Source organism: Streptomyces sp. NPDC046716 (assembly GCF_040645755.1).
GTDB lineage: Bacteria > Actinomycetota > Actinomycetes > Streptomycetales > Streptomycetaceae > Streptomyces.
In genome coordinates this window covers 57,672-98,059 of record NZ_JBEYYU010000034.1, presented here as the reverse complement: position 1 = coordinate 98,059, position 40,388 = coordinate 57,672, and the positions used below count along the sequence as shown (strand labels likewise).

Below are 40,388 nucleotides of genomic sequence, written 5' to 3'. Positions count from 1 at the left end.
CGTCGGGTACACGCCGTGCGGGGCCTTGACGGAGCAGACGCCCCTGAAGGCATGCGCTGCGCGCAGCCTTCCCCTGGGCGAGCGAAGCTCGCTTCAGGGGCGCGGGGAACTGCGCGAGAAGCGGCCACCGGCCCGCAGACGAACGACAACCCCTCAAGGGGCGCGGGGAACTGCGCGGCCAGCCACGACGTGCGCCGGGCGTGCCAGGATGGGCGCGTGGAACAGACTTTCGGTACGCCGTTCATCGGCCGGGAAAGCGAACTCGCCCGGCTCACCGGCGTCCTGGAGCGAGCCGCGGCAGGCGACCCCCGCGCCGTCCTGCTCGCCGGCGACGCGGGCGTCGGCAAGACCCGCGTCCTGACGGAGGCCGCCGCCCACGCCGCCACCACCGGCACGACCGTCCTGACCGGCCACTGCGTGGACCTCGGCGACGTGGGCCTGCCGTACCTGCCGTTCACCGAGATCCTCGGCGCGGCGGCCACCGACGACCGCCTCGCCCCGGCCTTCGCCGCGCACCCCGCGGTGGACCGCCTGATCGGCCCGGCCCGGGGCGCGGCCCCCGACCCCGGCTCCCGCCTCCAGCTCTTCGAGGGCATCGCCGGCCTCCTCGCCGACCTCGCCGATCTGACCCCGCTGCTGCTGGTCCTCGAAGACCTGCACTGGGCGGACCAGTCCTCCCGCGATCTGCTCCGCTTCCTGCTCAGCCGGGGCGTCCTCCAGCGCCCGGGCCCCGGCGGCCCGCCCCGCCGGCTCGCGGTCTTCGCCTCGTACCGCACGGACGACCTGCACCGCCGCCACCCCCTGCGGCCGCTCCTCGCCGAGCTGATCAGACTGCCCGCAGTGGACCGACTCGACCTGCGCCCGATGGCCGACGCGGACGTGGCCCGGCTGGTGCGCGCCCTGGGCGGCGCGCCGGTCCCCGACAGCACGGTCCGGCGCATCGTCGACCGCGCCGAGGGCAACGCGTTCTACGCCGAGGAACTGCTGGCCGCGCTCCCCGGCGACGAGGGCCTGGGCGGCCTCGGCGACGTCCTGCTCATCCGCATCGAGCAACTGTCCGAGACCACGCAGCAGGTACTGCGCACGGCGGCCGTCGCCGGGCGCCGGGTCGGGCACGAGCTGCTGCGCGACGCCGTCCAACTGCCGCTCGAAGCACTGGAGTCGGCGCTGCGCGAGGCCGTCGGGCACCAGCTGCTGCTGCCGGACGACGACGGCACGTACACGTTCCGGCACGCCCTCACCCGGGAGGCCGTGTACGCGGATCTGCTGCCCGGCGAGCGGGTCCGGCTGCACGGACTGTTCGCCGAACTGCTCGGCCGCCCGGGCCATCCGCCGCAGAGCGCGGCGGAGCGCGCCCACCACTCGCGCGAGAGCCACGACCTGGCCGACGCGCTGACCGCCTCCCTCGAAGCCGCCGGGCACGCCCAGCGCGTCGGCGCGCCCGCCGAGGAGCTGCGGCACCTGGAGAGCGCCCTCGACCTGTGGTCCGCGGTGGACGCACCCGCACGCCCCACGGACACCGACCCGGTCGCCCTCACCCTGCGCGCCTCGGCGGCCGCCGCCCACGCGGGAGACCCCCATCGCGCGGTCCAGCTCACCCGTTTCGCCCTCGCCCAGGCCGGCCCGGAGACCGACTCCGAACTCGCGGCTCGGGTCCGCTACACCCTCGCGGGCAACCTGATCCGCATCGACCACCTGGAGGCCGCGTTCACGTACAGCAGTGAGGCGCTGGCCCTGATCCCGGCCGAGCCCCCGTCCCGTACGTGGGTGTGGGCGGCCGCCACCCACGTCCTGGCCGCCCGGAACGTGGGCCGCGACGAGGACGCCGAGCGGATCGCCCGGCAGGCGCTCGGCATCGCCGAGGAGCTGCGGCTGGCCGACGCCCAGGCCGACCTGATGGTCTCGCTGGTCGGCCTCTCCCCCGACAACCGGCGCACCCCGCCGGGCCGGGATCGGCTGACGCGCGCCCGTGACCTGGCCCGTACCGCCGGGAACCTGCGGGTGGAGATGCGGGCCCTCTACAGCCTCGCCCTCGGCTGCTACGAGTCCGGGGACCTCGACGCCTGTCTGACCTGGCTCGGCGACGGCATCGACCGCGCCCGCCGCGCCGGTCTGCTCTCCTCCCCGTACGCCCTGGAGCTGCGCTACCTCCAGTCCCTGCTGCTCTACACGCTGGGCCGCTGGGACGAGTGCGCGCGGGCGGCCGCCGCCGACTCCGAACTGCTGCCGACCGCGGGCGGGTTCACCACCGCGCCCGCGCTGTACGTCGCCCTGGCGCGCGGCGACCTGGACACCGCCGTCGCGGGCGCCCGCACCCTGCTGAGCGGCCCCGCGGACTGGATGGCGACGCTCGCCGCGAACATCCTGCTGACCGACGCGGCGGCCCTGCGCGGTGCGGCCGACGAGTCCGTGCGGCAGGTGCGGGCCGCGATCGAGGCGCTGGCGGAAGGATCCTCGGGCGAGCTGCCCGACGTCGTGGTGCGACTCGCCGCGCTGGCCCTCTCGGCGGTCGCGGACGCGGCGGAGACCGCCCGGCTGTCCGGCGACACGGCGGGCGCGGAGCACTGGGCGCGGACCGCCGATGAGCTGGTGGGGCTGGCCAGGACCACGGCGGCCCGGAGCGACGACGGCACCCCGCAGGGGCCCGAGGGCCTGGCCTGGCTGGCCCGCGCCGAGGCCGAGCGGACCCGGGCCGCGACCGGTCCCGACGTGCCGGCCTGGGAGCGGGCCGTGACGGCGTTCGGCTACGGCGACCCGTACGAACTGGCGCGCTGCCGCAGGCGGCTGGCCGAGGCGCTGCTCACCGCCGACTGCCGCGAGGAGGCCGCCGAGCAGGCCCACGCGGCTCTGGAGACCGCCGTGCGGCTCGGCGCCGGACCGCTGCGCGAGGATCTGGAGGCCCTGGTCCGGCGCGGCCGCCTGTCCCCCGCCCCGGCCGCCGAGGAGCGCATCGCCGCGCTGACCGCCCGGGAGAGCGACGTGCTGCGGCTGCTCGGCCGCGGGCTCACCAACCGGAGAATCGGCGAGGAGCTGTTCATCAGCGGCAAGACGGCGAGCGTCCATGTCTCGAACATCCTCGCCAAGCTGGGCGCCGCGGGCCGCACCGAGGCGGTCGCCATCGCCTACCGCGAGGGCCTGATCGAGCCGCAGACGGTCGAGAACGACTGAGGGCCGGGCCACCCGTGGGTGACCCGGCCCTCAACTGCGCTGCTCTCAGACGAGATTCACGGAGCGCGCCGAGGCGGCGCCGATCTCCGCGGCCAGCTCGGTCAGCACGCTCTGCGGGACGGTGTCGTCGACGGTGAGGACCGCGAGGGCCTCGCCACCGACGTCGGCGCGGGCGACCTGCATGCCCGCGATGTTGATCCCGCCCTCACCGAGGACGCGGCCCACGGTGCCGACGACGCCCGGACGGTCCTCGTAGCGCAGCACGACCATGTGGTCGGCGAGCGCCAGGTCCACGTCGTACTCGCCGACGGCGACGATCTTCTGGAGGTGCTTGGGGCCGGCCAGCGTGCCGGAGACCGAGACCTCCTGGCCGTCGCTGAGGGTGCCGCGCACCGTGACGACGTTGCGGTGGTCGGGCGACTCGGACGAGGTCGTCAGGCGCACCTCGACACCGCGCTCCTGCGCGAACAGCGGCGCGTTCACGTAGCTGACCGTCTCGTCGACGACGTCCTCGAACACGCCCTTGAGCGCGGAGAGTTCGAGCACCTTCACGTCGTGCTGGGTGATCTCGCCGTACACCTCGACGTCGAGGCGGACCGCGACCTCACCGGCGAGCGCGGTGAAGATCCGGCCGAGGCGCTCGGCGAGCGGCAGGCCCGGCTTGACGTCCTCGGCGATGACGCCGCCCTGGACGTTCACCGCGTCGGGCACCAGCTCGCCGGCGAGCGCGAGGCGCACCGACTTGGCGACCGCGATACCGGCCTTCTCCTGCGCCTCGTCCGTGGAGGCGCCGAGGTGCGGGGTGCAGACGACCTGGTCGAACTGGAACAGCGGGGAGTCCGTGCAGGGCTCCTTCGCGTACACGTCGAGGCCGGCGCCGGCGACGCGGCCCTCCTTGAGCGCCGAGTACAGCGCCTCCTCGTCGACGATCCCGCCGCGCGCGGCGTTCACGATGCGCACGCTCGGCTTGACCTTGTGCAGCGCCTCGTCGCCGATGAGGCCCAGGGTCTCGGGGGTCTTCGGCAGGTGCACGGTGATGAAGTCGGAGACCTCGAGCAGCTCGTCGAGCGAGAGGACCTTCACGCCCATCTGCGCGGCGCGCGCGGGCTGCACGTACGGGTCGTACGCGACGACCTTCATTCCGAACGCGGACATGCGCTGCGCGACGAGGGCGCCGATGCGGCCGAGGCCGACGACACCGAGGGTCTTCTCGGCGAGCTCGACACCGGTGTACTTGCTGCGCTTCCACTCGCCGGCCTTGAGGGCCTGCGAGCCCTGCGGGATGTTGCGCGCGGTGGCGATGAGGAGGCCGCAGGCCAGCTCGGCGGCGGTCACGATGTTCGACGTCGGGGCGTTGACGACCATCACGCCGGCCTTGGTGGCGGCGGACACGTCCACGTTGTCCAGGCCGACGCCGGCTCGGGCGACGACCTTCAGCTTGTTCGCCGCGGCGATGGCCTCGGCGTCGACCTTGGTGGCCGAGCGGATCAGGATCGCGTCGACGTCGGCGATGGCGGGGAGGAGCTCCGCGCGGTCCGCTCCGTTGCAGTGCCGGATCTCGAAGTCCGGGCCCAGGGCGTCGACAGTCGCGGGCGACAGCTCTTCAGCGATGAGTACGACGGGTTTGCCGTTGGCAGCAGTGCTCACGTGAGTCCTCACAAGTCCCAATGCGGACGGCCGTCCCGACGGCCGCAAGCGGTGGAGGGGTGGGTGCATGGCCGCGTGGAAGACGCACGACGCTGTGGGCCCGACGCGAATTAGTTCAGCAGTGTAGTGGCGTCAGGGAGATGGTCTTGCGCCTCCCTGGAAGGATCACCCGTCCGTGGCTGGACGGGTTGGACAACCCGGCCACGATCGAGTGGCCGCGCCATGGAGAACGGGGCCGCGGCGTGTGCCGCGGCCCCGTCCCGAAGGCTTACGCCTCCTCGTTGTCCACCCAGCTCATGAGCTTGCGCAGCTCCTTGCCGGTGGTCTCGAGCAGGTGCTCGCTGTCGGCGGTCTTGTACTCGTTGTACTTCTTCAGGCCGCCGTGGTACTCGGCCATCCACTCGCGGGCGAAGGTGCCGTCCTGGATCTCGGCGAGGACCTTCTTCATCTCGGCCTTGGTGGCGTCCGTGATGATCCGCGGGCCGGTGACGTAGTCGCCCCACTCGGCGGTCTCGGAGATCGACCAGCGCATCTTCTCCAGGCCGCCCTCGTACATGAGGTCGACGATGAGCTTCAGCTCGTGGAGGCACTCGAAGTACGCGATCTCCGGCTGGTAGCCGGCCTCGGTCAGCGTCTCGAAACCGGCCTTCACCAGGGCGGCGGTGCCACCGCAGAGGACGGCCTGCTCGCCGAAGAGGTCGGTCTCGGTCTCCTCGGTGAAGGTCGTCTTGATGACGCCGGCGCGGGTGCCGCCGATGCCCTTGGCGTACGACAGCGCCAGCTCGAAGGCCTTGCCGGTGGCGTCCTGCTCGACGGCCGCGATACACGGAACGCCGCGGCCCTCCTCGTACTGGCGGCGCACCAGGTGGCCCGGGCCCTTGGGGGCGACCATGCACACGTCGACGTCGGCCGCCGGCTTGATGAAGTCGTAGCGGATGTTGAGGCCGTGACCGAAGAACAGGGCGTCGCCCGCCTTCAGGTTGTCCTTGATGGACTCCTCGTAGACCTGGGCCTGGATCGGGTCCGGGACGAGGATCATGATGACGTCGGCCTCGGCGGCGGCCTCCGACGGGGTGACGACGCGCAGGCCCTGCTCCTCGGCCTTCGCCTTGGACTTGGAGCCCTCGTGCAGACCGACGCGGACGTCGACGCCCGAGTCGCGCAGGGACAGCGCGTGGGCGTGGCCCTGGGAGCCGTATCCGATCACCGCGACCTTGCGGTTCTGGATGATGGACAGGTCGGCGTCGTCGTCGTAGAACAGCTCGGCCACTGGGGTTCTCCTTGGTGTGCTGGTGTTGCGTCCCACCGTACGGCGGGGTGCGGAAGTGAAGTTTCGGGGTCTCGGTATCCGAGAGGCGTGCGGGTTTACGCGCTGCGGTCGAGGGCGCGCAGGCTCCGGTCGGTGATGGAGCGCGAGCCGCGGCCGATCGCGATGGTGCCGGACTGGACGAGTTCCTTGATGCCGAAGGGTTCCAGCATCTTGAGCATCGCCTCCAGCTTGTCGCTGGAGCCGGTGGCCTCGATGGTGACGGCCTCCGGGGAGACGTCCACGGTCTTGGCGCGGAAGAGCTGGACGATCTCGACGATCTGCGAGCGCGTCTCGTTGTCGGCGCGGACCTTGGCGAGCACCAGCTCGCGCTGGACGGCGGCGCCCTGCTCCAGTTCGACGATCTTCAGGACGTTGACCAGCTTGTTGAGCTGCTTGGTGACCTGTTCGAGCGGCAGGTCCTCGACATTCACCACGATGGTGATGCGGGAGATGTCGGGGTGCTCGGTGACGCCGACGGCGAGCGAGTCGATGTTGAAGCCGCGGCGCGAGAAGAGGGCGGTGATCCGGGCGAGGACGCCGGGCTTGTTCTCGACGAGGACGGAGAGCGTGTGCTTGGTGGACATGGTGAGGTTCCTTCTCCTGCGCTCTCTCAGTCTTCTTCGCTGTCGCCGAAGTCGGGGCGGACGTCCCGGGCGGCCATGATCTCGTCGTTGGAGGTGCCGGCGGCGACCATCGGCCACACCATGGCGTCCTCGTGGACGATGAAGTCGACCACGACCGGCCGGTCGTTGATCGAGTTCGCCTCCTCGATGCACTTGTCGAGGTCCTCGGGGCGCTCACAGCGGATGGCGTAGCAGCCCATCGCCTCGGACAGCTTGACGAAGTCCGGGATGCGGGTGCCCTTGTTCGGCGGGGTCTCGCCGTCGGGGCCCGCGTGCAGCACGGTGTTGGAGTAGCGCTGGTTGTAGAACAGCGTCTGCCACTGGCGGACCATGCCGAGGGCGCCGTTGTTGATGATGGCGACCTTGATCGGGATGTTGTTCAGGGCGCAGGTGGTCAGTTCCTGATTGGTCATCTGGAAGCAGCCGTCGCCGTCGATCGCCCAGACGGTCTGGCCCGGGGCGCCGGCCTTGGCGCCCATCGCGGCGGGGACCGAGTAGCCCATGGTCCCGGCGCCGCCGGAGTTCAGCCAGGTCGCCGGCTTCTCGTACTGGATGTAGTGCGCGGCCCACATCTGGTGCTGGCCGACGCCCGCGGCGAAGATCGTGTCGGCGGGGGCGAGCTGCCCGATCCGCTCGATGACCTGCTGCGGGGAGAGCGAGCCGTCCGCGGGCTGGTCGTAGCCGAGCGGGTAGGTCTCGCGCCAGCGGTTGAGGTCCTTCCACCAGGTGCTGTAGTCGCCGGTGTGGCCCTCGGCGTGCTCCCGCTGGACGGCCTGGATCAGGTCGGCGATGACCTCGCGGGCGTCGCCCACGATCGGCACGTCGGCGACACGGTTCTTGCCGATCTCGGCGGGGTCGATGTCCGCGTGGACGATCTTGGCGAACGGCGCGAAGCTGTCCAGGTTGCCGGTGACGCGGTCGTCGAAGCGGGCGCCGAGGGCGACGATCAGGTCGGCCTTCTGCAGCGCGGTGACGGCGGTGACCGCACCGTGCATGCCCGGCATTCCCACGTGCAGCGGGTGGCTGTCGGGGAACGAACCGAGCGCCATCAGGGTGGTGGTGACGGGCGCTCCGGTGAGCTCGGCGAGGACCTTCAGCTCGGCGGTGGCGCCGGCCTTCATGACGCCGCCGCCGACGTACAGGACGGGCCGCTTCGCACTCGTGATCAGCTTCGCGGCCTCGCGGATCTGCTTGGCGTGCGGCTTGGTCACCGGGCGGTAGCCGGGCAGGTCCTGCTGCGGCGGCCAGGTGAACGTCGTCTTCGCCTGGAGGATGTCCTTGGGGATGTCCACGAGGACCGGGCCCGGGCGGCCGGTGGCGGCGATGTGGAACGCCTCGGCGATCGCCTTCGGGATGTCCTCGGCCTTGGTGACGAGGAAGCTGTGCTTGGTGATCGGCATGGTGATGCCGACGATGTCCGCCTCCTGGAAGGCGTCCGTGCCGATCGCCTTGGAGACGACCTGGCCGGTGATCGCGACCAGCGGGACGGAGTCCATCATCGCGTCCGCGATCGGCGTCACCAGGTTGGTGGCACCCGGTCCCGACGTGGCCATGCACACCCCGACCTTGCCGGTGGCCTGCGCGTATCCGGTGGCCGCGTGCCCCGCGCCCTGCTCGTGACGGACGAGCACGTGGCGCACCCGGCTCGAGTCCATCATCGGGTCGTACGCCGGAAGGATCGTGCCGCCGGGGATGCCGAATACGGTGTCGACCCCGACCTCCTCAAGCGAGCGAATGAGGGACTTCGCACCCGTGACGTGCTCGACGGGGGCGGACTGCTGTCCTCCGGAACGGGGCCGCGGCTGCGGATGGTGGGCCCCGGTGGCCTGCTCGGTCATCGGCATTCTCTTCTCGATGCTGAGGGTTTTTGCGAGGTTTGTGCAGGGTGTTGCGAGTTGTCTGACACGTGCGGCCTGTCCCGGTGCAACAAAAAACCCCTCGTGCCGTGAGGCAAGCGAGGGGAGCGCGCCGGGTGCGGTCGCTGGGGATTCCGATGTCCGAACCGGTGGTCCCAGCTTCAGCCGACGCGCTTTCCAAGTACGAGAATTCGGGTGCGCATGGCACTGACCCTCCCCCCGGCGCCCAGTCACTGTCAAGTGGGTGGGACGGGAGTCTCATTATGTGAGCGCAGGGGTGGCCCGCCCACGAACACCGGCTCGATCGGACCCAGCGGAACCGGGTACTCCCCCGAGACCAGCGCACGGCGCAGCCGGTACTCGTCGAGCGGCCCGGAAAAGGCCATTCCCTGCCCGTGCGTGCACCCCATCGACCGCAGCGCCACGACCTGTTCGGGCAGGTCGACGCCGTCGGCCACGGAGGTGAGTCCGAGGTCTCCGGCGATCCGCAGCAGCCCGCTGGTGATCTTGTGGAGCCGGGCCGACTCGACGACGCCCTCGACGAGCGACCGGTCCAGTTTCAGTACGTCGACGGGGAGTCGGCGCAGCGCCGTGATGGCCGCATAGCCGCTGCCGAATCCGTCCAGCGCGATCCGGACACCGAGCCTGCGCAGCGCGGTGAGCCGCCGCTCCAGCTCGTCCAGCGGCACCCTGGGGTCGCTGTCGGCCAGCTCGATGATGAGCGCGCCGGAGGGCAGTCCGTGCCGGGTCAGCAGCGCCTCGATGGAGCCGAGCGGCATGGAGCGGTCCAGCAGCCTGCGTGCCGTGATCCGCACGGCGACCGGGACGGCGTGGCCGGTGTGCCCGCGCTCGGCGGCCTGCTCGACGGCCTCCTCCAGCATCCAGCGCCCCAGCTCGGCGGTGCGCTCGCTGTCGTCGGCAACCCGCAGGAACTCGGCGGGGGTGAACAGGATGCCCTGCGCGGAGCGCCAGCGGGCCTGTGCGGCGACCGCCGTGATCCGGCCGTCGTCGAGCGACACGACCGGCTGGTGCAGCAGCGCGAACTCGCCGTCGTGCAGCGCCGTGCGCAGCCTGGTCGCCAGCTCCGCCTTGCGGACGACATCGGCCTGCATCTGCGGCGCGTACAGCTCCACGCGCCCCTTGCCGGCCGCCTTGGCTCGGTACATCGCCAGGTCGGCGTTGCGCAGGAGCTCGCCGGCCGTGATCTCGGGCTCGGCGAACGCGACGCCGATGGAGGCGGCGACGCGCACATCGTCGTGCCCGTCGATCGAGTAGGGCTGGGAGAGCCTGATTCTCAGCCGGTCGGCCAGCTCGTAGATGTGCTGCTCCCTGGCGGTGTGGTCGCGGCTTCCGTCGCCGACGATCAGTGCCGCGAACTCGTCACCGCCGAGGCGAGCCGCGGTGTCTGAGGCACGTACGGAGTCGGCCAGCCTTCTTGCCGCCTGCACGAGCAGCTCGTCGCCCGCCTGGTGGCCGATCGTGTCGTTGACCTGCTTGAAGCCGTCGAGGTCGATGAAGAGCACGGCGGTGCCGCGGTCCGTGGCCCGCCGCCCGGTGAGGGCCTGGCTGACCCGCTTGGTGAACAGCGCCCGGTTGGGCAGGTCGGTGAGCGGGTCGTGCTCGGCGTTGTGCTGCAACTGGGCCTGGAGGCGCACCCTTTCGGTCACGTCCCTGCTGTTGAGGATCAGGCCGCCGTGGTGGCGGTTGATCGTGGACTCCACGTTGAGCCAGGAGCCCGTGCCGGAGCGGAAGCGGCACTCGATCCGGGTGGTGGGCTCCTCGACCTGGCTCGCGGCGAGGAACCTGCGCACCTCGTGCACCACCCGCCCCAGGTCCTCGGGGTGGATGATCGAGGCCAGCTCGGACCCGACGAGCTCCTCCGCGTCCCGCCCGTAGACCCCGGCGGCGGCCGGGCTGACGTATCTCAGCACCCCGTTCGGCGCGGCGATCATGATGACGTCGCTGGAGCCCTGGACCAGGGACCGGAAGTGGTTCTCCTTCTGGGCCAGCTCCTGGGTGAGCGTGATGTTGTCGAGGAGCATGATGCCCTGGCGCACGACGAGCGCCAGGACGACGGTGCAGGCGGTGAAGAGGACGATCCGGTCGACGCTGTGGCCGTTCAGGACGTTGTAGAGAATTCCCAAGGTGCAGACGGCGGCGGCCAGATAGGGCGTGAGCGCGGCCAGCGAGCCCGAGATGGGCCGGGTCTGGCTCACCTGGTAGCGCCGCCCCGCGCCCGCGGGGTGCTCCTCCCGGGCCGTCGCCGCCCCGCCGCCCACCCAGGGCGCGTACGCCATCAGCAGCGAGCCGGCGAACCAGCCCGCGTCGAGGATCTCCCCCGAGCGGTACGTGGCGTGCAGCAGCGGCGAGGTGAACAGGGCGTCGCACATCACGGTGAGGGCGAGGGCGCCGATCGCCGTGTTCACCGCCGTGCGGTTGCCGGGCGAGCGGCGGAAGTGCAGGGCGAGGACCATGCTGACGAGCGCGATGTCGAGCAGCGGATAGGCGAGGGAGAGCGCCGTCCTGCTGACGCTCTGGCCCTCGAACTCGGCGGTGTGCGCGAGGGCGAGGCTCCACGAGAGCGTGATCAGGGAGCCGGCGATCAGCCACGCGTCGAGCCCGAGGCAGATCCAGCCGGCCTTCGTCATCGGCCGCTTGGCGAGAACCAGCAGACCGATGATGGCGGGCGGCGCGAAGCACAGGAAGAACAGGTCGGCGAGGCTGGGGCTGGGCACGGGCTCGTGGAGGACGAACTCGTACCACCCCCATACGCCGTTGCCCAGGGCGGCCATGAGGGAGGAGAAGGCGAACAGGAGCCAGGCGGGTCGAAAACGGCTGCGTCGGCTGCGGGCGTACAGGAAGTTCGAGACGGCTGCGGTGGCCGCGGCGACGCTCAGCCCGAAGTCGCCCATGAACAGGGCGATCCGGTCGGAGCCCCAGCCGAGCGCGGAGCCGACGGCGTATCCCGCGCAGACCAGGACGAGCAGCAGCTGTGAGCCCGCGCCCATCCGGTGCACGGGTGGCCGGGCGGGCAGCGGCCCGCCGGTGCGCAGCGGGGTGCCGAGCGCCGCGGCCGACGCCGCCTTGGCGGTCACCGGCCCGCCCCGGTCCGCCGGGCCGCCCCCACGTCTGTCTTGCCCTGCCCGGTGTGCGGATGCTTTCTGCGGCCGCCGCGCGGCCCGCTCCGGTACGTATGACCCCTGCGGCAGCCGGTACTTCGCCCGTGCACGGGCGAACGTGAGGACCGGCATACCTGCCGTCGGCCCCGCCGCGTCGGATTGTGTGCCCATAGGCCGTGCATCGCCCGTCGCCCCCCTCGCAGTCCGTCACAAGTCCCCGGCGCCGCATGGTGCCGAGCGGCGCTGCCCCAGTCGGGACGATACACCAGTCTCGTCACTCAGGGACATAGTTCCTCTACTCTCCGTGACGACCAGCGACGATGGCGGCACGGGGTGCAGCCGGGCGGGCGCGGAGCGTCAGCGCCCGGGGTCGGGCGGCCGCACGGAAGGGATCCGTGGGGCCGCCGGGACGCCTGCAACGGCTGTCAGCCGACGGTGAGGACGAGGTTGTCGAGGGGCTTTCCCTCCGCGAACCGGTTGAGCTGAGCGGCGAGCAGTCTCTTGGCGCGGGGCAGGAAGGCGGACGTGGGTCCGCCGACGTGCGGGGAGATGAGCACTCCCGGAGCCTGCCACAACGGGTGCTCCCGGGGCAGCGGTTCGGGGTCGGTGACGTCCAGGGCCGCGAGGATCCGGCCGTTGTCGACCTCCGCGAGGAGCGCCTTGGTGTCGACCACGGGGCCGCGACCGACGTTCACCAGCAGCGCGCCGTCCTTGAGGCGGGCCAGGAAGTCCGCGTCCACGAGGCCGCGGGTGTCCTCGGTGAGCGGGGTGACGACGATGACGACGTCGGCCTCGGGCAGCAGGCCGGGCAGGTCGGCGAGCGCGTGCACGGGACCGCGCTCCGTGGTGCGGGCGGAGCGCGCGACGCGCACCACCCGCGCGACCTCGAACGGGACGAGCCGGTCCTCGATGGCGCTGCCGATGGCGCCGTAGCCCAGGATGAGCACGGTCCGGTCGGCGAGCGCCGGGCGGAATCCGGACCTCCACTCCCCGCGCTCCTGGCCGCGCACGAAGTCCGGAATGCCGCGCAGCGAGGCGAGGGTGAGGGTGAGCGCGAGTTCGGCGGTGCTGGCGTCGTGCACACCGCGCGCGTTGCACAACTGCACCCCGGGACGCAGGTACTTGAGCCCGCCCTGCACGTGGTCCACCCCCGCGGTGAGGGTCTGGACCGTGTGGACGGCGCTCATCCGCGGCAGCGGGCGTACGGAGACCTCGGCGCCCTTCGCGTACGGAACGACGTAGAACGCGCAGTCGGCCGGGTCCGCCGGGAAGTCGGAGTCACCGTCCCAGAAGCGGTAGTTGAGCCCTTCGGGAAGCCCGGGAACCTCGTCCGCGGGGAAGGGGAGCCATACATCACCAGTCATGGTCAGGAGGCTATGTCAGAGCGTCGGGGGAGCAGAGGTTAGGTTGGGGGCCTCAGCGAGGGAGGGTCACGGGCACGTGGAGCCAGGAGGTGCGCGCCGGGCGATCGGCGCCGCGGCGCTCGAGGTGGGCGCGGTCGGACTCGGTTGCATGCCGATGAACTGGGCGTACACCGGCTCGCGGCGGCGCGGGGAGGAGTCCCTGCGGGCGGTGCACACGGCGCTGGACCGGGGGTGCTCGCTGCTCGACACGGCGGACATGTACGGGCCGTTCACCAATGAGCTGCTGCTCGGCCGGGTCCTCAAGGAGCGGCGTGCGGACGCCTTCGTGTCGACCAAGGTGGGGCTGCTCGTCGGCGAGCAGCACATCGTCGCCAACGGCCGCCCGGGATATGTGCGGCGGGCCTGCGACGCGTCGCTCCGGCGGCTCCAGACGGACCGTATCGACCTGTACCAACTGCACCGCGCGGACCCCGAGGTGCCCGTCGAGGAGACCTGGGGCGCGATGGCCGAGCTGGTGAGCGCCGGCAAGGTGCGCGCGCTCGGCCTGTGCGCGGTGGGGGCGCGGGCCACGCGCCGCGACGGCCGTGCCGGGCTGCACGCCGGAACGATTCGGCAGCTGGAGCGGATCCAGCAGGTCTTCCCGGTGAGCGCGGTGATGGCCGAGCTGTCGGTGTGGTCTCCGGAGGCGCTCGCCGCGCTGCTGCCGTGGTGCGCCACGCGCGGTGTGGGGTTCCTGGCGGCGATGCCGCTGGGCAACGGCTTCCTGAGCGGGACGCTCACCCCGGGCCAGGGCTTCGAGCCCGACGACGTACGGGCCCGGCACCCGCGCTTCACCGCCGAGATGATGGCCGCGAACCAGCCGGTCGTGGCGGGGCTGCGCCGGGTCGCGGCGCGGCACGGCGCGGACGTGACGCCCGCCCAGGTGGCGCTGGCCTGGGTGCTGTCGCACGGGCGCACCGTGATCCCCGTACCGGGTACGAAGCACGAGCGCTGGGCGGCCGAGAACGCGGCGGCGGCACATCTGTCGCTGACGGACGCCGATCTGGCGGAGATCGCGGGGCTGCCCCCGGCGCGGGGCTCCTGGGACTGACCCGTCGCGGGTCCGGCCGGGTTCCGTGCGCGGAGATCGGGAACCCGGGCGGCGTGCGCGGAGTATGAACAGGAGAACCGCGCGCATCCCGCGCATCCCGCGTCGAAGGGACCCGACCGTGCCACGTCCAGCTGTCCGGCCCGCACTCGCCCTGGCCGCCTGCGCCGCGCTCCTTCTCTCGGCGGGCTGCTCGTCCGGGAACGACGGCAACCCGGGTGAGAGCAGAACCCCGACCGGCCGGTCCGGTGCGGACACGCCCGGCGCGTCCGCGTCCCCGGGCGCCGTGCCTCCGGCGAAGGGCTCGGTGCGCGTGGTGCGCACGGTCACCGAGAACCTGAAGTCACCGTGGGGGCTCGCCCCGCTGCCCGAGGACGGGCTGCTCGTCTCGTCCCGCGACGAGGGCACGATCACCCGGGTGGACACGGACACCGGGAAGAAGACGGAGCTGGGCTCGGTGCCCGGGGTGGCCCCGGCCGGCGAGGGCGGCCTCCTCGGCCTCGCCCTCTCCCCCGACTTCGCCTCGGACCACATGGTCTACGCGTACTTCACGACGGCGTCGGACAACCGCGTCGCGCGCATGATCTACGACGAGAAGAAGCCCGCGGGCGAGCAGCTCGGCGCGCCGGACACGGTGTTCAAGGGCATCCCCAAGGGCACGAACCACAACGGCGGCCGGATCGCGTTCGGCCCCGACGGGCTGCTCTACGTCGGGACCGGCGAGACGTACCGCACCGAGCTGGCGCAGGACCGGAAGTCCACGGGCGGCAAGATCCTGCGGCTGACCCCGGAGGGGCGGCCCGCGCCGGGCAATCCCTTCGGCGACTCCCCCGTGTACTCGTACGGGCACCGCAATGTGCAGGGGCTCGCCTGGGACTCGGACAAGCGGCTGTGGGCCTCCGAGTTCGGCCAGGACACCTGGGACGAGCTGAACGACATCGTGGCCGGTGACGACTACGGCTGGCCGGACGCCGAGGGGAAGAGCGACGACGCCGAGTACCACGACCCGATCGCCCAGTGGCGCACCTCGGAGGCCTCGCCCAGCGGGATCGCGTATGCGAAGGGGTCGATCTGGATGGCGGGCCTGCGGGGCGAGCGGCTGTGGCGGGTGCCGCTGGACCGCACGAAGGCGGCGCACGATCCGCAGGCCTTCCTCAAGGGCGAGTACGGGCGGCTGCGCACGGTGGTCGCGGCGGGCGGCGACAAGCTGTGGCTGGTGACGAGCGAGACGGACAGCAGGGGCACGCCCGGCAAGGGGGACGACCGGATCCTGGAGCTGAAGGTCAGCTGACGTCGTCGTCAGCCTCGGTGTCGGCGTCGGCGTCGGCGGGGGTCTCCGGGCGCGGTGGGCGGACGACGACCTTGCCCGAGGTGAGGTCTATCGGGCCGCGGCCCGGGTCGCCGTCGTTGAGGTCGACGCGGGTCAGCTCCAGCCGCTTGCGCTCGTCGTTCGTGTGCTTGCGGCCGGGCGAGAACAGTTCCTCGAACATGTTGAACACGGTGCGCCTCCCCTGGCTCGTGCGGCCGGGCTCCGCCGTCCAGCGTACGGGAGGGCCCGGCGACGGCCTCAGCCCCGGACGGCCGGGAAGAGACGCAGCCGGTGGGCGAGCGCGGCGGCCTCGCCGCGGCCGGCCACGCCCAGCTTGGCCAGGATGTTGGAGACGTGGACGCTGGCGGTCTTCGGCGAGATGAACAGCTCCTCGGCGATCTGCCGGTTGCTGCGGCCCGCGGCGACCAGGCGCAGCACATCGCGCTCGCGGCTGGTCAGGCCCAGCTCCTCGGCGGGGTCGGCGGGGGCGTCCCGGGGCGGCACGTCGCGGGTGAGACCGATGCGGGCGCGCTGGGCGAGCAGGGCGACGGACTCGGCGAGCGGGCGGGCCCCGAGGTGGCTCGCGACCGCGGCGACGAGGCGGAGCAGCTCGGTGGCGCGGTCCCGGTCGTCGTCCTCGGCGCGGGCCAGCAGCGACGCGGCGAGCCGGTGCCGGGCGCGGGCCAGGTCGTAGGGGCGGTCGAGGGGTTCGAGGACGGTGACGGTGGCCGACCAGTCCTCGGGGGTGTCGCGGGCCTCGGCGCGCAGCAGCTCGGTGCGGACCCACTGGTCGTGGGCGAGCCAGACCGGGACGGGGGTGGCCTGGTGCTTGGCGGCGGTCCGGATCCGGGCGAGGGCCTCGGCGCGTCCGGCGTCGGCGGCGGGCAGTCCCCGGGCGTCGGCCTCCGCCTCGGCGGCGGTGCGCAGCATCGGCCACAGATAGCGCTGGCTGGAGGGCGGCAGTCCGGCGTCGACGATCCGGGCCAGTTCGGCACGGGCGTCGAGCAGGCGGCCCTGGGCGACGGCCAGCTCGATGGCGCGATGGGCGATCGGCAGGTCGTACTGCGGCTGGGGATCGTGGGTGCCGATGTAGCGCTGCGCGGCGGCGAGCTGCCGGGCCGCCTCCTGGAAGGCGCCGCGCCCGACGGCGACGGCGGCCAGCTGGGTCACGGAGGTGGCGCGCGGCTTGTCGCTCAGGCAGAAGTCGCGGGCCCATCCGGCGGCCTCGACGGCCTCGTCCCAGCGGCCCAGGGAGACCAGGGACTCGGACTTGTTGGAGACGATCCAGCCCTTGGTGTCGGTGAGGCCGTGGCGGTGGTAGAAGGCGATGCCCTCGTCGCAGATGCGCACGGACTCGGCGGAGCGGCCCGCGCTCTCCAGGGCGGAGGGCAGGTTGACGTTCACGTTGTTGATCCGGGCCATCAGGCCCAGCTCCATGGAGCGCTCGCGCACCTCGTACAGCTCGGCGAAGCCCTGCTCGACGGAGCCCGCGTCGACGAGGAGGCCGCCGCGCACCAGGCGGGCGTGCAGCTCGACCTCCTGGTCGCCGACCATGCGGGCGTACTCCACGGCCCGCTCGGCGGCGGCCAGGGTCTCGGCGCCCGGGCGGTGCAGCATGCCCCAGGCGGCGGCGTGCGCCAGGACCTCGGCGTGCACGGCGGACGGGGGCAGTCCGCGGACCAGCTCCTGCGCCTTGGCGATCTCGTCCCAGCCGTTGCCACGGGCGATGTGGGAGATGATCCGCGAGCGCTGCAGCCAGAACCAGGCGGCGAGCAGCGGATCGTCCGCGCCGTCGGCCGCGGCGTCCTCCAGGATGCGGATCGCGCGCTTGCCGATCTTCAGGGAGCGTTCCCGTTCCCCGCACAGCCGGCCCGCGTCGGCGGCCTCGGCCATCAGGTCGAGGAAGCCGAGCCGGGTCTCGTCGGGGTCGCAGCCGCAGGAACGGTAGGCCGAGGAGTAGTCGCCCATGGGCAGCGCGGAGCGGATCTCCTCCGGTGTCCCGTCCCACAGCTCCATCGCCCGCTCCAGGAGCCGCAGTTGCTCGGAGTAGGCGTGCCGGCGGCGGGCCTCCACGGAGGCGTCGAGGACGGCGGGCAGCGCCTTGGCCGCGTCGTGGGCGTGGTACCAGTAGCTGGCCAGGCGCATCACGCGGGAGTCGGCGGGGACGAGGGCCGGGTCGGCCTCCAGGGCCTCCGCGTAACGGCGGTTGATGCGGGAGCGCTCGCCGGGCAGCAGGTCGTCGCTGACCGCCTCGCGGACCAGGGAGTGGCGGAAGCGGTAGCCGTCCCCGTCCGGGGTGGCGAGCAGGATGTTGGCTCCGACGGCGGCGCGCAGCGCCTCGATGAGCTCGTCGGCGCCGAGCCCGGCGACGGCTTCGAGCAGCGGGTACTCGACGGTGGAGCCGCCCTCGGCGCAGATCCGGGCGATGCGCTGGGCGGACTCGGGCAGTGATTCGACGCGGACCAGCAGGACGTCGCGCAGGGAGTCGGTGAGGCCGGTGGCGCAGCCCTCGGCCGCGGAGACGGCCAGTTCCTCGACGAAGAAGGCGTTGCCGTCGGAGCGGCGGAAGATGTCGTCGACGACCGAGCGCTCGGGTTCGGCGGCGATGATCCCGGCGATCTGGCGGGCCACCTCGTCGCGGGTGAGCCGGGCCAGTTCGATCCGGGTGACGGTGCGCAGCCGGTCCAGCTCGGCGAGCAGGGGGCGCAGCGGGTGGCGGCGGTGCACGTCGTCCGCGCGGTAGGTGGCGACGACGGCGAGGCGGCCGCTGCGCAGGGTGCGGAAGAGGTACGCGAGCAGGTGGCGGGTGGAGGCGTCCGCCCAGTGCAGGTCCTCCAGGACGACCACGACGGTGTGCTCGGCGGCGACCTGTTCGAGGAGGCGGGCGGTCAGTTCGAAGAGCAGGGCGGTGGCGCTCTCGTCGCCGCGGCCGTCACGGCCGTCGCGCTGACGGGTCAGGCCGTCGCCCAGTTCCGGCAGGATGCGGGCCAGTTCGTCCTCGCGTCCCGCGGCGGAGCGGTCCAGCTCCTCGGGCAGGGCGCGGCGCAGGGCGCGCAGCGCGGTGGAGAAGGGGGCGAACGGCAGGCCGTCGGCGCCGATCTCGACGCAGCCGCCGGTGACGACGACGGCGCCGCGCGCGCAGGCGCTCGCGGCGAACTCCTCGACGAGCCGGGTCTTGCCGACTCCGGCCTCCCCGCCGAGCAGCAGGGCCTGCGGCTCGCCGGCGGCGGCGCGGCCGAGGGCGGTGTGCAATATGCCGAGTTCGTCGGCGCGGCCGACGAACACCGGGCTGACGGACCTGGTCTCCACGTCGCCGAGCATCGCACACGCGTCTGACAGCCCGGCGCCTTTTTCTGCCGAGAGCGACGAGCCCTCCGAGAGCGACGAGCCCTCCGTGAACGACGAGAAGGGGAGGACGGCCGCCGTGCCGTCCTCCCCTTCCGCCCGGCTCCCCGTGCGGGGCACCGTGTTCACGCCGTACGGGCGAAGCGCGTGCGATGCGGACCGCCGGTACTCACCGGCCCCTCCGCGTCCATGGCGCTGGAACTCCGCTCCGCCCTGCGGGCCTTGCGGGCCGCGCGGGCCGCCCGCAGCCGGCGGTGCTCCTCGGCCTGCCGGATGAGTTCGGCGGAGCGGATCTGGTGCATCTCGTACTCGAACATCTCGTCTCCCTGGTGACGATCGGTGTGGCTCTCGCGGTGTCTTCCGCGATGCCTCAACTCTCGGTTCCCAGGGGGGTGCGGCACATCGGGAGAGTGCCGCATCTCCGGGCGACGGGATGCCTTATCCGGGCTCCTGAGGTCCTTAGACGCCTCAGAAAAGCCTTAGTCGGTGCCTCAGCTGGTCTTGGGCAGCCCGAGGAGCAGGTCCGAGTACTTGGCGATGGCGAGCAGCAGGCCCAGGACACCGAGCGAGACACCGGCCCACGCCACGGACTTGATCCAGATCGCCTGCGGTCGGCCGGGCACCCCGAAGGCGGGCCTGACCAGCACGAACGCGCCGACGAGCAGGGCGATCAGGGAGATGACGCCGCCGACCAGGGCGGCGGCGTGCCAGGAGTCGCCGTAGACCTCGGAGACCTGGGTGGCGACGCTGGCGGACTGCGAGGTGTTGAGCTGGCCGATGAGGGATTCGCGGGCGGAGGCGATGGTGCCGAGCCAGCTGCCGCTCATCGCGACGACGCCGAGGGCGACGGAGACGATGGCGGCGGCGCCCTGGCCGACCCCGGAGGGACGGTCCGCCTCGGCGTTCTCCTCGGCCAGTCGCGCCAGTTCGGCCTCGGCCGCCGCCTCGGCGGCCTCGTCGTCCTCAGTGGCCCCGGCCTCGGTGATCTCGGCCTCGGTGGCGTCGGTGGTCTCCTGGGAGGGGGCGTCCTCCTCCCGGATCTCTGCATCGCGCTGCGCGTCAGTCTTCGTAGTCATGCTGCGCACCGTACGGACGCTGTCTGAGAGGTCTCTTAACGTTTCTTGTGCGCGTCGCGTGCGCTGCGCCACTCCGGGGCGAGCAGCGACCAGACCTCCAGGTCATGGCGTTCGCCGCGCCATTCATGTGCCTCGCGTCGCACACCGTCCCTGCGGAAACCGAGCCGCTCGGCCACCTTCAGACTCGCGGAGTTCCCGGACGCGGCCACCCATTCCACCCGGTGGATGCCGCGCTCCTCGACGATCCACTCCAGCAGGACGCGCATCGCGCGCGTGATCAGCCCGCGGCCGGTCGCCGCCGGCTCCAGCCAGCAGCCCACCTCCGCATTGCCCGTCGCGGCGTCGAAGTTGAGCGTGAGCACCCCGCCGACCAGCCGGCCGTCCAGCCAGATGCCGTGGTACGAGCCCGTGTCCGCGGCCCGCATGTCGGTGTAGCGCTGGAGGGTGCTCCGCGCCGAGTCCACGTCCGTGGCCTGCGAGCCGAACGGGATGAACTGCCCGATGAACTCCCGCCCACGCTCCAGGTTCGCCAGGAACTCCTCGGCGTGCCAGGTCTCCAGGGGCCGCAGTTCGGCGCCCTCGTCACCGAGCGGGATCGCGTACATCGGACTCCTTCACCTGTCGCTGTCCGGGCAGGGTCACCTTCTCATGGGCGGCGCGGCACTCCGGCGGCTCGATGCTGATGCGGGGCAGGACGCGGCCGAGCCAGCGGGGCAGCCACCAGTTGGCGCCGCCGAGCAGGTGCATCAGGGCCGGCACCAGCAGCGTGCGCAGGATGAAGGCGTCCACGGCGACGGCCACCGCGAGCGCGATGCCGAACATCGCGATCACCCGGTCGCCGCTGAGCACGAAGGCCAGGAAGACCGAGATCATGATCACCGCGGCCGAGTTGATCACGCGGCTGGTCTCGGCGAGGCCGACCCGGACGGCCCGCCGGTTGTCGCCGGTCTCCAGCCATTCCTCGTACATCCGGCTGACCAGGAAGACCTGGTAGTCCATGGAGAGCCCGAAGAGGACCGACACCATGATCACGGGCAGGAAGGGCTCGATCGGGCCGGCCGCGCCGAGTCCGAGCAGTTCGCTCCCCCAGCCCCACTGGAAGATCGCGACCACGACGCCGAAGGCGGCGCAGACGGCGGCGATGTTCATGGCCGCCGCCTTCAGCGGGATGCCGATGGACCGGAAGGCGAGCAGCAGCAGGAGGCAGCCGAGTCCGACCACGGCGCCCACGAACAGCGGCAGCTTGCCGACGATGACCTCGGCGAAGTCGTCGTAGCTGGCCGTGACGCCACCGATCTGGACGTCGAGGCCGGAGCGCGGCACGACGTCCGTGCGCAGGTCGTCGACGAGGTCGCTGGTCGCCCGCGACTGCGGGGCGGAGGAGGGGACGACGGTGAGGTACGCGGCGGAGTCGTCGCCGTTGTACGTGATCGGGGAGACGGCCGCGACGCCTTCGGTGGTCCGCAGCTCGCCGGCCAGCGCCTGGACCGCGGCCTTGTCCCGGGCGCCGTCGACCTCGGTGACGAGGGTGAGCGGGCCGTTGACCCCTGGGCCGAAACCGTCGGCCAGCAGGTCGTAGGCCTGCCGGGTCGTCGCGGACTTCGGGTTGTTGCCCTGGTCGGAGGTGCCGAGGTGGAGGGAGAGGGTGGGCAGCGCGAGGACCGTGATCACGGCGAGCGCGATCCCGCCGAGCAGCTTGGGGTGCCGCTCGACGAACGCGGCCCAGCGCGCGGCGAGCCCCGTCGGCAGCTCCGGCTCGGGCCCGTGCTCGGCGAGGCGGCGCCGCTCGCGCCGGGACAGCGCGCGCGTCCCGATGAACGAGAGCAGCGCGGGCAGCAGCGTCACCGAGGCGGCGACGGTGAGCAGGACGGTGACGGAGGCGGCGATGGCGACGCCGTTGAGGAAGCTGAGGTTCAGCAGCAGCATGCCGAGCAGGGCGATGCAGACGGTCGCGCCCGCGAAGACGACGGCGCGGCCGGTGGTGGCCACGGCCCGTTCGGCGGCGACCGCCACGGGCAGCCCCCGCTTCAGGCCTCTGCGGTGCCGGGTCACGATGAACAGCGCGTAGTCGATGCCGACGCCGAGCCCGACCAGCATGCCGAGCATCGGCGCGAAGTCGGCGACGGTCATGGCGTGCCCGAGCAGCACGATCCCGGCGTACGCGGTGCCCACGCTGACCAGGGCGGTGGCGATGGGCAGCGCGGCGGCGGCGAGGGACCCGAAGGCGAGGAAGAGGACCACGGCGGCGACCACGACGCCGATCACCTCGGACAGGTGCGCCGACGTCGACTCGGTGAGGGCGACGGCGCTGCCGCCGAGCTCCACCTCGAGCCCGTCGGGTCCGTGCGTCTCGGCGTCCTCGGCGGTGTCGACGACCGCCCGCGCCTGGGCGACCGGGATGTTGTCGGCCTGCTCGTCGAAGGTGACGGTCGCGTACGCGGTGTGACCGTCGGCGCTGATCAGGTCGGCGCCGCCGCTGCCGTACGGCGAGACGACGGAGGAGACGCCGGGCAGGGCGGCGAGCTGCCCGAGCGTGTTGCTCATGGTCTTCTCGACGTCGGCGGCCCGGACGGTCGAGCCCTCGATGTGCCAGACGACGGTGTCGCTGTCGCCGCCGAGCCCCGAGAAGTTCTCGTCGAGGAGCTGGGTGGCGCGGCCGGATTCGGTGCCCGGTGCCTCGTAGTCGTTCGAGTACGCGGACCCGGCGACGGCGGCGGCCGCACTGGTGCCGCCGAGGGCGAGGAGCCACAGCAGGAGGACGACGAGCCGGTGCCGTACGCACCAGCGGGCGAGAGTAGCCACAGGCGTGCTCCCCGGTGGTTCATGGATCTTTGCCGGGGAGCAGCCGCGCAGAAGGGACGAGCCCGCAAAGAACACGTGAGCAGTGGCCAGTCACTCTTACAGGCAAACGTGATCGTTTGTCTCTTTCGTGTCCTTACTCACAGGATGTCGGACTGGTGCACAGCCCCTGCTCAGCCGAGGAGTTGGAGCCCCGCCCACAGCGCCGTGGTGGACAGCAGCAGCGTCGCCGGGACGGTGAGCAGGCCGAGGCGGGTGAAGTCGCCCAGCTCGGGCTCGGTGCCGTGGGCGTGCACGATGCGCCGCCACAGCAGGGTGGCGAGCGAGCCGACGTACGTCAGATTGGGGCCGACGTTGACGCCGATGAGCGCAGCCAGGACCGGGCCCGGTCCCGCCGGGGCGACGACCGGGAGCAGGGCGAGGGTCGCGGGCAGGTTGTTGATCAGGTTCGCGAGGAGCGCCGCGACGGCGGTGACGGCGAGCAGCGCGGGCAGCCCGGTGCCGTCGGGCAGGACGTGGCCGATGACGTCGCCGAGCCCGTTGTCGACGAGCGCCTTGACGACGATGCCGAGGGCGAGGACGAACAGGCAGAACGGCAGGTTCGCCGATTTCAGCAGCTCGCCCGGGGTGGAGTCGCGCCGGGCGAGGGCCCGCGCGCCGAGCACGACGGCGCCGGCGAGGGCGGCCCACACCGGCTCGATCCCGGCGAAGGAGGTGACGGCGAACCCGGCGAGGGTCAGCGCGAGCACGACCAGCGTGAACACCGGGACGCCGGTCGGCTCCGCCTCGTCCGGGGCGTGCGCCGGGGCGGCCAGGTCGGCGGCGAAGTAGCGGCGGAAGACCAGGTACTCGACGCCGATCGCGACCAGCCAGGGCAGCGCCATGAGCCCGGCGAAGCGGGTGAAGGTGAGGCCGCTCGCGGTGAGGGCCAGCAGATTGGTGAGGTTGGAGACCGGGAGCAGGAGCGACGCGGAGTTGGCCAGGTGGGCGCTCGCGTAGACGTGCGGGCGGGGGCGGGCGCCGATCCGGGCCGCCGTGGCGAAGACGACCGGGGTGAGCAGGACGACGGTGGCGTCCAGGCTCAGTACGGCGGTGACGCCCGCGGCGACCGCGAAGACACCGCCGAGCATGCGGGATGGGCTGCCGTGGCAGGCGCGGGCCACGGCGTCGCCGGCGGCCTTGAACAGGCCCTCGTCGGCGCAGAGCTGGGCGAGCAGCAGGATCGCGGCGAGGAAGCCGACGACGGGGAGCAGGTCCTTGGTCTCGGACCAGGCGTGGTCGGGGCTTACGGCGCCGACGAGCACGACGATCCCGGCCGCGGGCACGGCGGCGACGGCCTCCGGCAGGTTGCGGGGGCGGAGTACGGCGAAGGCCAGTGTGGCCAGCAGGAGAATGATGGCCAGGATCTCGGCCGACGTCGTGCTCAGAGTGCTGCTCCGTTCCACGGGGCTCCGCCCCGGACCCCCGCTCCTCAAACGCCGGAGGGGCTGGATATATCCAGCCCCTCCTCAAAAAAGGGAACTCAGCCCTCGCTGACGCCCAGCTTCTCCAGGATCAGTTCCTTGACGCGGGCCGCGTCGGCCTGACCCCGGGTCGCCTTCATGACGGCGCCCACGAGGGCTCCGGCGGCGGCGACCTTGCCGGACTGGATCTTGGCGACGATGCCGGCGTTGCCCGCGATCGCCTCGTCCACGGCCGTGTTGAGCGCGCCCTCGTCCGAGACGACCTTCAGGCCGCGCTTCTCGACGACCTCGTCCGGGGTGCCCTCGCCCTTGAGGACGCCGTCGATGACCTGGCGGGCCAGCTTGTCGTTGAGGTCGCCCTTGGCGACCAGCTCCGACACCCGGGCCACGTACTCGGGCGTGATGGGCAGTTCGCCGAGCTCGACGCCCTGCTCGTTGGCGTTGCGCGCCAGCTCGCCCATCCACCACTTGCGGGCGGAGGTCGAGTCGGCACCGGCGTTGATCGTCGCGACGATCGGGCCGATGGCGCCGGCGTTGCGGATCGACTGCATGTCGTGGGCGCTGATCGCCCACTCCTCGATCAGCCGGTTGCGCTGCGCGAGCGGCAGCTCGGGCAGCTCGGACCGCAGGGCCTCGACCCACTCGCGGGACGGGGCGACCGGGACCAGGTCGGGCTCCGGGAAGTACCGGTAGTCCTCGGCGTTGTCCTTGATGCGGCCCGACGTGGTGGAGCCGTCCTCCTCGTGGAAGTGACGGGTCTCCTGCACGATGGTGCCGCCCGAGTTCAGGACGGCCGCGTGGCGCTGGATCTCGAAGCGCGCCGCACGCTCCACGGAACGGAGCGAGTTGACGTTCTTCGTCTCCGAGCGCGTACCGAACTCCTCGCGCCCGTGCGGACGCAGCGACAGGTTCACGTCGCAGCGCATCTGGCCCTTGTCCATGCGGGCCTCGGAGACGTCGAGCGCCTTGATGACCTCGCGCAGCTCGGCGACGTACGCCTTGGCGACCTCGGGGGCCCGCTCGCCCGCGCCCTCGATGGGCTTGGTGACGATCTCGATGAGCGGGATGCCGGCGCGGTTGTAGTCGAGCAGCGAGTGCGAGGCGCCCTGGATGCGGCCGGTGGCACCGCCGACGTGCGTCGACTTGCCGGTGTCCTCCTCCATGTGGGCGCGCTCGATCTCCACGCGGAAGACCTCGCCGTCCTCCAGCTGTACGTCGAGGTAGCCGTTGAAGGCGATGGGCTCGTCGTACTGGGAGGTCTGGAAGTTCTTCGGCATGTCCGGATAGAAGTAGTTCTTCCGGGCGAAACGGCACCATTCGGCGATCTCGCAGTGCAGCGCGAGGCCGATCTTGATGGCCGACTCGACGCCGATCTCGTTCACGACCGGCAGCGCGCCGGGCAGACCGAGACAGGTCGGGCAGGTCTGACTGTTGGCGTCCTGCTTCAGCTCGGTGGAGCAGCCGCAGAACATCTTCGTCTTCGTGCCGAGTTCGACATGGACCTCGAGGCCCATGACGGGGTCGTACGCCGCGAGGGCTTCCTCGTACGACACCAGGTCAGTCGTGGCAGTCACGGTGAAACTTTCCCTCTCAGCCCAGCAGGACGTCGTCGTCGCCCAGGCGCTTGAGCTCCCGGTAGAGGATCGCCAGGCCGGTAACGATGGCGGCGGCGGACACGGCGGCGTCGATCAGCCGCAGCGTGTCGTTGTCGTTCTTGGCCATCCGCGCCTGCTTCGCGACGCTGATCGCGCCGAAGGCGGTGCTGGCGGCCGACACGTACACGCCGGTCTTGGACTTCTTGAAGTTCTTGGCCTTCTTTGCCATGGCACTCACAGCGACGGAGCCTCCTCAAGCAGCGGGTGCCCCCACTTTTCCACGAAGGCGGCCTCGACGGCCGCGCCGACCTTGTACAGCCGGTCGTCCTTCATGGCGGGGGCGATGATCTGCAGGCCGACCGGCAGTCCGTCCTCCGGCGCGAGGCCGCAGGGCAGCGACATGGCGGAGTTGCCGGCCAGGTTGGTCGGGATGGTGCACAGGTCCGCGAGGTACATCGCCATCGGGTCGTCGGCGCGCTCGCCGATCGGGAACGCGGTGGTCGGCGTCGTCGGGGAGACGATGACGTCCACGGACTCGAAGGCCGCCTCGAACTCGCGGGTGATGAGGGTGCGGACCTTCTGGGCACTGCCGTAGTACGCGTCGTAGTAGCCGGAGCTCAGCGCGTACGTGCCCAGGATGATGCGGCGCTTGACCTCGTCGCCGAAGCCGGCCTCGCGGGTCAGCGCGGTGACCTCCTCGGCGGAGTGCGTGCCGTCGTCGCCGACCCGCAGGCCGTACCGCATGGCGTCGAACCGGGCGAGGTTCGAGGAGCACTCCGACGGGGCGATCAGGTAGTACGCGGACAGCGCCAGGTCGAACGACGGGCAGTCCAGCTCGACGATCTCGGCGCCGAGCGACTTCAGCAGCTCGACGGACTCGTCGAAGCGCTGCACGACGCCGGCCTGGTAGCCCTCGCCGCGGAACTGCTTGACGATGCCGACGCGCATGCCCCGCACCGAGCCGTTGCGCGCGGCCTCGACGACCGGCGGGACCGGGGCGTCGATGGACGTGGAGTCGAGCGGGTCGTGACCGGCGATCGCCTCGTGCAGCAGCGCCGCGTCCAGGACCGTGCGGGCGCAGGGCCCGCCCTGGTCGAGGGAGGACGAGAACGCGACCATGCCGAAGCGGGAGACGCCGCCGTACGTGGGCTTCACGCCGACGGTGCCGGTGACGGCGGCGGGCTGGCGGATGGAACCGCCGGTGTCCGTGCCGATGGCCAGCGGGGCCTCGTACGCGGCGAGCGCGGCCGAGGAGCCGCCGCCGGAGCCGCCGGGGATGCGGGTCAGGTCCCACGGGTTGCCCGTCGGCCCGTACGCGCTGTTCTCGGTGGAGGACCCCATGGCGAACTCGTCCATGTTGGTCTTGCCGAGGACCACGACGTCGGCGGCCTTCAGCTTCTTGACCAGCGTGGCGTCGTACGGCGGGATCCAGCCCTCGAGGATCTTGGAGCCGACCGTGGTCGGGATCCCCTCGGTGGTGAAGATGTCCTTCAGCGCGAGCGGGACGCCGGCCAGCGGGCCCAGCTTCTCGCCCGCGGCACGCTTGGCGTCCACGGCGGCGGCCTGCTTCAGCGCGCCCTCGCGGTCGACGTGCAGGAAGGCGTGCACCTTCTCGTCGACGGCCCCGATCCGGGCCAGGTGGGCCTCGGTGACCTCGACGGCCGTGAGCTCACCGGAAGCGATCTTCGCGGCGATCTCGGCGGCGGTGAGCTTGATGATGTTGATGTCCGTCATGGCTGTTTAGTCCTCCCCCAGGATCTGCGGCACCTTGAAACGCTGCTGCTCCTGGGCCGGGGCGCCGGAGAGCGCCTGCTCGGGGGTGAGCGACGGACGGACCTCGTCCGCGCGCATGACGTTCGTCAGCGGCAGCGGGTGGGAGGTCGGCGGTACGTCTTGGTCGGCGACCTCGCTGACGCGGGCGACCGCGCCGATGATGTCGTCGAGCTGGCCTGCGAAGTGGTCGAGCTCTTCGGGCTTCAGCTCCAGACGCGCCAGCCGGGCGAGGTGGGCGACCTCCTCGCGCGTGATGCCAGGCATGCAGCGATCCTCTGGGGTGAGTGTGTGTGGTTTGGGCTCAATCCTATGGGTGCCCGGGGTGTGCCTGGTAAACGGATATCCAGCGCGGCTCTCGTCGTGGCTGGTCGCGCGGTTCCCCGCGCCCCTGAAGGGCGAGCTCCGCTCGCTTCAGGGGCGCGGGGAACTGCGCGAGAAGAGGCCACCGGCCGTCAGCCGAACGACAACCGATCAGGCCTCATCGGCACCCGGCAGCGCCACGGTGGCGGCCCGCTGCCACCCCCGGTCCCCCCGGGCCCGGAGCCACGCGGTGGTCTCGTCGGGCGGCATCGCGGCGGCGACGAGCCACCCCTGCACCGCGTCGCACCCCAGATCCCGGAGCCGCTCCCACGTCTCGTCGTCCTCCACGCCCTCGGCGACGACGAGCAGCCCGAGCGAGTGCGCCAGGTCGACGGTGCAGCGCACGATCTCCGCGTCCTCGTTGTCCACCGCGAGACGGGCCACGAAGGACCGGTCGATCTTCAGCTCGCTGACCGGCAGCCGCCGCAGATGCACGAGCGAGGAGTACCCGGTGCCGAAGTCGTCGAGCGACATCTTCACCCCGTGCCCGGTCAGCCCGGCCAGGGTGTCGGCGGCGCGCTGCGGGTCCTCGAGCAGCACGTGTTCCGTTATCTCCAGCTGGAGCGACCCGGCCGGGACCCCGTGCCGGGCCAGCCGCGCGGCGACCGCGCCCGCGAAGCCGGGGGTGTGCACGTCGCGCGGTGACACGTTCACCGCGACGGGCACGTACAGCCCCTGGGCGCGCCAGCGGGCGACCTGGGCCAGCGCGGTCTCCAGGACGTACTCGGTCAGGTGCGGCATCAGACCGGAGGACTCGGCGATGGCGATGAACTCGTCAGGCGGAACCTTCCCTCGCTCGGGATGCACCCACCGCACCAGCGCTTCGAGCCCGGCCACCTGGCCGTCGAAACGCACCTTCGGCTGGTAGTGCAGCTCCACGTCGCCCGCGTCGAGCGCGCGCCGTAGATCGCCCAGCAGACCGAGCCGGTCGGGGGTGTTGGAGTCCCGCTTCGACTCGTAGACCTCGACGCCCGTGCGGTCCCGCTTGGCCTGGTACATCGCGACGTCGGCGCGGCGCAGCAGGCCCTCGGCGTCGAGGGCGTGGTCGGGGAAGACGGCGAGGCCGGCGCTGGCTTCGAGGACCAGCGTGAGCCCGTCGAGGTCGAGCGGCGAGCCGAGGGCGGCGACCAGAGCGCGGGCCACCCGGGACGCCGACGTCGTCGAGTCGGCGACCGGCAGCAGCACGGCGAACTCGTCCCCGCCCAGCCGCGCGGCCTCCGCACCGCGCGGCAGTGCGGCCTTGAGCCGGTCCGCGATCTGCAGCAGGAGCCGGTCACCGGCGAGGTGGCCGAGCGTGTCGTTCACCGAGCGGAACCGGTCGAGGTCGATCAGCAGGAGCGCGCTGCGGGCGCCGATCCGCTCGGCGTCGTCGAGCGCGGTCCAGGTGCGCTCAAGGAGCCACTGGCGGTTGGGCAGTCCGGTGAGCGGGTCGCGCAGCTGCTCCTCGGCGCGGGCGCGGGCGATCCAGAGCGTGGAGTCGAGCGCGATCAGCGGGATCGAGAACAGCGGCAGCAGCACGGGCAGCGCGATGGCGACGACGCAGATCAGCGGTGCGATGCCGAGCAGCGCGACGCCCACCAGGCCCTGCCGGACCAGCGCGGTGCGGTCGACCTTGGGCAGGCCGGAGGCGCGCGGCGCGTGCACGTAGTAGAGCAGGAGCCGGGTGACCAGCAGGTACGAGGCCGCCACCAGGGCGATCTCGGGCGCCGTGAAGACGTTCCAGGTCTCCGGCTTCCACGGGGTCTCGACGGACGGTACGCGGCCGAACGCGGCCAGGACCAGGGCGCCCGCCCCGATGCCGAGGATGTCGATCGCGCCGTGCAGCACGCCCTGACGCCAGCGGTGTCTGCGGGCGGCGCCGACGAGCACGACCACGGTGAGGCTGACCATCCCGGCGGGCACCCAGCCGTAGAGCAGCAGGACGGCGAGGGTGAGGGCTCCGCCGGAGCCGGTGCCGCCCCACCAGCGGTCGCGGCCGAGGGCGACCAGATGGCCGACGATGATGCCGGTGAGGATCGCGAGGGACCAGCCGACGACGCCGGACGGGAAGAGCGCGTGGTCGCCGGTGAACGCCCGGTAGAACCCGGCGGCCAGGACCACGGCGGCGAGCGCGACGACCGCGCCGGGCAGCAGCGGCAGCGCCGTCGCCCGGGAACCGTCGCCCGGTCCGCCGTGGTGGTTGCTGGCGGGGGTGGCCACGCCGACGTGACCGCCGGCGGTCAGAGCGGGGTGCCGCTCGGCGGGCAGGACGACCGTGCCCTCGGTCCGCAGGACGGCGCCCTGGGGCTCCGCGCCCGGCGGGCTCTGGACGCCGAAGGCCACCCGGGCGGCCCGGGTCCGGGTCGCGGCGGGCCGGACGAGACCCAGCCCTCTCTCACGCCACCAGTTGCGCCAGTTCACCACACCACCGCGTTCGCTCTCCCCGTGACCGCTGTCGCTGTCTCCGCCGCCCTCGCCGGGGCGTCGGGCCGTGCCGCGCCGCAGTCGCCGGCGCGGGCGCAGCCGTGAGTCCGGGGCGGCGCTCTCGGTCGGTTCCATTCCCGTCCCTCTCACAGCCGGCGGTGCTCATGTCCGCAGCCCGCTCCCTGACTTCTGTGGAGCGGAGGTTGCCCCATCCGCAGCAGGACACGGCAGGCGCACACCCTCAACAGTAGGCCGCAGAAGGCTTCCACGGGCACCAGACGGACGCGCCCGGCCGTGGATACCCGAATGCGACCCGGCCACCCGTATGCATCTGATATGCGCTGAACGGGTGGCCTTCAACCGCTACTGCTCAGTCGGTTCCTCGGCGGGAAGCGCCAGTTCGGCGGCGGCGTCGGGGCCTTGGTCGAGCAGCACGACGAAGCCGTCCTCGTCCAGAACCGGAACCTTCACCTGCATGGCCTTGTCGTATTTGGATCCCGGGTTGTCCCCGACAACGACAAAGGACGTCTTCTTGGAAACGGAACCTGTCACCTTGGCGCCTCTGCTCTGCAGGGCGTCCTTCGCGCCGTCCCGGGTGAAGTTCTGCAGGGTGCCGGTGACGACGACGGTGAGGCCTTCGAGCGGGCGCGGGCCCTCGTCCTCACCGGCCCCCTCCTCCTCCATGCGCACACCGGCATCACGCCATTTCCGCAGAATCTCCCGATGCCAGTCCTCGGCGAACCACTGCTTCACGGAGGCGGCGATGATTCCGCCTACGCCGTCGGTGGCCGCCAGCTCCTCCTCTGTGGCCTGATCGATGCGGTCGACGGAGCGGAACTCGCGGGCCAGCGCCTCGGCCGCGACGGGACCGACGTGCCGGATGGAGAGGCCGTTGATGACGCGGGCGAGCGGGCGGTCCTTGGCCGCGGCGATGTTCTCCAGCATCGACACCGCGTTCTTCCGGGGCTCGCCCTTCTGGTTGGCGAAGACGGTGACGACCTTGTCCTCGCCGCTCTTCGGGTCCCGCTTGGGCAGACCGCTGTCGGGGTCCAGGACGTAGGCCTTGATGGGCAGCAGCTGCTCGATGGTGAGGTCGAACAGGTCGCCCTCGTCGGTCAGCGGCGGCTCGGCGGGCTCCAGCGGGGCGGTGAGCGCGGCGGCGGCGACCGCCCCGAAGTTCTCGATGTCCAGGCACTGGCGGCCGCCCAGATAGAACAGCCGCTCGCGCAACTGGGCGGGGCAGGTGCGGGCGTTGGGACACCGCAGGTCGATGTCGCCCTCCTTCATGGCCCGCAGCGGCGTGCCGCACTCGGGGCATTCGGCGGGCATCACGAACTCGTACTCGCTGCCGTCGCGCAGGTCGACGACCGGGCCCAGGATCTCGGGGATGACGTCACCGGCCTTGCGGATGACGACGGTGTCCCCGATGAGCACGCCCTTCTTCTTGACGATCTCCTGGTTGTGCAGCGTCGCGAACTCGACCTCGGAGCCCGCCACCGTCACCGGCTCGACCTGCGCGTACGGGGTGACGCGGCCGGTGCGGCCCACGCCGACGCGGATGTTGACCAGCTTGGTGTTGACCTCTTCGGGCGGGAACTTCCAGGCGATGGCCCAGCGCGGGGCGCGCGCGGTGGAGCCGAGCCGGCCCTGGAGCGGGATCTCGTCCAGCTTGACGACGGCGCCGTCGATCTCGTGCTCGACCGAGTGCCGGTTCTCCCCGAAGTACGCGATGAACTCCCGTACGCCGTCGAGGTCGTCGACCACTCTGTTGTGCTTCGCGGTGGGCAGGCCCCACTCGCGCAGCAGGTCGTACGCCTCCGACAGACGGGCGATGTCGAAGCCCTCGCGGGCGCCGATGCCGTGCACGACCATGCGCAGCGGGCGGGTCGCGGTGACCCGGGGGTCCTTCTGGCGGAGTGAACCCGCCGCCGCGTTGCGCGGGTTGGCGAAGGGCTTGTCGCCGGACTCGACCAGCCGGGCGTTCAGCTCCTCGAACTTCTCCATCGGGAAGAAGACCTCGCCGCGGATCTCGACGAGGTCCGGGATGCGCTCGCCCTGGAGGCGGTCGGGGATCTCGGCGATCGTGCGGACGTTGGGCGTGATGTCCTCGCCGACGCGGCCGTCGCCGCGGGTGGCCGCGCGGGTCAGGCGCCCCTGCTCGTACGTCAGGTTGACCGCGAGGCCGTCGATCTTCAGCTCGCACAGGAAGTGATAGCCGGACGCGCCGACGTCCTTGTGGACGCGCTCGGCCCAGGCCGCCAACTCCAGGTCGTCGAAGGCGTTGTCGAGCGAGAGCATGCGCTCGCGGTGCTCCACGGACGTGAACTCCGTGGCGTAGTTGCCCGCGACCTTCTGGGTCGGCGAGTCGGGGGTGCGCAGCTCGGTGTACTGCTCCTCGAGGGCTTCGAGGGAGCGCAGCAGCTTGTCGAACTCGGCGTCGGAGACGACCGGCGCGTCCTTCACGTAGTACCGGAAGCGGTGCTCTTCGATCTGCTCGGCCAGCCGGGCGTGCTCGTCCCGCGCCGTCGCGGGCACGGAGCTCTCGGTCTCCGCCTTCTTTCCAGCGCTTGCGGCAGCCACCTTCTCGTCCTCCCGTTTACCTTCGTCCCCGGTCACTCAGGGTTGTCCGCGAGTGATCTCGCCGCCCGGGCGCAGTGGGCGAGCGCCGCGCGGGCGTACGCGGGCGACGCGCCCGCGAGGCCGCACGACGGGGTGACCACGACCGACTCCGCGAGCGACCCCGGATTCAGCCCCAGCCTGCGCCACAGCGTCCTGACCCCCATGACGCTACCGGCAGGGTCCGACAATCGGGCGTCCACGCCGGGCACGACACCGGCGAACAGCTTGGTGCCTCCCTCGACGGCCTCACCGATCGCCTCGTCGTCACGCTCGGTGAGGAGCGAGAAGTCGAAGGAGACCGCGCCGGCGCCGGCCCGGCGCAGCAACGCGAACGGGACGTCGGGGGCGCAGGAGTGGACGACGGTGGGCCCCTCGGTGTGCACGGCGAGGACGTCGCGCAGGGTGCTCTCCACGACCTGTCGGTCGACGGCGCGGTGGGTGCGGTACTCGCTCGCGGTCTTGACCTGTCCGCGCAGGACGGCGATGAGGGAGGGCTCGTCGAGCTGGAGCACGAGGTGGGCGCCGGGGACGCGGCGGCGCAGGTCGGCGAGGTGGGTGCGCAGGCCCTCGGCGAGCGAGCCCGCGAGGTCGCGGCAGGCGCCCGGGTCGGAGAGCGCGGCCTCGCCGTTGCGCAGCTCCAGGGCTGCGGCGAGGGTCCACGGTCCGACGGCCTGCACCTTGAGCGGTCCCTCGTAGCCCTGGGTGAACTCCTCCAGCGCGTCGAGGTCCTCGCCCAGCCACGACCGGGCGCGCTTGGTGTCGCGTCCGGGCCGGTCGCCGATCCGCCAGCCGCTGGGCTCCACGCGCGCGTACAGGTCGACGAGGAGCCCCGCGGTCCTGCCGATCATGTCGGCACCCGGCCCGCGCGCGGGCAGCTCGGCGAGGAACGGGAAGTCCTCGAAGCTGCCGGTGACGGTCTTGGCGGCCTCCCGGGCGTCACCGCCGGGCATCGACCCGACGCCGGTCGCCGGGCCCCACTTGAAGTCGCTCTTTTCACTCACCCAGGAAGAGTACGTAACGGGGCCGGGAGCCCGGTCGTCAGCGGCCCGGGCGGACCGTCAGGTCGTTCACCTCGGCGTCGCGGGGCAGGTCCAGGGCCATGACGATGGTGGTGGCCATCGACTCGGGGTCGATCCAGCGGGCCGCGTCGTACTCCTTGCCCTCCTGCTGGTGCACCTTGGCCTGCATGGGGCTGGCGGTGCGGCCGGGGTAGACGGACGTGACCCGTACGCCGTTGCCGTGCTCCTCCTGGCGCAGCGAGTCGGCGAGCGCCTTCAGGCCGTGCTTGGAGGCGGCGTACGCGGACCAGTCGGCGTGCGCGTTGAGGCCGGCGCCGGAGTTCACGAAGACCACGTGGCCCTGGGCGAGCCGGAGTTGGGGCAGGAAGTGGCGGGTCAGCTCGGCGGGGGCGACGAGGTTGACGTTGAGCTGGTGGCGCCAGGTCTTCGGGGTCAGCTCGCCCACCGGGCCCAGGTCGACGACGCCGGCGATGTGCAGCAGCGAGTCGACCCGGTCGGGCAGCGACTGGTGGGAGAACGCCCACGACAGCCGGTCCGGGTCGGCCAGGTCGCCGACGAGGGTGCGGGCGCCGGGGAACTCGGCGGCGAGTTCCTTGGCGCGGCCCGCGTCACGCGCGTGGAGGACGAGATCGTCCCCGCGCGCGTGCAGACGGCGGGCGACGGCGGCGCCGATGCCGGAACCGGCGCCGGTGATCAGATGAGTGGCAGTGCTGGTCATGGCGCCATGCTCGCACTACCGCCGGAACTACTGCTGGCCGAGGGACTCCTCCAGGTACGCGAGCGCGCCGACCGGCTCCTCGGCGAAGAACACCAGGTCGGTGAGGGGGATCGGCAGGAATCCCTCGTCCTCCATGCGCCGGAACTGCTCCTTCAGGCCGTCGTAGAACCCGGCCGAGTTGAGCAGCACGATGGGCTTGTCGGTCTTGCCGTGCTTCTTCAGTTCGAGGATCTCGGTGGCCTCGTCGAGCGTCCCGGTGCCGCCCACCATGACCACGACGGCGTCGGCCTTCTCCATGAGCAGTCGCTTGCGCTCGGCGAGGTCGGCGGCGATCACCATCTCGTCGGGCGCGGTCACGACGCGGGCCTTGGCGGCGAGGAACTCCACGGACACCCCGACCAGTCCCCCGCCGCTCGCGTGCACCCCGTCGGCGACGACCTTCATCAGCCCGCTCTCGCTGCCGCCCCACACGAGCGTGTGGCCGCCCTTGCCGAGCAGCTCGGCGAATTCGCGGGCGGGGCGGGTGTAGCGGTCGTCGAGGTCGGCGGCGGAGAGGAAGACGCAGATGTTCATGGGGCCTACGGTACGGGCCGCCCGAAACGGGAAGAACCCGGCCGCTGTGAGCGCTGACACACTCATGACTGGTGGACACAAGATCACGATCGAGCAGGGTTCGGTGCGGGTGCGGGCCGTCCATGACGGGCAGGTCCTCGCCGAGACGACGCGGCCCCTGGTGCTGCGGGAGACGGGTTGTCCCGTGCGGTACTACATCCCTCCGGAGGACGTGCGCACCGATCTGCTGACGCCCTCGGACACGACGACGCACTGCCCCTTCAAGGGCGACGCCGCCTACTGGTCGCTGCCCGGTGCGCCTGACCTGGTGTGGGGGTACGCCGCGCCGAAGGCGGAGGTGGCCGCCATCAAGGACCACTTGTGCTTCTACGAGACCCAGGTGGTCGACGCCTAGCCGAACCGCTCGCCGGGGCCGTGGTCGAATACAAGGACACGGGGCCACGGCAGGTACACGGCGCGAGGCGAGGAGCGAGGCGGTCATGACGCACGGAGACGGGCAGCAGGGCGTTCCCACGGGCGGCTTCGGCCCGCCACCGTCCGTCCCGCCGCCGCCCGCGCATCCGCCCGCGTTCCCCCCGCCGCCGTCCGTGCCCCCGGCGGTGGGTCCCGGCGCGGCGCCGGGCCCGGAGTTCATCGCCGCCGACGAGCGCAACGGCCTGGTGGTCGACTCCGACGGCGTCCACTTCGAGCAGGGGCCGCACTCCATCGACCTGCCGTGGGCGTACGTGCGCACGGTGCGGTTCCAGCCCGTGCCGGACGGCCTGTACGTGACCGCGGTGATGACGGACGGCCCGGTCTACGAGTGCCGGGTCCGGGCGCGACGCCGCTCCCTGGCGACGCAGTGGAGCACCGAGCTGACCGGGGTGCTCCACCACTATCTGGCAGGGCGGGGTTAGGCGGTCGCCGTGGCCCGGTCGGTGGTGGCGATGGTCGCCGAGCCGACCACGCGGGTGCCGGCGTAGAGCACGATCGCCTGGCCGGGCGCGACGCCGCGCACCGGCTCGTCGAACGAGACCCGCAGTTCGTCGTCGACCAGCTCCGCGGTCACCTCGGTCTCGCCGCCGTGGGCGCGGAGCTGGGCCGTGTAGGTGCCCGGGCCCGTGGGGGCCGCGCCGCACCAGCGGGGCTTGATCGCGGTCAGGGCGGACACGTCGAGGGCGGCCGCCGGGCCCACCGTCACCGTGTTGTCCACCGGGGAGATGTCCAGGACGTAGCGGGGCTTGCCGTCGGGGGCGGGGGTGCCGATGCGCAGGCCCTTGCGCTGGCCGATGGTGTAGCCGTAGGCGCCCTCGTGGGTGCCGAGCTTGGCGCCCGACTCGTCGACGATGTCGCCCTCCGCCTTGCCGAGGCGGGAGGCCAGGAAGCCCTGGGTGTCGCCGTCGGCGATGAAGCAGATGTCGTGGGAGTCGGGCTTCTTGGCGACGGCGAGGCCGCGGCGCTCGGCCTCCGCGCGGATCTCGTCCTTCGTCGTCTCGGTGTCGCCGAGCGGGAACATGGCGTGGGCGAGCTGGCGGTCGTCCAGGACGCCCAGCACGTAGCTCTGGTCCTTGGCCATGTCGGTCGCGCGGTGCAGCTCGCGGTCGCCCGCGTCGTTGACCAGGACCTGGGCGTAGTGGCCGGTGGCGACCGCGTCGAAGCCGAGGGCGAGCGCCTTGTCGAGCAGCGCGGCGAACTTGATCTTCTCGTTGCAGCGCAGGCAGGGGTTCGGGGTGCGCCCGGCCTCGTACTCGGCGACGAAGTCCTCCACGACGTCCTCGCGGAAGCGGTCGGCGAGGTCCCAGACGTAGAACGGGATGCCGATGACGTCCGCCGCGCGGCGCGCGTCGCGGGAGTCCTCGATGGTGCAACAGCCGCGGGCGCCGGTGCGGAACGACTGCGGGTTCGCCGACAGGGCCAGGTGGACACCTGTCACGTCGTGACCGGCCTCCGCGGCACGGGCCGCGGCGACGGCGGAGTCGACTCCGCCGGACATGGCGGCGAGAACACGGAGGGGACGGTCCTGGGCGGGGCGCTGCGCGGCATGCGGGGTCTGGGAAGTCATAGCACTAACAGAGTACGGGGAGCCGGGAACCGAATCGCTCCGATATCCGTTATGGAACATGTACGCGAAAGGTGGGACGGGGGCGTCGCGTGGGGAAGCAGGGGTCGGGCGGCAAGGACCGCGACCGGGGCGTCAGCCGGCGGGCCTTGATCGTCGGCGGTGTCGCGTCGGCCGTGGGTGTGGGCGTACTGGCACGCGGTGATCTGGCCCGGATGTGGTGGCAGATGCCCGGCGTGGACAAGCCGCGCACCGCGGGCGAGGTGGACTTCAAGGGCGCGGAGTGGGTGGCGGCGGCCGCGGCGAACTGGCGGCGGGCGGACCGCCCCTCGGACTACCCGATCGACCTGGTCGTCGTCCATGTCACACAGGGCAGTTACAGCGGCACGCTGCAGGTGTTCAAGGACCCCTGGCACGGGGCGTCGGCGCACTACGTGGTGCGCAAGGACGGGCACATCGCGCAGATGATCCGGGAGCTGGACGTCGCGTTCCACGCGGGGAACAAGGACTACAACCAGCGCAGCATCGGCATCGAGCACGAAGGGTTCGTGGACCGGCCCGAGGACTTCACCGACGCGATGTACGCGGCCTCCGCGAAGCTGACCGCGGGGATCTGCAGACGGTACGGGATACCCGTGGACCGCAAGCACATCATCGGGCACGTGGAGGTGCCGGGCACCGACCACACCGATCCGGGGCCCCACTGGGACTGGGACCGGTACATGAAGCTCGTACGGGCGGCGTACAAGGCGAACAGGCCGACCCGGACGGACAAGCATCCCGGATCGGCGAAGGCCTGACGGCTCAGGTCAGTCCGGCCGTGCGGGCGCGGTCCACCGCCGGGCCGATCGCCTTCGCGACCGCCTCGACGTCGGCCCTCGTCGACGTGTGGCCGAGCGAGAAGCGGAGCGTGCCCCGGGCCAGGTCGGGGTCGGTGCCGGTCGCGAGGAGGACGTGGCTGGGCTGGGCGATGCCCGCCGTGCAGGCCGAGCCCGTGGAGCACTCGATGCCCTGGGCGTCCAGGAGGAGGAGCAGCGAGTCGCCCTCGCAGCCGGGGAAGGTGAAGTGGGCGTTGGCGGGGAGGCGGCCGCCGGGGGCCGGGTCGCCGCCGAGGATCGCCTCGGGGACCGCGGTGCGCACCGCGGCGACCAGGTCGTCCCTGAGGGCGCCGATCTCGTGGGCGAACCGGTCGCGGTGCTCGTGCGCCAGGCGGCCGGCCGTGGCGAAGGAGGCGATGGCGGGGACGTCGAGGGTGCCGGAGCGGACGTGCCGCTCCTGACCGCCGCCGTGCAGGACGGGGACGGGGGTGTACTCGCGCCCGAGAAGCAGCGCGCCGATGCCGTACGGGCCGCCGATCTTGTGGCCCGACACGGTCATCGCCGCGAGTCCCGAGGCCGCGAAGTCGACCGGGATCTGGCCGTAGGCCTGGACCGCGTCGGCGTGCAGCGGAATGTCGAACTCCCGAGCCACGTCCGCGAGTTCGCGCACGGGCTGGATCGTGCCGATCTCGTTGTTGGCCCACATGACGGTGGCCAGGGCGACGTCGTCCGGGTTGCGCTCGATCGCGTCGCGGAGCGCGTCGGCGTGGACACGGCCGTGCGCGTCGACGGGGAGGTACTCGACGGTGGCGCCCTCGTGCTCGGCGAGCCAGTGCACGGCGTCGAGGACGGCGTGGTGCTCGACCGGGCTGGACAGGACGCGGGTGCGGGCCGGGTCGGCGGCGCGGCGGGCCCAGTACAGGCCCTTGACGGCGAGGTTGTCGGCCTCGGTGCCGCCCGAGGTGAACACGACCTCGCTGGGGCGGGCGCCGAGCGACTCGGCGAGGGTCTCGCGGGACTCCTCGACCGTGCGGCGGGCGCGGCGTCCGGCGGCGTGCAGGGACGAGGCGTTGCCGGTGACGGCGAGCTGGGCGGTCAGCACCTCGACCGCCTCCGGAAGCATCGGGGTGGTCGCGGCGTGGTCGAGGTAAGCCATGGTGGGCACGATTCTACGAGCCCGCCGGAGCCCTTCGGCCGCCGCATGGGGTCCCGTTCCCACGCGCGGCCCACCAGGGCCTTCAGCCCGTGATGCTCCAGGAGAACGTGCCGTCGGCCGCGATGAGGGCGCCGAGCACGACGAGGTCGGCGACGCCGAGGCCGAGACCGAGCAGGGCCCGGCCGCGCCGCGTGGTGCCGCGCCACAGGGCGAGGCCCGCGAGGACGATCGCGACGGGGCCGAGGAAGACGTTCATGACGAGCAGGCCGACGAGGCCGAGGACGAACGAGGCGACGGCCATCCCGTCGGTGTCACGGCGCCCGACGGACCGGGTCCGGGTCGGCGCCTCTGCGGTGAGTTGCATGGTGGTACCCCCTGTTTCGACTGGTGCGTGCTCAGTGCTGGTGACGGCGGCCGCGCTCGCGCACGGCGAAGACGGTCAGCCAGACGCCGATGACGGCGGCGGCCACGAGCGTGAAGGACAGCGGTGCGTGGGCGACGGTGCCGAGGGCGAAGCCCAGGAGCAGAAGGGCCGCTACGAGGAACAGCACGGGAAACCTCTCAGAGTTGGGTTACAACTGTTCACTGACTGACGAGTCTAGCGCCGCACACGGGTGTCCAATTACGGAGAACAGTTGTTAACTGGATGACATGAGTCACACTCTCGGCAGCCGTCAGGCGCAGAAACAGAAGACCCGGCAGGCGCTGCTCGACGCGGCGCTGGAGCTGCTGGAGGAGCAGAGCCTCAGCAGCCTGGGCCTGCGCGAGGTGACGCGGGCCGTGGGCGTGGCGCCGACCGCGTTCTACCGGCACTTCGACTCCCTCGCCGACCTCGGCGCCGCCTTGGTCGAGGAGGCGGTCGGCAGCCTGCACGCGGTCGTCTCGGAGCTGCTGACGGCGACCTGGGACAGCGACGAACGCATCGCGCGCACGGTCGAGTTGATCGCGGCGCACGTGCGCGCCCATCCGGCCCATGTGCGGTTCATCGCGCGTGAGCGGCACGGCGGGGTGCAGGCGGTGCGCGAGGCGATCGCCGCGCAGTTCGGGCAGTTCGCCGAGGAGGTGCGGGCGGCTCTGCGCCGGGACCCGGAGTCGGCCGGCTGGAGCGAGGAGGACCTGCTGATGCTGGCCGGGCTGTACGTGGACCACAT

The 40,388-nt window shown here is 72.1% G+C and carries 33 protein-coding genes (1 of these 33 only partly in view); 7 read left to right on the top strand and 26 right to left on the bottom strand.

The features are described from left to right. Positions 1–216 precede the first annotated feature (216 nt). Positions 217–3,168: an AAA family ATPase gene (locus ABZ930_RS24775; protein WP_361551539.1), complete on the top strand. Its 2,952-nt coding sequence runs from the start codon at positions 217–219 to the stop codon at positions 3,166–3,168. A 45-nt stretch (positions 3,169–3,213) separates the two neighbouring features. Here the strand turns inward: ABZ930_RS24775 and serA are convergent, their stop codons facing one another. The 6 genes from serA to ABZ930_RS24745 all read right to left on the bottom strand — a co-directional run bounded on the left by serA (position 3,214) and on the right by ABZ930_RS24745 (position 13,086). Continuing rightward, a complete protein-coding gene (gene serA / locus ABZ930_RS24770; protein WP_361551536.1) occupies positions 3,214–4,815 on the bottom strand; it encodes a phosphoglycerate dehydrogenase in 1,602 nt (533 codons plus the stop codon). A gap of 268 nt (positions 4,816–5,083) precedes the next feature. Then, positions 5,084–6,085: a ketol-acid reductoisomerase gene (gene ilvC / locus ABZ930_RS24765; protein WP_018531298.1), complete on the bottom strand. Its 1,002-nt coding sequence runs from the start codon at positions 6,083–6,085 to the stop codon at positions 5,084–5,086. Positions 6,086–6,180: 95 nt separating this feature from the next. Then, positions 6,181–6,708 (bottom strand): acetolactate synthase small subunit, encoded by a 528-nt coding sequence (gene ilvN, locus ABZ930_RS24760; protein ID WP_361551533.1) that lies wholly within the window; start codon positions 6,706–6,708, stop codon positions 6,181–6,183. 26 nt (positions 6,709–6,734) lie between these two features. Further along, positions 6,735–8,585, bottom strand: a complete 1,851-nt coding sequence (locus tag ABZ930_RS24755; RefSeq protein WP_361551530.1) for an acetolactate synthase large subunit — start codon at positions 8,583–8,585, stop codon at positions 6,735–6,737. A gap of 254 nt (positions 8,586–8,839) precedes the next feature. Then, the gene (locus tag ABZ930_RS24750) at positions 8,840–11,611 is read right to left on the bottom strand and encodes an EAL domain-containing protein (RefSeq protein ID WP_361551560.1); all 2,772 of its coding nucleotides are present in this window, start codon (positions 11,609–11,611) and stop codon (positions 8,840–8,842) included. Between the two features lie 536 nt (positions 11,612–12,147). Further along, positions 12,148–13,086, bottom strand: coding sequence for a 2-hydroxyacid dehydrogenase (locus tag ABZ930_RS24745; RefSeq protein ID WP_361551527.1), 939 nt, complete (start codon positions 13,084–13,086; stop codon positions 12,148–12,150). A 76-nt stretch (positions 13,087–13,162) separates the two neighbouring features. On the opposite strand from ABZ930_RS24745, the gene ABZ930_RS24740 reads away from it, so the two are divergent. Beyond that, entirely contained in the window at positions 13,163–14,176 is a 1,014-nt protein-coding gene (locus ABZ930_RS24740; protein WP_361551524.1) for an aldo/keto reductase, read from the top strand. Positions 14,177–14,294: 118 nt separating this feature from the next. After that, on the top strand, positions 14,295–15,464 hold the full coding sequence (locus tag ABZ930_RS24735) for a PQQ-dependent sugar dehydrogenase (protein WP_361551521.1): 1,170 nt from the start codon (positions 14,295–14,297) through the stop codon (positions 15,462–15,464). On the opposite strand, the gene ABZ930_RS24730 is transcribed toward ABZ930_RS24735, so the two are convergent. The 16 genes from ABZ930_RS24730 to ABZ930_RS24655 all read right to left on the bottom strand — a co-directional run bounded on the left by ABZ930_RS24730 (position 15,457) and on the right by ABZ930_RS24655 (position 35,225). Further along, positions 15,457–15,663: a DUF6191 domain-containing protein gene (locus ABZ930_RS24730; protein ID WP_361551518.1), complete on the bottom strand. Its 207-nt coding sequence runs from the start codon at positions 15,661–15,663 to the stop codon at positions 15,457–15,459. The genes ABZ930_RS24735 and ABZ930_RS24730 overlap by 8 nt on opposite strands. 77 nt (positions 15,664–15,740) lie before the next feature. Continuing rightward, positions 15,741–18,803: an AAA family ATPase gene (locus ABZ930_RS24725; protein ID WP_361551557.1), complete on the bottom strand. Its 3,063-nt coding sequence runs from the start codon at positions 18,801–18,803 to the stop codon at positions 15,741–15,743. A 149-nt stretch (positions 18,804–18,952) separates the two neighbouring features. Further along, positions 18,953–19,144, bottom strand: coding sequence for a hypothetical protein (locus tag ABZ930_RS24720; protein WP_361551515.1), 192 nt, complete (start codon positions 19,142–19,144; stop codon positions 18,953–18,955). A gap of 174 nt (positions 19,145–19,318) precedes the next feature. After that, positions 19,319–19,903, bottom strand: a complete 585-nt coding sequence (locus ABZ930_RS24715; RefSeq protein ID WP_361551512.1) for a hypothetical protein — start codon at positions 19,901–19,903, stop codon at positions 19,319–19,321. 35 nt (positions 19,904–19,938) lie between these two features. Continuing rightward, entirely contained in the window at positions 19,939–20,508 is a 570-nt protein-coding gene (locus tag ABZ930_RS24710) for a GNAT family protein (protein ID WP_361551509.1), read from the bottom strand. Further along, positions 20,486–22,705: an MMPL family transporter gene (locus ABZ930_RS24705; RefSeq protein ID WP_361551506.1), complete on the bottom strand. Its 2,220-nt coding sequence runs from the start codon at positions 22,703–22,705 to the stop codon at positions 20,486–20,488. The genes ABZ930_RS24710 and ABZ930_RS24705 overlap by 23 nt, the downstream gene beginning before the upstream one ends. Before the next feature lie 170 nt (positions 22,706–22,875). Then, a complete protein-coding gene (locus tag ABZ930_RS24700; RefSeq protein ID WP_361551503.1) occupies positions 22,876–24,147 on the bottom strand; it encodes an SLC13 family permease in 1,272 nt (423 codons plus the stop codon). Between the two features lie 77 nt (positions 24,148–24,224). Then, positions 24,225–25,739, bottom strand: a complete 1,515-nt coding sequence (gene gatB, locus ABZ930_RS24695) for an Asp-tRNA(Asn)/Glu-tRNA(Gln) amidotransferase subunit GatB (RefSeq protein ID WP_361551500.1) — start codon at positions 25,737–25,739, stop codon at positions 24,225–24,227. A gap of 16 nt (positions 25,740–25,755) precedes the next feature. Then, positions 25,756–25,989, bottom strand: a complete 234-nt coding sequence (locus ABZ930_RS24690) for a hypothetical protein (protein WP_207827847.1) — start codon at positions 25,987–25,989, stop codon at positions 25,756–25,758. Between the two features lie 5 nt (positions 25,990–25,994). Continuing rightward, complete coding sequence (gatA, locus tag ABZ930_RS24685; RefSeq protein ID WP_361551497.1) at positions 25,995–27,494, bottom strand: Asp-tRNA(Asn)/Glu-tRNA(Gln) amidotransferase subunit GatA; 1,500 nt, start codon at positions 27,492–27,494, stop codon at positions 25,995–25,997. Positions 27,495–27,500: 6 nt separating this feature from the next. After that, entirely contained in the window at positions 27,501–27,797 is a 297-nt protein-coding gene (gene gatC / locus ABZ930_RS24680) for an Asp-tRNA(Asn)/Glu-tRNA(Gln) amidotransferase subunit GatC (protein ID WP_018531282.1), read from the bottom strand. A 207-nt stretch (positions 27,798–28,004) separates the two neighbouring features. Further along, positions 28,005–30,431, bottom strand: a complete 2,427-nt coding sequence (locus ABZ930_RS24675; RefSeq protein ID WP_361551494.1) for a bifunctional diguanylate cyclase/phosphodiesterase — start codon at positions 30,429–30,431, stop codon at positions 28,005–28,007. A gap of 228 nt (positions 30,432–30,659) precedes the next feature. Continuing rightward, entirely contained in the window at positions 30,660–32,876 is a 2,217-nt protein-coding gene (gene ligA, locus ABZ930_RS24670; RefSeq protein WP_361551491.1) for an NAD-dependent DNA ligase LigA, read from the bottom strand. A 32-nt stretch (positions 32,877–32,908) separates the two neighbouring features. Continuing rightward, on the bottom strand, positions 32,909–33,916 hold the full coding sequence (locus ABZ930_RS24665) for a methionine synthase (protein ID WP_361551488.1): 1,008 nt from the start codon (positions 33,914–33,916) through the stop codon (positions 32,909–32,911). Between the two features lie 37 nt (positions 33,917–33,953). Next, a complete protein-coding gene (locus tag ABZ930_RS24660) occupies positions 33,954–34,652 on the bottom strand; it encodes an SDR family oxidoreductase (protein ID WP_361551485.1) in 699 nt (232 codons plus the stop codon). Between the two features lie 27 nt (positions 34,653–34,679). Next, the gene (locus ABZ930_RS24655) at positions 34,680–35,225 is read right to left on the bottom strand and encodes a TIGR00730 family Rossman fold protein (protein ID WP_361551482.1); all 546 of its coding nucleotides are present in this window, start codon (positions 35,223–35,225) and stop codon (positions 34,680–34,682) included. A gap of 64 nt (positions 35,226–35,289) precedes the next feature. On the opposite strand from ABZ930_RS24655, the gene ABZ930_RS24650 reads away from it, so the two are divergent. Together ABZ930_RS24650 and ABZ930_RS24645 are read left to right on the top strand one after the other, a co-directional pair. Beyond that, entirely contained in the window at positions 35,290–35,619 is a 330-nt protein-coding gene (locus tag ABZ930_RS24650) for a DUF427 domain-containing protein (RefSeq protein WP_361551479.1), read from the top strand. A gap of 85 nt (positions 35,620–35,704) precedes the next feature. Beyond that, positions 35,705–36,121 carry a hypothetical protein gene (locus ABZ930_RS24645; protein ID WP_361551477.1) on the top strand — a complete coding sequence of 139 codons (417 nt, stop codon included), beginning with the start codon at positions 35,705–35,707 and terminating at the stop codon, positions 36,119–36,121. On the opposite strand, the gene mnmA is transcribed toward ABZ930_RS24645, so the two are convergent. Beyond that, a complete protein-coding gene (mnmA, locus tag ABZ930_RS24640) occupies positions 36,118–37,266 on the bottom strand; it encodes a tRNA 2-thiouridine(34) synthase MnmA (protein ID WP_361551474.1) in 1,149 nt (382 codons plus the stop codon). The two genes, ABZ930_RS24645 and mnmA, sit on opposite strands and share 4 nt — an antisense overlap. An 89-nt stretch (positions 37,267–37,355) precedes the next feature. Between mnmA and ABZ930_RS24635 the strand changes: the two genes are divergently transcribed. Beyond that, complete coding sequence (locus tag ABZ930_RS24635) at positions 37,356–38,063, top strand: peptidoglycan recognition family protein (protein ID WP_361551471.1); 708 nt, start codon at positions 37,356–37,358, stop codon at positions 38,061–38,063. A gap of 4 nt (positions 38,064–38,067) precedes the next feature. On the opposite strand, the gene ABZ930_RS24630 is transcribed toward ABZ930_RS24635, so the two are convergent. The 3 genes from ABZ930_RS24630 to ABZ930_RS24620 all read right to left on the bottom strand — a co-directional run bounded on the left by ABZ930_RS24630 (position 38,068) and on the right by ABZ930_RS24620 (position 39,788). Then, positions 38,068–39,237 carry a cysteine desulfurase family protein gene (locus ABZ930_RS24630; protein WP_361551468.1) on the bottom strand — a complete coding sequence of 390 codons (1,170 nt, stop codon included), beginning with the start codon at positions 39,235–39,237 and terminating at the stop codon, positions 38,068–38,070. An 82-nt stretch (positions 39,238–39,319) separates the two neighbouring features. Beyond that, complete coding sequence (locus tag ABZ930_RS24625; RefSeq protein WP_361551465.1) at positions 39,320–39,601, bottom strand: DUF4190 domain-containing protein; 282 nt, start codon at positions 39,599–39,601, stop codon at positions 39,320–39,322. 31 nt (positions 39,602–39,632) lie between these two features. After that, complete coding sequence (locus ABZ930_RS24620) at positions 39,633–39,788, bottom strand: hypothetical protein (protein WP_361551462.1); 156 nt, start codon at positions 39,786–39,788, stop codon at positions 39,633–39,635. A 100-nt stretch (positions 39,789–39,888) separates the two neighbouring features. On the opposite strand from ABZ930_RS24620, the gene ABZ930_RS24615 reads away from it, so the two are divergent. Then, positions 39,889–40,388: the 5' portion of a TetR family transcriptional regulator gene (locus ABZ930_RS24615; RefSeq protein ID WP_361551460.1), read on the top strand. 124 nt of this gene lie beyond the right edge of the window; the window shows 500 of its 624 coding nt (coding positions 1–500); it begins with the start codon at positions 39,889–39,891; the stop codon falls past the right edge of the window.

Excerpts from the sequence above, each read along its gene's own strand:
- ilvN (WP_361551533.1), bottom strand. The coding sequence starts at position 6,708 with ATGTCCACCAAGCACACGCTCTCCGTCCTCGTCGAGAACAAGCCCGGC.
- ABZ930_RS24755 (WP_361551530.1), bottom strand. The coding sequence starts at position 8,585 with ATGACCGAGCAGGCCACCGGGGCCCACCATCCGCAGCCGCGGCCCCGT.
- ABZ930_RS24750 (WP_361551560.1), bottom strand. The coding sequence starts at position 11,611 with ATGGGCGCGGGCTCACAGCTGCTGCTCGTCCTGGTCTGCGCGGGATAC.
- ABZ930_RS24745 (WP_361551527.1), bottom strand. The coding sequence starts at position 13,086 with ATGACTGGTGATGTATGGCTCCCCTTCCCCGCGGACGAGGTTCCCGGG.
- ABZ930_RS24730 (WP_361551518.1), bottom strand. The coding sequence starts at position 15,663 with ATGTTCGAGGAACTGTTCTCGCCCGGCCGCAAGCACACGAACGACGAG.
- ABZ930_RS24725 (WP_361551557.1), bottom strand. The coding sequence starts at position 18,803 with ATGCTCGGCGACGTGGAGACCAGGTCCGTCAGCCCGGTGTTCGTCGGC.
- ABZ930_RS24720 (WP_361551515.1), bottom strand. The coding sequence starts at position 19,144 with ATGTTCGAGTACGAGATGCACCAGATCCGCTCCGCCGAACTCATCCGG.
- ABZ930_RS24715 (WP_361551512.1), bottom strand. The coding sequence starts at position 19,903 with ATGACTACGAAGACTGACGCGCAGCGCGATGCAGAGATCCGGGAGGAG.
- ABZ930_RS24710 (WP_361551509.1), bottom strand. The coding sequence starts at position 20,508 with ATGTACGCGATCCCGCTCGGTGACGAGGGCGCCGAACTGCGGCCCCTG.
- ABZ930_RS24690 (WP_207827847.1), bottom strand. The coding sequence starts at position 25,989 with ATGGCAAAGAAGGCCAAGAACTTCAAGAAGTCCAAGACCGGCGTGTAC.
- gatA (WP_361551497.1), bottom strand. The coding sequence starts at position 27,494 with ATGACGGACATCAACATCATCAAGCTCACCGCCGCCGAGATCGCCGCG.
- gatC (WP_018531282.1), bottom strand. The coding sequence starts at position 27,797 with ATGCCTGGCATCACGCGCGAGGAGGTCGCCCACCTCGCCCGGCTGGCG.
- ABZ930_RS24675 (WP_361551494.1), bottom strand. The coding sequence starts at position 30,431 with ATGGAACCGACCGAGAGCGCCGCCCCGGACTCACGGCTGCGCCCGCGC.
- ABZ930_RS24660 (WP_361551485.1), bottom strand. The coding sequence starts at position 34,652 with ATGACCAGCACTGCCACTCATCTGATCACCGGCGCCGGTTCCGGCATC.
- ABZ930_RS24655 (WP_361551482.1), bottom strand. The coding sequence starts at position 35,225 with ATGAACATCTGCGTCTTCCTCTCCGCCGCCGACCTCGACGACCGCTAC.
- ABZ930_RS24650 (WP_361551479.1), top strand. The coding sequence starts at position 35,290 with ATGACTGGTGGACACAAGATCACGATCGAGCAGGGTTCGGTGCGGGTG.
- ABZ930_RS24645 (WP_361551477.1), top strand. The coding sequence starts at position 35,705 with ATGACGCACGGAGACGGGCAGCAGGGCGTTCCCACGGGCGGCTTCGGC.
- mnmA (WP_361551474.1), bottom strand. The coding sequence starts at position 37,266 with ATGACTTCCCAGACCCCGCATGCCGCGCAGCGCCCCGCCCAGGACCGT.
- ABZ930_RS24630 (WP_361551468.1), bottom strand. The coding sequence starts at position 39,237 with ATGGCTTACCTCGACCACGCCGCGACCACCCCGATGCTTCCGGAGGCG.
- ABZ930_RS24625 (WP_361551465.1), bottom strand. The coding sequence starts at position 39,601 with ATGCAACTCACCGCAGAGGCGCCGACCCGGACCCGGTCCGTCGGGCGC.